Genomic DNA, 57,671 nt, shown 5'->3' on the forward strand with positions numbered 1-57,671 from the left:
TCGATCTTTTTCCGCGTGAAGTCTGGGCACGGGTGATGGGACGGCGTTTACGCACCCAAACGCGTTTTGATCTGGCGGTGGGCGATGTATGTGGCGAACGGGTGTTACGCCAGGCAATTGTTGATTATCTGCGCGTTTCACGCAGCATTGAATGCCAGCCAGAGCAAATTTTTATCACTTCAGGCTATGCGGCATCAATGACGTTAATCCTGCGCGCTCTGGCGCATCCCGGTGAGGGAATGTGGGTCGAAGATCCCGGTTTTCCGCTGATCCGGCCCGTGGTGGCTCAGGAACGCATTGAGTTGATGCCGGTAGTGGTGGATGCCGATGGTCTGGATGTCAGCGCCGGGATCCGCGACTACCCGCAGGCGCGTTTTGTACTGCTCACTCCCGCTCATCAAAGCCCTCTGGGGGTAGCACTGTCTTTGGACCGTCGCCACCAGTTGCTGGAGTGGGCGACTCGTGCGCAGGCGTGGGTAATCGAAGATGACTATGACAGTGAATTTCGTTACCACGGTAAGCCGTTGCCGCCGCTAAAAAGTCTGGATGCGCCTCAGCGGGTGATTTATGCCGGAACGTTCAGCAAATCGATGTTTCCGGCTTTGCGTACGGCATGGCTGGTGGTGCCTCTGACCCAGGTTGAACGCTTTCGCCAACAAGCGGCGCTAACGGCCTGTAGCGTCCCGGTTCTATGGCAGCAAACGCTGGCGGATTTCATGCGAGACGGCCACTTCTGGCGACACTTAAAACGTATGCGACAGCATTATGCCGAACGACGACAATGGATGGAAAACGCCCTGACCGAACAAGGGTTTAGCGTCATTCCTCAGGAAGGTGGGATTCAACTGGTGATGAGTGTAGACGGAGATGATACTGCGCTGGTGCGCAAAGCGAATCAGGCCGGGTTAGCGGTTCAGGCGCTAAGCCGCTGGCGAATAACGTCAGAAGGAAAGGGGGGAATATTGCTGTCATTTACTAATATCAGTTCGGCGGAAATGGCGCAACAGGCGGCCTACCAACTGAGGTTGGCGCTGACATAAATCTGTACGTTACTTAAGATATTCGTCTCATCGTGTTCACTCGTTTATGGACTTTTCTGAAAGCGTTGCTAATGCTGAATCAGGTAAGGTAAGCCCGCAGTAAAAGATAACGAGGAAAATAATATGTATTTACGACCTGATGAGGTGGCGCGCGTACTTGAAAAAGTGGGCTTTACCGTTGATGTAGTGACGCAGAAAACGTACGGCTATCGGCGTGGCGAAAATTATGTGTATGTTAATCGTGAAGCTCGCATGGGGCGTACCGCATTAATTATCCATCCCACGTTGAAAGAGCGTAGCTCTTCGCTGGCGGAACCGGCAACGGATATTAAAACTTGCGATCATTACCAGCAATTCCCGCTGTATTTAGCAGGAGAGACTCATGAGCATTATGGTATTCCGCACGGCTTTAGCTCGCGTATTGCGCTTGAACGTTATCTGAGCGGGCTGTTTGGCGACGTTAATTCTAACTAATAACGCGACTGGCAGTGCCAGTCGCGAAGAAGCGTGTCAGGCTTTAGCCTGATGATAGCTGCTGACCTTAAACAAGCGGCGGCAATAATCAAGAAAGTAGCCATAGACAGCGCCCATCAGCATTGACACCACGATGTTCGAACTTACTGCAGCCGTAATCTGATGCCAGTCTGCGCCAACCGTCAGTAGAATAATCACATACACCGGCGACTGGAAGGTGACATAAGCCAGCACATCCGCCAGATTTTTTGCCCATCCTGCCTGCGTGGCTTTACGGGCCGCGCGCATGAACAAATCACGATACATGCCGTATGGCCACGCGATCAGTATGTTGACAGGGATAGCGACTAATCTGGAATACAGCGACTGTTCGAAGCTCATTCCAGAAAGGAATATTTCGATCAACATGTTCACGACAGAACAATAAACAACCATCGCGAACGTGTCTGCTACTGCATGACGCAAGCGTGACTGCGGAGAGAACATGTTAATGCTCCTTGTAAAAAGGGGAAAAAAGGTTTTGAATACCTTAACTGCTAGTGATTTGTCTTGCTGCTTTCGCGTTTTAATAGGATATCTGCCTGGATAATAACTGGCAACTAGCTGAAAATTTTTATTTATTGTCTTTTTGTCGATAAAATGCTCTGTAATGGTTTGTTTTTTGTTCGTTTTGGTGTTTTCGTTGCTGTGTTAATTAAAGTCTTTTTAGATCAAAGAGTTATTGTTGCTTGTTTTTCTGAATTTTTTGCGCTCCTTTTCTGAATGTTGACTGATGTGCAATAGGTATACTCGTTGGTTCCATGAGATGCCGTGGCTTGTTTCTTAAGTGACGCGCTGAGATACCTTGCAGGTATATTCAAAGCTGCAATCAGGGTAATAGAATATATTGTCTGGGCGATAGCAGAATGGATGCTATAAATATCAGAGTTGGCTATTTGTTTAATGATAAACGAATAAATTAGACTGGAAATATAATAATTGGTTGCATACAATATTTAGCGTAATACCGTTTTTATGTTTTACGTTAAAGAGGTTTTGTTAATATGAGTTCAATGTTAAAAAACTTAAATAATATCCGCTCGCTGCGTGCAATGGCTCGTGAATTTTCCGTTGATGTACTGGAAGATATGCTTGAAAAATTCAGGGTAGTGACCAAAGAACGGCGCGATGAAGAAGAACAGCTACAGCGCCAACGTGCAGAACAGCAGGCAAAAATTAATGCCTTGCTGGCGCAGATGCAGGCAGACGGGATCAGCCCCGAGGAGCTGCTGAACATAACACCTGCGACGACACGTTCAGTTAAAAAACGCCAACCGCGCCCGGCGAAATATCGTTTTATCGATCTCAATGGTGAAACGAAAACATGGACCGGACAAGGTCGCACACCGAAGCCAATTGCCCAGGCGCTGGCTGCCGGTAAATCTCTTGATGACTTTTTGATCTAATTGCGAAGGCGGTGAGGAGATCCTCACCGCTTATTTTCAGCAAACGCCGAAATCACCCTCTTCGGTATATCGCGTGACATCAGCTGCTTTCAGCGTGAATTTATCACCGCTTTCATTACTGGCTTGTACCGCCACAATTTGATCGTCATTGACTTCAACAACCTTCAGTTTTGGACCGCCCATACGCGGTTGAACCAGATCGCCAGGTTTAAACATATTGTTGCGCTCCTTTATTTATCATTTATCGCAGAACTCACCATAGATCACGTCAACCGGCGGGTACAGTGCTGTTTCAATGATTACCGCTTAATGAGTACGTCGGTTCCAGGGCATGATGTCCAGTAATCGCGCCATACCGCAAAAGCCAGTTACACCAGCGAGTATCAGCCCGGCGCCCACAAAACCGCTCAGCAGGAAGAAGGCGCTACTAACGCTATAGCCCAGAATAACGCCGAGTAGGGCAAGGCTGCCTGCGGCTATCTGCACCTGACGCATCAGCGGTAACGGTTGTGAACTGTCTTTCGCCACCGGCAACCCTGCGGCTTTCCAGCCGTCAATTCCACCTTCCAGCAACCAGACCTGCGCGGGTGCGGCGATGGCGCTTAGTTTTGTTGCTGCATTTTGTGTACGTTTGCCTGACTGGCAGTGAAAAATCACCTGCTCGGCGCGTAAATTCGCAGGCAGCGATCCCTGCTCAAGCGCGGGTAATGGCGCCAGATGTGCCTCAGGAATATGCTCGTGCAGATACTCGTCAGCATCGCGGATATCAATCAGTTTTGCACCCTGCGCGACCAGTGTCTGCGCCTCGTGTGGGGAAATCGTCCCAATAGTCATGATGGCTCCTTATGGGCAATACAGTGTTTTTAATGTGGCGATCAGAGAATTCACGGCCGCATTTTTAATGGAGTAGAGGATGCGCTGGGCATCGCGCTGGCTTTCTATCAGACCTTCTTCACGCATACGCGCCAGATGCTGGGAAGTGGCGGAAGGACTAAGGCCGGTAACACGGGCTAACTCACCCGCGCTGGTACCGGGTGAACCACAGAGCATGCACAAAATCAGCAACCGTTTCGGGTTACTCATCGCTTTGAGCAGGGCGGCAGCCTGTTCAGCGCTGGCCTGGAGTTGTTCAAGTTCAGTCATATGTATTTAAGTGTTGTCTAAATTAAGTGTATTCTAAAATAAACGGCCAACGTACGCCAGCGTAAAGAGCGTAAAGGAGGGTAAAACAGCAGGGCGAGACGGGAGGAGTTAGCTACACTGATTAATCTTAGAGATAAAATCTCTTTTTAAACAATGATTAATTTTTGCTTGTAGGGAGTGTGTATGGGTTTCTGGAGAATCGTTTTTACTATTATTCTGCCCCCGCTTGGCGTGCTGCTGGGGAAGGGATTCGGCTGGGCATTTATCCTCAATATCGTTCTGACGCTGCTGGGCTACATTCCTGGTTTGATCCATGCCTTCTGGATACAGACGCGTAATTAATTCCTTTCTACTACGGCGCTTCGGCGCCGTTTTCTTTGTGTCCCTTTCTCCTCTGCTACACTTTTGGGTGTTGATTGTTAATTACCGAGGTGGATATGGGACTCTTCAATTTCGTAAAAGATGCAGGTGAAAAACTGTGGGATGCGGTCACTGGAAACCATGACACAGCCGATCTGGCAAAAAGAGTGCAGGAACACCTGAACAAAACCGGCATCCCTGATGCGGATAAAGTGGACGTGCAAATTAATGAAGGCAAAGCCACTGTTTCTGGTGATGGATTAAGTCAGGAAGCGAAAGAAAAAATTCTGATCGCGATTGGTAATATCTCTGGTATCGCCAGCGTAGATGATCAGGTTAAAACTTCTGCACCCGCGAGCGAAAGCCAGTTTTATACCGTGAAATCAGGGGATACCCTGAGCGCTATTGCCAAACAGGTTTACGGTAATGCCAACCTGTATAACCAGATATTTGAAGCGAATAAACCAATGCTGAAAAGCCCGGATAAAATCTATCCTGGGCAGGTTTTACGTATTCCGGAACAGTAATATTATTCAGGCTTATTGCGTCAGCAATTTACCGCTCATAGCCTGTTGAATAATCGGAATCGGCGTCAGCAAGTGCTGGCGCATTAATTCGCTGGCGCGCGCGGCATCACGTGCCAGAATCACTTCGGTCAGCGTCTTGTGCTGATCGTGTTTGTCTTCCAGCATTTCAACCGACAGTACCGTTTTACGCAGCCAGATAAACCGGTAGCGCGCCGCCAGAGAAAACAGCCGTTCACGCATTTGCAGCAGATATTGTGAACCACAGCCGGCGACAATCGCCGAGTGAAACGCCTGATGGCGCTGATCCCACTCGTCGAGCATCTGTTCGCTGGCATCAATGGCTTCAAGCTTACTGAGCATATGCGCGCGCGCCAGAATTTCAGCTTCCCAGGCGTCGTCGCCGCGTTCAATGGCCAGCGCGACCAGCATGGCTTCCATATTGGCGCGGGCATCGAAAATATCGAGCAACTCCTGCTCTGACATCGGGGCGACACGATACCCTTTCTGATTAACCACAGTCACTAACCGCTCGGCAACTAACTGCGAAAGCGCTTCGCGCAGCGGTCCCACGCCTAGCTCATAGCGTGAGGTTAGCAGACTCATACGCAGTTTTTCATCAGGCTGATACACACCGCGGATGATGTCGTTCTTCAGCCAGCGGTATCCATCAATGGCCGTCGGTTGGGGACTGGCGGTCATGGTCATACTCCTGAAAGGATTTCCCGGCCTGCGCCGGGAACAGGTTTAATGCGTATTTTGCAATGGTGCTTTTTGCCACGATAGCAGTTTTTTCCAGCGTGACATAATGGGCACGGTGCAAATAATTCCTATGGCTAACAACCCGGTAGAGATAACTTCCAGCTGTTGGGCCGGGCGAAACAGCATGACCACCAACACAAAGATAATAAACGCGATGACCAGCCAGGTAAGCCACGGATAGAGCCACATTTTCAGTTTAATTTCACCGCCTCGCGCCAGCAGGATTTTGCGCATCCGCAGTTGAGAAACGGCAATGACCAGATACACCAGCAGCGCGATGGCACCGGAGCTGTCGATCAGGAATTTAAATACCTTGGCCGGGGCGTAATAGTTGACGATGACGGTGAGGAACGCAGCACCTGTCGACAGTAACACCGCCACATAAGGCGTTTTGCTGCGGTTCGTTTTACCCATAAAGGCGGGGGCATCGCCACGGCGGCTAAGGGAGTAGAGCATACGCGATGACGTATACAGTGCGGAGTTAAGACAGCTGGTCACTGACAGTAAAATGACGCAGTCCATGATCAATTTCGCGTGCGGGATATGCAGTAGCTCCAGCACCGAGCGATAAGAACCGACTTCTTTCAGGCCCGGCATGTTCCACGGGATCAGCGCCACCACCACAAAAATAGAGCACAGATAGAAGATAGAGATACGCCAGATAACCGAGTTGGTGGCGCGAACGATATGTTTATCCGGGGTATCGGATTCGGCGGCGGCGATGGTAACTATCTCTGCGCCCATAAAGGAGAACATGGTGATTAACATCGCGCTGATCACGGCGCCAAAACCGTTGGGCATAAAGCCGCCCTGATCCCACAGGCGTGAAACTCCGCTAACCTCGGCATAAGGGTAGAAACCGCTAATCGCCGCCGCACCGAGGGTAATAAACGCCAGAATGGCAACCACTTTGCACAGCGCCAGCCAGAACTCGAACTCACCGTAATTTTTGACGCTCAGCAAATTACTGCCGGTTAACGCCAGCGTGATAACCAGAGAAAACAGCCAGATAGGAATACCTGGTACCCAGGAGTGCAGAATGATGGCGGCGATATTCGCTTCCAGAGGGATAACTAACACCCAGAACCACCAGTACAGCCAGCCGATGGTATAACCTGCCCACGGGCCAATGGCCTTATCGGCGTAAGTGGAAAAAGAACCGGTATCCGGGGTGGCAACGGCCATTTCGGCCAGCATGCGCATAATCATCACCACCAGCAATCCGGCGAACAGATAGGCTAATAATACTGCGGGACCGGCTTCTGCAATCGCCACACTTGAACCGACGAACAGACTTGCGCCGATTACCCCGGCAATAGACAGCATGGTGACGTGGCGTGATTTCAGCCCGCCCCCTAAATCATGTGATTGTGACACTTGCCCCATCTTTAAACCTCGTTATTGTTATTGACGTCGCTTCCTGCACCTTACCCGTAGGCCCGGTAAGCGTAGCGCCACCGGGCATCACAACATTGCCGGATGGCAGCGCTTGCGCTTTATCCGGCCTACAATTTCCCGTTTTTATTCGGGGGTTTAACCTTGCTTTGCCTCGGCAAAACACTGGGCGATAATGTCCAGCCCCTGGCGGATTTGCGCATCTTCAATAGTCAGCGGGACAAGAATGCGCAGCACGTTGTAGTAAGGTCCGCAGGAGAGCAGGATCAGTCCTTTCTCGCGTGCACGCGCCACCACTTCCGCAGTCAGTTTGGCGTCTGGTTTCGTGTGGTCGCCGTTTTCGAACAGTTCGATAGCAATCATCGCGCCCAGCCCGCGTACGTCGCCAATCTCGCGATGGGTTTCCGCGATAGCCAGCAGGCCTTCGCGCAGGGTTTGTCCCAGCTCGTTGGCTTTTTGCAGCAGATTTTCCTGTTCAAAAATGTTCAGTACCGCCAGCGCGGCGGCGCAGGCAATTGGGTTACCGGCATAGGTACCGCCCAGACCGCCCGGTGGGATTGCGTCCATGACTTCGGCGCGTCCGGTCACGCCCGCCAGCGGGAAGCCGCCGGCGATGGATTTGGCGAAGGTGGTGAGATCGGGCGCAACGCCCATCTGCTCCATGGCAAACAGCGTACCGGTACGGCCCGCACCGCTCTGTACTTCATCGGCAATCAGCATGATCCCGTGTTCGTCACAAATGGCGCGCAGCCGTTGCATAAAGGAAGGAGAGGCTGCGTAAAAGCCACCTTCGCCCTGAACGGGTTCAATCACGATGGCGGCGACGTCTTCTGGCGCGGCATCGTTTTTGAAAATGCGGTGAATGCTGGCGATAGCATCATCTTCACTGATGCCGTGCAGAGGGCAAGGATAAAGCGCGCGATACACGTGGCCCGGCATCAGCCCCATTCCGGCGGAGTACGGATTGACTTTCCCGGTCAGTGACAGGGTGTAGTGGGTACGACCGTGGTAAGCGCCGCTAAAGGCGATAGTCCCCGTACGCTTGGTGGCGGCGCGGGCGATTTTCACCGCGTTTTCTACCGCTTCAGAACCGGTGGTCACCAGCAGGGTTTTCTTGGCGAAATCACCCGGCACTTTCTTATTCATGATTTCACACAGCTCCAGGTACGGCTCATAGGCCAGCACCTGGAAACAGGTATGGGACAGCTTTTTCAACTGCGCTTCTACCGCAGAGACGATCTGCGGATGCAGGTGACCGGTGTTCAGTACCGCAATACCGCCAGCAAAGTCGAGGAATTCCCGGCCTTCAACGTCCCAGACCCGACAGTTTTCTGCCCGCTCGGCAAAAATAGGGTGGATCTGTCCTACGCCACGGGGAACGGCGTTGCTGCGACGTTGCATAAGTTCTTTGTTGGTGCTCATCAGGTGTTCTCCAGTATTTGTTTTATTAAAGGCCGATGCACATATATTTGATTTCTAAGTAGTCTTCGATGCCGTATTTCGATCCTTCACGGCCAAGACCGGAGGCTTTTATCCCCCCAAACGGGGCGACTTCGTTGGAGATAATGCCGGTGTTAATCCCGACGATGCCGTACTCCAGCGCTTCGCCAACGCGGAAGACGCGGCTTAAATCACGGGCGTAGAAATAGGCGGCCAGACCAAACTCGGTGTCGTTGGCCTGAGCGATGACGTCAGCTTCGTCTTTAAAACGAAACAGCGGAGCCAGCGGGCCGAAGGTTTCCTCTTTGGCGACCTTCGCGTTATCAGGCACATCTACCAGAATGGTGGGCTGGAAGAAGTTACCGCCGAGCGCATGAGGTTTACCGCCCGCGATAATGCGTGCGCCTTTATCCAGAGCGTCGGCGATGTGTTCCTGCACTTTGGCAACCGCTTTCTCGTCGATCAGCGGTCCGGTGGTGACGTCAGGTTGCAGACCATCGCCGAGATGCAGCTTGCTCACCGCCTGCTGGAGTTTTTCAGCAAAGCGCTCATACACGCCGTCCTGCACGTACAGGCGGTTGGCGCAGACGCAGGTTTGACCAGCGTTACGGAACTTCGATGCCAGCGCGCCTTCCACAGCTTTATCAAGATCGGCATCGTCAAAGACGATAAACGGCGCATTGCCGCCCAGCTCCAGCGATACTTTTTTGATGTCTTTGGCGCACTGCTGCATTAACTGACGGCCGATTTCGGTCGAGCCGGTAAATGACAGCTTGCGTACCAGCGGGTTGCCTGTTAGCTCGTTGCCGACCGCGCTCGCAGAACCAGTCACCACGCTGAAAACGCCAGCCGGGATCCCGGCGCGATTAGCCAGTTCTGCCAGCGCCAGTGCGGAGTAGGGGGTTTGACTGGCGGGTTTAAGCACCATCGTACAGCCTGCTGCCAGCGCCGGACCGGCTTTACGGGTGATCATCGCTGAGGGGAAGTTCCACGGCGTAATCGCGGCGGTAACGCCGATCGGCTGCTTAATGACGATCAGGCGTTTATCAGCCTGATGGCCAGGGATCGTATCGCCATAGATGCGTTTGCCCTCTTCGGCAAACCACTCAATAAATGAGGCTGCATAGGTGATTTCGCCTTTGGCCTCCGCCAGCGGTTTACCCTGTTCCAGGGTCATCAAGCGGGCGAGATCGTCCTGATGCTCAATCATCAGGTTGAACCAGCGGCGCAGGATATTGGCTCGCTCTTTGGCGGTCAGCGCACGCCAGGCCGGCAGGGCGCGGTTAGCGGCGTTAATCGCTTCGCGGGTTTCATCTGCCCCCATTTTAGGTACGCTACCCAATTGCTGACCGTTGGCGGGATTGGTCACCGCGATGGTCTCGCCGCTGTTGGCGTCACGCCAGTTGCCGTCGATCAGTGCCTGCTGGCGAAATAAGGTTGGATCGTTAAGTTGCATGATTGCTTCCTGTCTTAATCGGTTTAACGGGTAAATGCGGCGTGTAATGTCTCCACGCTACGTGCCGCACGCAGCGTGCGTCCGGGGTTACTCTGGTTCTCCAGCAGCGCATGAACTTTGCTGACAATATGTGCGCCGATAGGGATTGCCGACGTTGCTGCCGGAGAAGGGGCGTTACAGGTGTGAATTGAGCGTGGCGTGGTGACAAACAGAAAATCGTCGATAAGCTTGCCATCAGGTGACACCGCCTGTGCCCGTACGCCCGCAGGCCACGGTTGCAGATCCTTAAGCGTCAGGCTCGGGCAGTACTTTTGTACCAGCCGCAGATAACCGCTTTTGCACAGCGAATTCTTCATTTCGCCAAGCCCTGAGCGCAGGTTGTTTTGCAGCACGCGGCGAATACCAGAAGAGCCGAGGATCTCCAGCGTATCGCTGAGCGAGAAGTCACGTTTACGATAGCCTTCACGTTTAAATGCCAGTACCGCGTTGGGGCCGACGGTGACGCTGCCGTCAATCATCCGGGTCAGATGAACGCCGAGAAACGGCATCGCCGGGTCGGGGATGGGGTAGATCAAATGGTTAACTATCTGATTATGTTCTGGCGCCAGGCGGAAATATTCGCCCCGGAACGGACAGATGATAAAGCCAGGTTCAACGCCGAGCATTTTTACCAGTCGGTCCGCCATCAGGCCAGAACAGCTAATCAGCGTCGCGCCTTCATATTCCTGGCCCTGACGGGTACGGACAATTACGCCCGCAGCATGCTCTTTCAGCGCGCTGACCTCGGCGTTGTAAATAATCTCACCGCCTTTAGCCTGGAAAATCTTCGCCATCGCGGCGGTGACTTCGCGGTAGCTGACAATCCCGCTCGACGGGACAAAAATGCCGCCCAGTCCGGTGATATTAGGTTCACGCTCGCGAAGTTCCTGCGCATTCAGCCATTCGCGCTCCAGACCGTTAGCGGCGGTGCGATCCCAAAGCGCGCGCATGCGCTCCATTTCCAGAGCGGAGGTGGCAACCAGCATTTTTCCGCAGACGTCGTAGCGGATGCCGTTTTGGTCGCAAAAGGCTTTTGTGGCGCGATTTCCGGCCAGGCAAAATTGTGCCTTCAGGCTGCCGGGGGTGTAATAGACCCCGGCATGAATGACGCCGCTGTTGTGGCCCGTCTGGTGGCAGGCCGGGCCGGACTCTTTTTCCAGTAGCGCGATTTTGGCGTCCGGATAGACATCAATCAGTTGCATGGCGGTCGACATGCCGATAATGCCGCCGCCAATAATCACAAAATCATACATCCGCTTTTCCTTCGCGCTTACTGATGGGTCTGGTAGTGGTTGGTCGCGTACGCAAAATAACCACGCTGGCGCATCAGTTCGCGGCGCAAGTCCGGATGCGAAGTGAAACGATCGCGCCCGTGCAGCCAGAACAGGTTGTTGATCAGCAGGAATTTACCTACTGAAACCGGAACGGAAATAATGTTCTTGCTGGTTTCCAGCGCATCGGACAGTTCGCTCAGCCAGACGCCTTCTTCATAGTCTTTTGGCTGGACGAACTGGTCGATGTAGCGCATTACCGGGCGGCCCTGCTGGTCAACGTCAAATACCGGATGGAACACTTCCTGACTGACGTTTTTGCTTGGCGGTGCGGCAAAGCGCATGGCGCGACGTGCCAGAGGATGGGTAAAGTACTGCTCCAGATGCTCCCAGTCGTCGAGGTGCAGCAGCAGCGAGTTACCGCCGGTCATGTTCTGCTCGTCGATCTTCATCATCAGCACGTAATCGGTGATTTCTTCGAGGTAGGTTCCGTCGTTGTGCAATTCCATCACTCGATGAGGCTGGCGCAGATAGCTGTCTGAGTTATCGACGTTTTTCACCACAAAACGTGCGTAATATTGACCGCTCATCGCATCAAAATTAGAGCGTCCGATGAGGTGCGCTACCGCCGTTGCCAGCTTGACCATCTCTTCCGCCTGCGCCACGTCGTCTACGCCAACGGCATTGATTAGCAGTGCGCCTTCGGCACGATCGAGCAGGGTTTTCAGCAGCAGGGGCTGTAACTGATTGCCGCACAGGTCGTCGAGGATCTTGCCCACTTTGAAGCGCAAGAAGGATTTGTATTCCAGAGCCTGAACCGGCCACTGTGCGACGGCCTGCAGAAATTGCTCAGTGGTCTCAGCAGAAAAAGTCAGCTCCAGCAGGCGTGGGGATTGGGCTGACGGTTTCAGCGTGAAACCGCTGTAGTGCTGGGCTGGATCTTCAGCGTTCGGTTTTACGGCAGTCAGTGCGTTCATCAAATCGTTCCTCTCAGTAGATTGTCAGGGAGATATGGCGCAGCTCGTTTCGTAGCCATAAATTAAAAATATCTACATTTTTGAAAAACGCGCACAGAATGAGCTTGTTTGTTTATTATTTGTGATCAAAAACAACAAATATTTAACATTATGAAGGGTGTGGGTTAATGCGAGGGAAAAGATAAAGTATTTTAAAACAGTGGGTTAATCACGCTGCCGTTGGTGATGTGTCAACGGCAGCGGCAAAGTCAGTAACCGACTTTATAAATACGCCCGGTTTGGATGCCTTCCACACTGCGGCGGTAGGCGTTGGCGACGGTGGTGGCGGGCACGCTTTCAAAGCCCGGGAAGAAACTGTCGTAAGCTTCGGCGGACTCACTCAGCACGGTCGGACTTATCAGGTTAATGCGTTGACCATGGCCTAGTTCACAGGCCGCGGCGCGAACAAACCCTTCCAGCCCGGCATTGATCGTTGCGGCGTTTGTCCCCTGGGCGATGGGCTCGTGGGCGATAATGCCGCTAATTAACGTTATCGATCCGCCATCATTCAGGAAATGCTGCCCGGTTAATGCCAGGCGTATCTGGCCTAATAGTTTATCCTGAAGCCCCTGATTAAAGTCCTGGTCGGTCATTGTCGACAGCGGCCCAAAGAACAGATTACCGGTGGCGGAAACGATCGCATCTACCCGACCGACTTTTTCAAACAAGGCCTTGACACTCTCCTGCGAGGTGATATCGACCTGGTAATCACCCTGAGTGCGACCCACGCGGACCACCTCATGTTTACGGCTCAATGCTTGCGTAACTGCGCGACCCACTGTACCACTGGCACCAATAATGACGATTTTCATAACCACCTCCGCAATAGTGTGAGCCGCTATTCTTTAATGAAAATGAAATCAGATAAACTGGCTAAAAGTTAGATGATTACTAACCAGGGGTTTGTAATATGGATAAACTGCGCGGCATGGAAACGTTTGTCGCCGTGGTGGAGAGTGGGAGCTTTACTTCTGCGGCGACGAGGCTCGAAATGTCTGCGGTGATGGTGGGAAAATATATCACCCAACTGGAAGCGCAGCTCGGCACGCGTTTGCTGGAGCGCAATACGCGCCGCCAGAGTCTGACCGATGCCGGACGCGTCTATTTTGAAGAAACCCGTCGCGTGCTGGAGCAGGTATCGATAGCCGAACGTTCGGTAGAGCGTCTGCGGCTGGCACCTGCGGGGACGCTGCGCATTAGCGCGCCCACTTCTTTTGGCGCTTGCGTGATCTCGCCGCTGGCCGCTGCGTTTTTACAGACCTGGCCAGAGGTGCGCATTGAACTGGATCTCACCAACCGGATGGTTGATCTGGTGAATGAAGGTGTTGATCTGGCGATCCGCATTGGCGATATCCATCAGACTGACGTGGTGGCGAAATACCTGTGTTCCTACCGTATGGCAATTTGTGCTTCGCCAGATTATCTTGCCCGTCATGGCACCCCCCGGACACCCGTGGATCTGGTGGATCATCTGTGCCTGTCCCATACCGTGTGGACGGCTCGCAACGAGTGGATACTGCCTGGCGTGACGGGGGAGGTCAGATGGAAGCGCGATGCGATCCTGCGCTGTAACGATGGTCATGGCCTGCGTATGGCAGCGGTAGCGGGGGCTGGGCTGTTATTGCAACCTGAGGTGCTGCTGGCGCAAGAACTGGCTACGGGGAAATTGATTCGGATCCTGGAAGGGTTTACGCCGCAGCCGCGGCCAATTCATTTGCTGTGGCGACAGGATTTGCGTCCTTTGCCTAAGCTGACACGGTTTGTTGAACATGTGCTGGAAGGAACGCAGGGGCTGCGCGGAAAATAAAAATGCCGGATGGCGTTGCACTTATCCGGCCTACAACCGAGCCAAATTGTAGGCCGGATAGGGCGCAATAGCGCCGCCATCCGGCATATTATTAACTGATATCCACCTGCGGTTTGCTGTTGCGTTTACGGATCATGCGCAGCACCGGCGGGACCACGATAACCAGTACCGCCATCACCAGCAGCACTTTCGCCACGCCGCTGGCCCACAGAATATCCATACTGCCGTTACTGATAGACAGCGCCCGGCGCAGGTTCTGCTCCAGCATTTCCCCGAGAACGAAGCCCAGAATCAATGGCGACATTGGGAAGTGCATTTTACGCAGGATGTAGCCCAGCACGCCGAGGGCGACCATCAATACCAAATCGAAGGTGGTGCTGTGAACGGCGTACACGCCAACCGCGGAAACTGCCGCGATAGCCGGTACCAAAAACCAAAGCGGGATGGTCAGCATGCGGGTAAACAGACCGATCAGCGGAATGTTCATCACCAGCAGCATTACGTTAGCAATTAGCAGCGCCGCAATCAGCCCCCAAACGATATCCGGCTGCTCGGTAAACATGGCTGGACCCGGGGTGATGTTGTACAGCGTCAGCGCGCCCATCATCACCGCCGTAGTACCGGAGCCCGGCACGCCGAGCGTCAGCATCGGAATAAAAGAGCCGCAGGCCGAGGCGTTATTGGCGGCTTCTGGCGCCGCTACGCCACGAATATCCCCCTTGCCAAAGCTGTCGCTGTTGCCGCTGAGCTTTTTCTCGGTCATGTAGGTGATGGCACTGGCAATGGTGGCGCCAGCGCCAGGCAGAACGCCGACGAAAAAGCCAATCACTGATGAACGCAGGGTGGCCCCTACGCACTGTGCACCTTCTTTGGCGTTGAACAACATGCGGCCCGTTTTACGCACCAGCGTCTGGCCACTGCTGGTATGTTCCAGCATTAACAATATTTCAGAGACAGAGAACAGCCCAATCACCACCACGATAAACTGCACACCGTCGGAGAGATGGACACTGTCAAAAGTAAAGCGATAAACCCCGGTGTTGGCGTCTACGCCGACGGTCGCAAGTCCGAGACCGATAAGCGCTGCCAGAAATGATTTCAGCGGGTTTTGCGCCATCATGCTGCCGAGACAGGCAATGGCGAAAACCATTAAGGCAAAGTATTCCGCCGGACCGAAGGCCAGCGACCATTGGGCTAACGCCGGGGCAAACAGAATGATGCCCCCGATGGCGATAAGCGAACCAAAGAAAGAGCTGACCGCCGAGATTGAGAGCGCGACGCCGCCGCGCCCTTGCTGCGCCATCGGGTAGCCATCCAGCGCGGTCATAATTGCTGCCGCATCGCCGGGCACGTTCAGCAGGATGGAGGAGATGCGCCCGCCATATTCACAGCCAATGTAGACCGTAGCCAGCAGGATCAGCGCGGATTCTGCGGGCAGATGCAGCGCAAAGGCCAACGGCAGCAGAATCGCCACGCCGTTGATCGGCCCAAGGCCAGGCAACAAACCCACAATGGTGCCGACAAAACAGCCTATCAAGGCGATGACCAGGTTTTCCGGCGTCATTGCCACCGCGAAACCCTGAGAAAGATAAATCCAGGTATCCATCGTTTCTCCGTTAACCCAGCCAGGCGCCGAGTGGTAAGGTGACGTCAAGCAGTCTGTCAAAGGCATACCACAGCAGAATGCCTAGCACCGCGCCGGAAATTCCTGCAGCCGGGATGGTTGCGCCGAACAGCATGCCAATCACCACGGTGAGAATGGCGGTGGCGATGGGAAAACCGAGCCACTCAAAACCCCAGGCGTACATCAACAGAACAATCACCATCGTCAGCAGCTTTTGCAGCACGTGGCGACGGGGCCAACTGATGGTGTCCGGATGGCGCAACAGCAGCGCCACGGCGCAGACCAGCATCAGACTGATAATGCCAAGCGGGAAGGGACGCGGGCCAACCGGCTCATAGCTGTATTCACTGCTGATTTGCCAGGCTACGAACAGCCCGGCTATGCAGAGCAACAGCCAGATACCTGCGAAAATACGATCGCTCATCATCTTTGCCTCTGCGTTTACTTCGCCAGACCGAAGGCTTTAGCCTGCTCACGATAATCCGTGACCTGCTTTTTCACGTAGTCGTCGAGCTGTTTGCCGCTCATGTTGAACTCAAACAGACCGCGTAGATCGCGCTGCTTTTTAAACTCATCGGTCTGCTGGAGTTTGTTAAAGGCATCAACCCACCACTGGTATTCGGCATCGCTGACTTTTGGTCCAACGTAGAAGCCACGAATGATCGGCCACACCAGGTCGTAACCCTGCTCTTTGGCGGTTGGCACATTGGCTAACTGACCCGGCAGGCGTTCTTCAGAGAACACCGCGAGCACGCGTATTTTGTCGCCGCTGAGGTAAGGCACCATCTCACTGAGATCGCCGGAAACCACCTGTACGTGATTTCCCATCAATGCGGTAACCGGTTCGCCACCGCCTTCAAAGGCCACGTAGCGCATCTTGTGCGGATCGACATTGGCTTTTTGCGCCAGCAGCGCCGACTTCATCCAGTCCTGGCTACCGATAGAGGCACCTGCGCCAATGACCACGCTGTTGGGATCTTTTTCCATTGCTGTCAGCAGATCTTTCAGCGTCTTCCACGGTGAGTCCTGGCGTACGGCAATCATGCCGTAGTCGGTGCCGACACTTGCCAGCCAGCGGACATCATCCACACCGTAGCGGCCAAATTTACCTTGTGACAGATTCAGCAAGGAGCCGCCGGAGAAGGCCACCACGGTGCCCGCTTCTGCCGGGCGTTGGGCAACAATCGCGTTATAGGCCACAGCGCCAACGCCGCCGGGCATGTAGGTTACGCGCATCGGTTTTTCGATAGCGCCGGTTTCCATCAAACTCACCTGAATCAGCTTACAGGTGAGATCGAAACCGCCGCCGGGTTTAGCAGGAGCGATACATTCAGTGCGCGACGGCGCTTGTTCCGCCAGTACAGAGGTACTCATCAATAAAATGCTTGCAGTAAGGGTACGAAATAACTGTTTTTTCATTGTTTATCCTCACACCGGAAAACCGGATTTTCAGGTACGGAAGAAGATTTTTGTGATTATGTGAGCCGATGTGTAGCAGTTCGGTTGCGTGATTGTTAAAACATTAACCTTTCAATTCCCTTTCAATGCGGCAGAAACTTTACAGGATGTGATATGCGTCTCTTATTAGCGGAAGATAACCGTGAGTTAGCTCACTGGCTGGAGAAAGCGCTAGTGCAAAACGGTTTTGCCGTTGACTGCGTGTTTGATGGCCTGGCAGCCGACCATCTTTTACATAGCGAAACGTATGCGCTGGCGGTGCTGGACATCAATATGCCGGGGCTGGATGGCCTGGAAGTCGTTCAGCGGCTGCGCAAGCGCGGGCAGATGCTTCCTGTCCTGCTGCTGACGGCGCGTAGCGCGGTGGCCGATAGGGTGAAAGGGTTGAACGTCGGAGCCGATGATTATCTGGCAAAGCCGTTTGAAATCGAGGAACTGGATGCCCGGCTGCGGGCCTTGCTGCGTCGCAGTGCGGGACAGGTGCAAGGCATACAGCAACTGGGGGAGCTGGCGTTTCACGATGAAGGCTATTTTCTGTTGCAGGGGCAGCCGTTGGCGCTCACGCCACGTGAACAGGCGCTGTTGACGGTGCTGATGTACCGTCGGTTACGGCCGGTTTCACGTCAGCAGTTGTTTGAGCAGGTCTTCAGCCTGAGTGATGAGGTTAGTCCCGAAAGCATTGAGCTGTATATCCATCGCTTACGTAAAAAGCTACAGGGAAGCGATGTGCGTATTGCTACGCTGCGTGGTCTGGGCTATGTGCTGGAGCGTAGCGATGAAGTGGGTTAAACCCCAATCGTTGTACCTGCAACTGCTGATGTTTCTGGGCCTGCCGCTAATGTTGCTGTGGGGACTATCGGCATTTAACAGCTATGTCAGTGCGCTACAAGCGGCGACCCAGGCGTATGACCGGACGCTGCTTTCATCCGCCAGGACCGTCTCCGAGCGGCTGGTGGTGCGCAATAAACAGCTGGAAGTGAACGTGCCATGGGTGGTGCTGGACAGCTTTGAACTGAATATGAACGACCGACTGTATTACAAAGTGGTTGATCCGGCGGGGAAGGTTATCTCGGGTTATGACGATTTACCGGCGATGCCGCCTGCTACCTCGCGCACGCGGTTTTATCCGGCGCTGGCATGGTTTTATCACACCGAATATCGCGGTGAGGCAATCCGCGTGGCACGTCTTCTGCAGCCCGTCAACGAAGGCGGCATTGTCGGCATGGCGGAGATTTATGTTGCTGAAACGCTGCAATCGCGGCGTTATCTGGCGCGACAGCTGCTGTTTTCCTCGTGGGTTTCGCAAGGGCTGCTGGTGCTACTGACTCTGGTGCTGGTTGGCTGGCTGCTGCGCCGGGTGCTACGCCCGATGCGCCAGCTGTCATCGCTGATGGTGCGTCGTGAGCCTGGCCTGCTGACGCCGCTGCCGGAGCTGCTGCCATGGTCGGAAACCCGTCTGCTGATTGTGGCTTTCAACCGTTATCTGGACCGACTTCGCGGTCTGATCTCTCGTCAGGAGCGCTTCAGCGCGGATGCTTCCCATCAGCTCAAAACGCCGTTGGCGGTACTGAAAACTCAGGCATCGGTGGCTCTCGCCAGCGTCGAACCGCGGCAATGGTATGAGAGTTTACAAGCCATGAGTAGCACGCTCGATAATACCATTCAACTGACGGAGAGGCTGTTGCAGCTGTCTGCGGTGAAGCGCAAGGAGCAGGGGGAAAGGCATTTCTCGCCGGTTAATCTGTATGAGGTGGTGCAAACCAGCTGTTTTACCCGACTGGCGCAGTCGCGTAGTAAAGGGATCGATCTGGGCTATGAGGGGGAACAGGACGCGGTGTGGGTCGAGGGAGATGAAGTGCTGCTCGGCGAGCTGTGTGGGAATCTGCTGGATAACGCACTGAAATACACGCCGTCGCAGGGGATGGTGACCGCCCGGCTGCAACGAGAAGGAGAGGCCGTGGTGCTGGTGGTCGAAGATAGTGGGCCGGGCATAGATGAGCAGATGGTTCATCAGGCCCTGCTACCGTTTCATCGTCTTGATAACGTAGGCAATGTCCCAGGCGCCGGGATCGGCCTGGCGCTGGTCAATGATATTGCTCGTCTGCATCGCACGCATCCTCAGCTAACGCGTAGTGAGACATTAGGTGGGCTGAGGGTTCGGGTACGCTTTTTAAGCGTTACCGTATGAGGTATTCATGATGATGATATTTGTTGTTTAATTATAATAAAAGGTAATTAATTGTATTATTAATATCATTTGAAATGTTGTCGTAAGGCAGCTGTTTTTATTTTAATTACTGTATTAAACAGCACCTCTAAGGTGATTCAACGTCACTGAAACAATACTTTTGTGCAATTTATCATACATAAAACACTTTTTCATAGACCATGGGATGTTATCTGTCAATAGCGAAAATGTTGTTAAAGGTTATCTTTTTTGCTGAGGTAGATAAAACTTCTATTGATATCATATGCATTAAAATCATATAGATACGATTTCACTGGGGAGTATTGTCACAGTAATGAGTATTATTTTTTACATTTACTGACAATGTACCATTGCGTTTTTTAGACTTGTGATATAATTAGCAACATGAAATGAGAAAAAAACAATTAAAGATCAATAAATAATGGGCTGAGATATGCTTAAAAAATCGCTAAAGATTAGCAGCCAAGGATATCCAGTCTTTTTAAAACTGGTCGATTTCATTGTTATCAATGTGACGTTAATTTTTAGCGCCCATCTGCTGGGTTTGGTGCCCTTTAACACCATTGCCATTTTGAGTCTTCTCTTCTCAATCTTTTTCTTGCTGTTTGCTGAATACATTAAAATGTACCAGCAAAAGATTAAGACGATCGGTTTACGTAATCAAAAGCGCTTGGTTTTTTGTACGCTGCTGGCGATTTTTTTTAACGAACTGGTCAGTATGACGGTGGCTGAACCTGAGTCACTGGGCTACTTAGACAGAATGCCTTCCCCTTTTTATTCAGCCATTATTTACTGGTACTTCATTCCATTACCTTTTCTTTACTACATTCGTTTTTTTATTTTTAAGTATTCAACGAAAAAGAGTATCCGTGTGGCGATTATTGGTCTGACCGACAATGGTCTGGCCGCAGAAACCGCGCTAATGAATGAATACGCCAATATCACATTAGATCTGGCCTTTTATGATGAGCGCGCCTTATCTCGCTGTGGCGATGTCGTTGATAAGGTTAAAAGCCCCTTTCGTGGTCCGGTGATCAATCTGGTCGAGGAAGCCAAGAAGGGAAACATAGACGAAATCTATATTGCTTTACCGATGGTTGCTTTACATCGCATTCGTCACTTTTTGGCCATGATGTCAGACACCACCGTAGATACCTATATTGTCCCTGACTTTTATACCTACAGTAACAACATGTCCAAGTTACGCTCCATCCACAATCTGCAAACTATCGGTATCTTTAGTTCACCGTTCGAAGGGGCGGGCTCGTTTATTAAGCGGGCGGAAGATTTGGTTCTTGGCAGCATCATTATGGTGATGATTTCCTCCCTGATGCTGGCGATTGCCATTGGTATCAAACTCACGTCCCGTGGGCCGGTTTTTTTCAAACAGGAACGCTATGGCTTGAGTGGGCAAAAAATTAAGGTCTGGAAATTTCGTTCTATGCGCGTCATGGAGAATTCCGATACGGTTATTCAGGCCACTAAAAACGATCCGCGGGTAACCAAATTCGGGAGCTTTTTGCGCCGCACTTCGCTGGATGAACTTCCGCAATTTATTAATGTTTTGCAGGGAAGTATGTCGATTGTCGGTCCCAGGCCTCATGCGGTTACGCATAATGAGCAGTACCGAAAACAGGTCGAAAATTACATGATTCGCCATAAAGTTAAGCCAGGGATCACTGGGCTTGCGCAGATCAACGGGTTCCGCGGGGAGATCGATGCGCTTTATAAGATGGAAAAAAGGGTTCAGTACGATATTGAGTACATTCAAAACTGGTCGTTATGGCTGGATATAAAAATTATTATTAAAACTATTTTCAAAGGATTTGTCGGTAAGAATGCATACTAAATTACTCGTTATTACCGGAATCGTGATATCGCAGTCCGCATGGGCTGATTTAACACCGAAATCACACATTGGCTTTGCGGGGATAGACTTCCAGGGCAAGGTCGCTGTGGACTATGGTTATAATGATAACGTGTCTTATCAGCCACATAGCAGCGATGCTATCGGTTCCTCGTTTCAGAGTGCGGCGCCCGTTCTGAGTATGATTGGAGAGCGTGGTCAGGATAAGTATTTGCTGATGTACTCTGGGGATTATCGTAACTACTCAAGCGATTCTGCTGATAACTACAACGATCATTTTTTCCGTTTTAACGGTGCCTGGCGGTATGGACTCAAGCATGGCTTAACCCTCAATCTGGAGGATTCGCTTGGGCATGAATCCCGCGGTCGTGACATCACCGAGGGTTTTTTACCGAGTCAGTTCGAGCAGTATGGGATTAAATCTCCGCTGACGACGAATTTTATCAATAGTGAATTACGCTACAGCTACGGTGCGCCTGATGGTCGCGGCAAAGCGGAACTGGCGTTGTTATACAAAAAACTGACTTTCGGTAACACCTCTGATGTTCGGGACAGCAGTGAGGACTTCTACAATTATATTCAGGAACAGGAATGGCATGAAAATAGCCTGATAGCGGAAGTTTTTGACCAATACTCATCCAGAACGCGCTTTCGCTATAGCTTTATTACTAACCAGCGTCGCTATGATAACAACTCAGAAAAAGACACTAATGAGTATTATTTACTGTATGGCCTGAAGTCGCAGTTGACGGGGAAAACCAATGTCGACATGAATATTTCATGGTTGTATAAAACATTTGAAAACAACGCAAACTCGCATGATTTTAATGGTCTAAACTGGGACATAAAAGCGGAGTGGAAGCCGTTACAACAGTCTGTTTTCACGGCCCACTCTGCGCAAAGCATTAAAGACCCATCGGAAGTTGGGGGATATATTTTAGTGACCCAGTATGGCCTTTCTTACCAGCATTTCTGGTTAGGCACTCGTTTTTCTACTTTATTGGACTACTCATTCACTTCGGAAGACTATAAAAAACAGAACAAGGATCGGCATGATAAAGATGGCGTGTTTAGCGTCACCATGAGCTATGACTACACGCCGTCGGTTAATTTTGAGATTAAATATCAGATAGATACATTAAATTCGAATAAGGATACTGACTCGTTTTATATCGGTCCCAACGACAATCAGGAAGTCATTAGAACGTTGGGTTATGATAATTCTATGATTATGCTTAAAGCTAAGGTTCAGATCTAAAATGAAAATAATAGAACTGTGCGCGGTTTTGCTATTCAGTATCCTGTTGGTCGGATGCACAGCGTCCAGCCCGCGATTAATGGACGATCCTGCTACTGTTCAGCAGGATTACCGGCTTGGGGCGGGGGATACGGTCAATATCGCTGTTCATGGTCAACCCGATATGACGATGCGGTTTATTTTGGATAAGAGCGGGGAAATTAATTTCCCGTTTGTTGGTGCTCTTAAATTACAAGATAAAACCGTTGATCAAGTGACTAAAGAATTAACTCAACGCCTGACCGGAGATTATTTTACATCTCCAATGGTGACGGTGAGTATTGCTGAGTTCCGCAAATACTATGTTTCAGGTGAGGTAAAAAGTCCAAATGGCTTCGCTTATGAGCCAGGGCTTACCGTCGAGAAATCTATTGCGCAGGCGGGTGGATTTACAGATCGTGCTGACCGAAAAGATATCAACATTCGCCTGTCAGGGAGCAATCAGCTGCTTGAGAATGTCGATTTAACGCACTCTGTTCATCCTGGGGATGTCGTGATTATTGGCATGGGGTTCTTCTGACGATGAAACTATCAATAGTGGAAAACGGCAAAAAACGAGAAAGCAGTGTCGAATTCTCCCGTTTTGCCAAAGAGCTGAAAAAGAATGCCTGGAAAATCGCGCTGGCCGGTATCGTTGCCGGGGTCGTCGCGTATCCGTTAATCAGCATGATGTCCTCAAAGTATGTTTCAACGGCGACGGTGCTGATTAAGGCGCAGGCTGATAACGTTTCTCCGTTTCCACAGGTTGATGGTTTCGATTCAACACGCAGTGGTTACTACGAAACACAATATGCGTTGATGCATTCACGTATTGTGCTGGAGCAAGCCGTACGTGATATGAAGTTGGATGAAAACCCGGAGTTTACCGGGGAAAAAGCCGGTGCTCAGGGAGTTGATAGCAATGAAAGTCGGCAACTGAGAATGGAGCAAGCGCTGAAAACGCTGGCGAAAAATCTGAATGTCATTGGTATTCGTACGACGAACCTGGCGTCTATTACCTATGAATCAACGTCCCCACAGGTAGCGGCTGACATTGCGAATGGCGTCGCGCAGGCTTTCATCAACTACACGGTGGAGCAGAAACGTCTGAAGGTGGAGAAAGCTCGCGAACTGAATTTTGAAAAAATGGAAGAGATTCAGAAGTCGATAGCTAAGCAAAAAGACGAGATGGACAGCTATCTGAAAAATGCCGGGCTGCTGACCTTCCGCGGTATCGATGGTTTTGAAACCGAGCAGTTAAGTATCGTAACTAATCGCCTGGCCGATGCGACCCAGCGTCGGGTTGCCGCTGAATCCGTCTATAACGAGGTGAACGGGGGCGGTAAGTCCCTTGAGAGCGTTATCTCGCTGCCTTCGGTCTCTAACCACGCTCAGATCCAGGATTTGCGCATTGCGTTGATTCAGGCGCAGCGTACCTTGTCTGAACTACGTAAAGTCTATGGGCCAAAAAATCCCGCTATTTTAAAAGCCGAGGCCGATGTTCAGTCGATCCAAAGCCAGACCGGACGAGTGTTGGGCGAGCTGAAAGTCGGTTTACGTCAGCAATATCTGGCGGCGCTGGCGGACGAAAAAAACTATCAACAGCAAGTGATTGAGCAGAAAGAGATCTTCCAGAAAATGGCGTCAAAACGGGATGCCTGGAACAGTCAAAAGCTGTCGTTAGATAAAATGGAAGACCTGTATAAATCGCTTTATCAACGTACTCAGGAGCTGTCGCTGTCCGGCGTGAATGCCGATGCGGTGTTATACGACCCTGCGGTACCCGCGTTAAAACCGGCGAAACCGAATAAATCTCTATTGTTGCTGATGGTGGTCATGCTGGTGGTGGTGTTCAGCATCATGTATTTCATTGTCAAAGCGGCAATGGATAACTCAATCGGCACCCTCAGTCGCATGAAAAAACGGCTTAATGTTGCTCCGCTGGGTGAAATTCGTCGTTTTAGCGGAACCTCAGGGCGCGCACAGGTGCGGGACATGATCATGAAGAACCCGCTTAATGCCGATATTGTGCACGGTATCCGTACCCGGATTATGCTGGATAGTCGACCTTTACAGACGCTCGCCGTGGCGTCGACGGAGCACGGCGATGGGCGTTCTTTGTTGGCGAATCTGTTAGCGAACTCTTTTAGTTTCGACCAGAAAACACTGCTTATTGATGCAGATTTCTTTAACACTGGTGGGCTCACATCCGAGCTGGCGTCAGCTACATCCGCAGGCTTAGCGGAACTGCTGCGCGGGGAGACAGAGCTTGAACAGGCGAGGATTAAACTCAGTGATAATGTCGACTTTATTCCACACGGCAAGAACACCATCTCATCTTTACTTATGCTGTCGTCGGAGCATGTTGAACTCTTAATGCGCGAGTTGAAATCGCATTATCAGCGCATCATTATTGATGTTGCTGCTGTGAATCAGAGCCAGGATGTTCAACTGATCAAACGTGCCGTCGATGGCATTGTTTTCATTGTGAAAGCCGGGGCGGGGTCGGCGGGACAAATCGCCAACGCGCTGGATAAGATCGAGGAAAATAACGGCGTGGTGATTGGTGCGGTGCTCAATGCAGTTGAAGAAAAGGATCTTGAGACGCAAGAGGGTCTGCGTTCACTGAACTTCAGTACCGATCAACTGATGGCAACGCCAGGCCGCGTATGAGTCTACTGAAGAGCGCTTCCACGATAGCCGGTTCATCAGTCATCTCGCAGTTGATTGGTGCACTGTCTATTTGGTTGATTTCACACAAGTACGATATGGCTGAAGTGGGGCTTTATGCGCTCAACTACAGCATCGCCGTGGTGGGCGCTCAGGTGTGTACCTTTGCATCACAGCTGTTAATTCCTAAACAGCAGGATGATGAACTGGTGCAGAATGTCGTGTTTTGCTTAATACAAAGCACGATCATTGCCTTACCTTACGCCGTACTCACCGCGTGGCTGTTTCACCAGAACATCCTGTTCCTCTATTTACTGACGCTGGCAACGGCGTGGGTTTTAATCTCGGAAAACCTGTCGCTACGCACGGCTAACTTTCGTTTTCTGATCTTCCAGCGCATTTCTGTTTCTGTGGTCGTTGTACTTTCCGTCCTTCTTACGCACCATGTACAGCTGTTTTATTGGTCGTGGGCCTGCGCGACGATGGTGCTGACCATAAGCTGTATTTTGCATTCGTTTGATATTCGTTCGGTGGCGGCCAGACATCTGCGACCCGCCAGTAATTGGCATTTTTTCAAACAGAATATTCATCACATTACCAAAGTGGGCAGCGCGGAAGTGCTGGCGATGGCCAGCAGCAATTTGCCTATTATGCTGATTAATTTTTGGTTCTCGGCGCTGACGGCGGGTTATTTTTCCGTGGTTAGCCGCTTTTGCCTGGCGCCGGTGGTGATCATCGGGAATGCGGTGCGCAATACTATTTTTTCCAAATGGTCTATCGACTTCAGAAATAATACCTTCAACTATCAGGAGTATACCAGGGTACGTATGCTATTGCTGGTACTAGGGGTTATCTGTACCCTTGGGGTTTTTATTTTCTATCCGATTGTGATGCGCCTCGGCTTTAGCGAAGACTGGATAAACTCCATTGAGACGTCACGCTACATGTTGCCCTATTTATTCCCGGCGCTGGCGATAAGCCCTCTGACGGTGATAGAGCTTATTTTTGGTTCCCATCGCTATTTTCTGCGTATCCAACTGGAACAGCTGGCGATTGTACTCTTCGCTTTTGTTGTGACGCCCTATTTTTATAAAGATTATGCAACGTCGGTCATCTTGTTTTCTTCACTGACATTTATTCGCTACGCCTTCATTTATCTGAAAATGAATAAGCGAGCCAATCTCCTGAAAGACAAGCCGGTGATACTATGACGCTGAATACCGGATACTATTTACAGGTTTATACCTTTGTCACGCTGATCCTGTGTGGCCTGGTGCAATACTTTACCGGCATGCAGTCAGTGCTGTGGATACCTTTTTTCCTCACCTTATTGATGGTGGGATTATTGGTGATGCAGACGCGTGATGGCTCCTTACATTTGGATGCCCAGGAGACGATTGTCCTGGCGTTGTACTTTTCGTTTCTGGTGCTGGCTGGAGCATCGACGCTGATTCAGGGCGGGATCACCGTAGCGATTGTGGCATTTAAAAACGAAATTGCGCTGTCGCTGGTGATGATCTGTTTGCTGCTGGGCTTTTGCCGGGAATCACAGATTTACCGCGCAACGCGCTATCTGTATTGGGTGTTTTACGCACAGATTCCGGTAATGATATATCAGGTTTTACTGGTTGTTCCCCAGCGCGTTGCGGTGCGCGGCGAAGATGAGAAATGGGACTCCGTGGTTGGCACGTTTGGCGGTGACCCTATGGGAGGCGGGAATACTGCCGCAATGGGTTTGTTTTGCCTGTTAATTATGTTGTTAAAAGTCTCCGAATATAAGCATGGGCTCACCACGTTCAAGTCCATGGCGCTGCATATTGTTCTCGGTATCGGGTTATGCATCATTGGTGAAGTGAAGTTTGTCATCCTGCTATCGCCTATATTCCTGGCGTGGGTGTGGCTTTCACCGAGCTACGTCAAAGACGTTAGTAAGGTCAATCTGAAGACGTTGTTGGTTATTGTGGCGGGAATGCTGTTGCTTATTAGCCTGTCGATTGTGATCCTCGCGTACTATTATTCTACGGCGTTCGGCGGCGATCCGTCGAAAAGCTCGTTAAGTATTTTTATCGACTCCTTAAGCTATATCTTTGATCCGAACTACATTATGTCTACCGGTGAGTTAGGGCGCTTTACGACGTTCCTGTTCTGGTTGAAAAATAACGATCTGTGGGGGCTTTCAGGAACGTTATTTGGCTACGGACTCAATGCAACTAACAGTGGTAGTACGGTGTCGCCGGGCTTTTTGAATATTATCTACAACTTAATTCTCGACTCGACTTCCCTGAGTATGCTGCTGTGGGAAGTTGGGGTGATCGGCACGTTACTCTTTATTAGCTTATTCATTTATATCCTGAAAGTTTGTCAGCCAAAGCCATTACTGACGCTTGAACAACTGGACCAGCAGGATCTCCAGTTATTGAGCTTTGCACCGGCGTTTAACGCTTTTGCTATCAGTTGCTTAATTAGCTTACCTTACAGCCAGATACTGATGATTACACCGATGTTACAATTCCTGTTCTATTTATCACTAGGATCAAGTTTAGTGATTCGTCGAACCGTCCTTCGCTGTGTAGGGTAATTGTATGGACCAAAAACCGTTTATTTCAGTGAGTATTAAAACACTCAATGAATCTGAATGTATTGAGAAAACGATCGACAGTATTCGCCGGCAGCTTGTTGATTATCCGCATAAAATTATAGTGGCAGATAGTCTGTCAACGGATAACACCCAACAGCTTGCTATCGATAAAGGGGCGACCGTGGTGTCCTTAACTAACCCAGACGATCGCTGCTGCGGCGTCGGGCATCAGTTAGGTTATCTGTATAGTGAAGGGGAATATCTGCTACTGATGGACGGCGACATGGAGCTGGAAGAGGGCTTTGTGGATCAGGCCGTCGCGTTTTTGCAGGCCGAACCGGAATATGCAGGCGTCGCGGGAACCGTTGAAATGGACGATGCTGTTAACTATGAATTTAAATCGCGTAAGCAGCGTATTAATAAAATTTATCCGCTCGGGGATAGTGACCATTTAGGCGGTGGCGGGTTATATCGCCGATCTGCAATTGAAAAAATTGGTTATCTTACCAACCGTAATTTGCATGCTTATGAAGAAGCCGAACTGGGCCTGCGTTTGCGCGATGCGGGTTATAAACTGCGTCGTCTGAATATTCCGTATTTTATTCATACTTCCCATACTATGCCGACCTTTCAGATGCTCAAGCACCGCTGGAAAAGCGGATACTATCAGGCTCCGGGCGAGCTTTTACGTTGTGCCTGGGGAAAACCTTATTTCGGCAAAGCGTTAAAAATGGTCAGGAACGAAGCGATTTTTTCTGTTTATCTGATTGCTTTGTTCATTGCGGCGGTGACCTTCAATCTCGAACTTTTCGACATTGCCTTTTTGCCGTTGCTTGCGTTTATTGTCCTGAAAACCGTGCAGAATCGATCGTTATTGAACGGATTGCAGAGCGTAATGAACCTGGCCGTGCTTTCAGCCGGGCTGGTTAAAGGCTTGACTAAACCAGTACGCGATCCGTTGACTCCGCCTGACAGTAAAATCATTCATGAATAACTAAGGCTGGCGCAATGAAAGTTTTATTAGTGAATAAGTTTTTTTTTATTAAAGGCGGCGCGGAAACGGTTTATTTTCAAGAGCGCGATATGCTGAAACAGGCTGGTGTGCAGGTTATTGATTTCTCGATGCAGCATGAGAAAAATTTTCCTTCAGACTATGCGGATTATTTCGTCAGCAATGTGGACTACCACAAAGCGAGCAATCTGCTGGGTGGGCTCAAAACGGCGGTTAACTTTATTCATAATTCGCAGGCCTGCAAAAAAATGCTGGCGCTATTAGAAAAAGAGCGCCCGGATATCGTCCACTTTCACAACATCTACCATCAGTTAACACCGGCGTTGATTAAAGTTGCGCGCAATTTTGGCTGCAAAACGGTGCTGACTGCGCATGACTATAAGATTGTGTGCCCTGCGTATTCCATGCTGCGCGACGGCAAGGTGTGTGATTCCTGTATCACCGGAACGGTTTTCAATGCCTTCAGGTATCGTTGCCAGGAAGGTTCAGCCTCAAAAAGTTTACTGCTCTCCCTGGAGGCAACCTGGCAGTACATTGCACAAAATTATCAGGCACTGGATGTGATTGTTTCACCAAGCGTTTTTTTACGCGGTGTTTTGCTGCGCACGCTGCCAAATTCGCGCATTGATGTCATCGTCAATGGCGTTGATGACAGCCGTCCCCTGGCCGAAGTAAGCGATGAAGGCTATATGCTGTACTTCGGCCGTCTGAGCCGTGAAAAGGGCGTGGCAACGTTGTTGGCAGCGCATAAAAAAATGCGGAACAGCGCGCCGCTGAAAGTTGTGGGGCACGGTCCGTTGCATGATGAATTAGCCGCCAAATATCCGGATGTTGAGTTTTTAGGTTATGTGCAACAAGGGGAGGCGCTCGATAAGCTTATTAAGCATGCGCGAGCGGTGATCCTGCCTTCAGAATGCTATGAAAACTGTTCTATGGCGATATTAGAAGCGATGTCCTTAGGCAAACCGGTTATCGGGTCGCGCATCGGCGGTATACCGGAACAAATTCGTGACGGTGTCGAAGGGATTTTATTCGAACCGGGTAATGTGCATGAGTTAGCCAATGCGATGGACGCTCTGGCCGACTCGCCTGAGAAGGCGAGGAATATGGGCTTACATGGTCGTGCGCGATTGAGTGAAAAATATGCGCTGAGTAAACATATGGATACCCTACAGGCGCTGTATAAAGAACTGCTGAGCAGGCCATAGTATGAGTAAAAAAATAACGGTTTTTGGAACGCGTGGTATTCCCGATGTATTGGGCGGTGTGGAGACACACTGTCAGAATCTTTATCCTGCCATTAAACAGCAGTTCGACGTGGATATTTGCGTAATCGCTCGCTCGCCATATGTAAATTACAAACGATCGGTATATAAAAAAGTCGAAACCTACGCGCTGTGGGCACCCAAAAAGCGCTCGCTGGAAGCTATTGTCCATTCCGTTATAGCGGCGTTCAGGACACGTATCGACCATTCAGATATTGTGCATGTCCATGCTATCGGCCCTGGCCTTGTGATCCCACTCTTACGCGTGATGGGTAAGAAGGTGGTTTTTACCCACCACGGGCCCGATTACGATCGCCAGAAATGGGGATTTGTAGCCAAAAAAATATTGTTGCTGGGTGAGCGTTGGGCGGTGAGATATGCCAACGAGGTGATTGTGATTTCTGACGTTATTAATCAACTGATCCAGAAAAAACACGGTCGCTATGATGCGCATTTAATTCACAACGGCGTGAACGAGCCGAGGTTATTATCACAGCTCACCATCGACAATACGCTCTCCCGCTTTGGGCTGCAGCCGAAAAACTACCTCGTGGTGGTTGGGCGGTTTGTGGAAGAAAAAGGGATGCATGATGCCATCGCCGCTTATCAACACAGTGGTTTGACCATACCGTTAGTGTTAATTGGCGATGCGGATCATCCGACCGAATACAGCGTGCGCCTCAAAAAGCTTGCCGCCGACACGCCAGGTGTTGTGATGACTGGTTTTTTACGTGGTGACGAACTTCAGGCGGTGTTTTCGCAGGCTAAATTGTTTGTGATGCCCTCATACCATGAAGGATTGCCCATTGCGCTGCTGGAGGCAATGTCATTTTCTCTTCCGGCCGTCGTCAGTGATATTCCGGCTAACCTTGAAGTTCAACTGCCCGCCGAGGCCTATTTTAAGGTGGGAGATGTAACCGGTCTGGCTGAAAAATTAGGCCAAGGGGCAACAGCAAATAGCGTGGACTATGGTGTATATTTGCAAAACTACAATTGGCATGAAATCGCCAAAAAGACGGTTAACGTCTACCACTCCATTGATAAAGATATAGGTTAATTTTGACCAGTCCTCAAAATCGTCCTCCTGCCATCGAACGGTTTTACGCTCACCTTGATGAGCGGATAGCGGAGGAATTGACCCCTGAACAAAAAGAAGGGGTGGAAAAAGCGCTCCTTGCTACAACCCTGACTTCGCGGCATCAGATCGATATTCGCAGAAGCTTTCCTTTTTTCAGTAAGCGTTATTATCTGGTTTTTTTGTTTGGCAGAGATTTACGCCGCCAGCATCGCCAGGAATCAACCCTGTCGAGAATGTTACTCACTTTTTTGCTGCTGATTGTCGTGCTATTCGTCACCTGCTGCATATTGCTGACGCTGTATATGATCAAATCCGCGTTAGGTATTGATGTGTTCCAAAATTTTCACGTAGGTATCTGGGACTGGTGGTTAAGCCTGAAAGACCGCTAGCGTTAACAAATTGGTGGAGGACGTCATTGCGATGAAGCGTAAATGGGTTTGTGCGTTGTTGAGCATGTTTTTCCCGCTGACGGTTATGGCCGCATTGACGACCGTCACCCCCAAAGCATTGACGGGCCCGTTAACCAATCCGGGGATTGGCGTGGCAAGTTTTCATCAGGGATACGGTGAAACGCTGGGGCTGGCGGACTATCCCAATACCGGATTTGAATACGAGCGTTTTTACTGGCGGGACCTGGAGCCAGTCGAAGGCCAGTACAATTTTGCATTGGTGGATGATGCCTTCAAATACGCGGCGGCACATCGTCCTGCGATGAATGTCGGGCTACGATTTATGGCGCTTGCCGACCCGGCGGATGGCACTAAAATTCCCGACTGGCTGATTAAAAAAGGCGTAAAAGGAACCTGGACGTCTGATAATAAGACGTTTATACCGGATTTAGACGATCCTCTGTTTATTCAATACAGCCAGCGTCTGTTGAACGCATTTGGTAAGCGCTACGATGGTAATGAGAATCTTGCGTTTGTTGATATTGGCATGGTGGGGTCGTGGGGAGAATGGCATAACAGCAACTTCCCGAACCTGAAGCCATTACTGGAGCGATACACCACGGCGCAACTGGATCGCTACGTCGCGATGCACTTTTCTGCTTTCCCGGTGACACCCAAAATAATGTTGATAAGCGGCGGTCAAAGTCTGGCGAATGCGGTGGCGCGTGGGGCTGGGTGGCGTGCGGACTGTTGGGGGGACCTGCGCGTATTTTCGGACACCTGGAACCATATGGCTGATGATTACCCGCAGCGATTGCTGGCTGCGCAGCAGAGTTATTCAGGGTTCAACGACGTCTGGAAACGTGCGCCGGTGAGTCTGGAGATCTGCTCGTATATGCAGGACTGGAAGAACACCTTTCACTATACACGTGCTGAAGTGCAGGGGATTTTTGACTGGGCGGTCAAGCAGCACGCCAGTACCATTAACCTGAAATCGAGAACGATACCCAGCGACTATCGACCGATTGTCGACGATGCGCTGACCAAATTGGGCTATCGATTTCGCCTTGCGTCCCTGAGCCATGAGTCCGTGTGGGACAGCGGACAAACGCTGACATTAAACAGTACCTGGTACAATGAGGGTGTCGCACCGATTTATCTGCCTTACATGCTGGCATTCCGGGTCGTAGACAGCGCCAATAAGGTGGTGGCACAGGGGAATTCCGCGGAGGATATTCGCCGCTGGCTCCCCGGTAAGTATCAAGTCAGTTATGCGTTATCTATGCCAGGGCGACTGGCGAAAGGGCAATATGCGATTGAGGTTGCGATGCTGGATAAATCCGGTTTCGCGAGAATCAACTTTGCCAATGAAGGGAAGCAGAGCAACGGCTGGTACCAGGTATCAACAATAACGGTACGCTAGTCAGACACAGCAGCGAGCCTGACGGTCAGGCTCGCTGCTGAGAACATTAAATTTGATACCCATTCGGGTTATTTTTTTGCCAGTTCCAGGTGTCACGCATCATTTCATCAAGGTTATAGATGGCCTTCCAACCTAGCTCTTTGTATGCCAGCGACGGGTCAGACCAACATTCGGCAATATCTCCGGGTCTTCTGGCGACAAACTGATAATTAATTTTTGTCTGTGCCGCTTTTTCAAATGCCTCAATGAGGTCAAGTACGGAATACCCGACTCCAGTACCGAGGTTAATCACTTTGTAAGCCGCGCCTTTGTTCTGGCAATCCAGTGCGGCTAAATGACCGGTCGCCAGATCCATGACGTGAATATAATCACGCACACCGGTACCATCAGGGGTTGGATAATCATTACCGTACACCGACACGGTTTCCAGCTTACCAATCGCGACCTGGGAGATATACGGAACCAGGTTATTAGGGATACCGTTAGGATCTTCACCAATCCGACCTGATGGATGGGCGCCAACCGGGTTGAAATAGCGCAGGCAGGTAATGCGAAAATCGGGTTGTGCACGTGAGAAATCGGCCAGAATTTGTTCGACCATCAACTTAGACGTACCGTACGGATTGGTGGTGCCGCCCGTAGGTGATTGCTCGCTCAGCGGTACGCTTTCTGGATTACCATATACCGTCGCAGATGAGCTAAAAATGAAACGATTAACGCCAGCGGCCAGCATCTCATCCAGTAAAACCAGCGTACCGGTGACGTTGTTTTCATAGTAGGCGAGGGGCTCTTTTATCGACTCTGAAACCGATTTGAGTCCCGCAAAATGAATGACATCGGTGATGTTATGGTCGGCGAAAATGTTTTTTAATGCCTGCCTGTCGAGAACATCGGCGATATAGACAATGGGCTCTCTTCCGGTGAGTTCCGCGACCCTGTCCAGCGAAATTCTGCTGGCGTTCGCCAGATTATCGATGACTACGACATCATCGCCTCTTTCCAGTAGCGTTAACACAGTATGTGAACCAATATAACCTGCACCACCAGTGACAAGAATTGCCATACAGACTCCAGAAAAATGCTATAAACCCGAGCGATTTTCTACCAATGCCACCCGAGAATCCAGTGAATCAGTTATTTTGCCGGGTAAGGTAAGTGTTTCTGTATTTTATCATACATTTATATGCTATTTTTTTAAAGATTGCCAACAGACTGAACTTATTAACTTTTGTATCATAAACAATATAATTATTTGAGAAGTTCAGCGTGTGGACGCCGTCACTGTGGTTGATCGACGAATTGATTTGTTCGATCAGACTCTCAGCAAAATTAGCGTCGTTCAGTGTCACTAATTCTTTGATATAGATTGATTTTCCATAAGTTTCCGGCGTGCACTCCTGAGTAAGGAAGTACATTTTATTTTCGACCTGATAGGAGGCTCCTGCGCCTCGATGATGAGGATTGCTCACCTTCAACGCCGGATTAATTCGCTGCCACTGTCCGTAAAGATGATCTGCCGAATGAATAATTATTTCATTATCCATCGTGGTGGACAACAGATAACAGGTTTCATTAACTGAGATAAATATGTTGTCAGTTAATTCGGTATCAGAGATTAAAACTTTAACTTGCTTCCAGCGTGCAGGGAACTCAATTGACTGAAACAGTATTACCTCTTTTCTTTCTGAAGACTCGGGGATCATGAAGAGTTGATCGTTGATATGTATCAGATAAGGGAATGACAAATGACACTTTAAGTCGTCAAAGCCTTCAAGGCTAATATCTTCAAGTTCAACCAGATCACGGTCAAGAACGCGACATCGTAGCGTGCCTTTTGAGTTACGGAAGCTAAAAGCTTCATAGAAAACATACAGTTTATCGTCTTTTTCAATCAGAAAAGGATCGGCCTGAAATGTATATTTCTTTTTTAACTGCTGCGCAGTGGATTTGCTTAATATCTCCAGAGTGTTGTCAGGGAATAAGTGTGTACCATTATCCTTAATAAGCATGATATCCCACGACTCATGATAAAATATCATATTTATTATTTTTTTTATTTTTGCTTGCATTCGTACCGGCTCCTTTTTATCGCCTGCACCATGTATGAACGGCTGTCTGTACTCTGTGCATGAGACCTGTCGCAATATTTTATAAATGTGCGAAATCCGATGTAGGAACACCAGTAGCTATTTTAAAGCTAGTCGCAAGTCTGTGCTTTGTCTATAGCACAAAAGTAGGTAAAAGCTATCCAGAGCATCCTTGCTCCAGTGGGGGAATTACTCGAAATGCACCTGCGGGTTATCTGCAAGGGAAACGTAGGTTTTGCTGTTTTTATCCAAGGTACGGATTTCACCGCTTTCGATGTCATACACCCAACCGTGCAGACGAAGCGCATTATTGCGCAGCCCAACCGCGACACAAGGATGCGTTTTAATGTTGTTAAGCTGTGCGATAACGTTCTCTTCCACCATGGCGTTAACTTTATCGATTGGGTTATCCCAGGTTTTTTTATCGACCACGGCTTTCGCGGCATCGGCATAGTGCAGCCAGTGAGCGACAGCGGGCATCGGATCCAGGGGCTGGCTATCGGCAATGGCTTTCATCGCGCCACAATTAGAGTGACCGCAGATGACGATATCCGTTACGCCAAGTGCGACAACCGCGTATTCGATGGTTGCGGATACACCACCCGGTTCCGGACCAAATGACGGTACGATATTACCGGCGTTGCGGATAACGAAAAGCTGTCCTGGATCTTGCTGAGTAACGAGTTCTGGTACCAGGCGGCTATCGGAACAGGAGATGAAAAGTGCCTTAGGATTCTGGCTGGATGCCAGGCTGCGGAAGAGTTCCTTGCGTTGAGGGAAAATCTCTTTTTGGAAGTTGAGGAAGCCCTCGATGATATGTTGCATAGCAGTGTCTCTTGTCTCTGTTTAAGCAGGTTATGATGAAGATCACACTTTCCAGTTTAACACCAGCCGACAGAAGGGAAAGACTTTATAGCAGTTCAGCAACATCTTTGGATAATTTTGCCCCACCGTGGCAGGGCAAATCGTGTGATGTACGCTATGCGTTCTGCCATTTCTGGTATGCCGCTTTTAGCCTGTTCATCGCGTCTACCAGTACCGGGCGCGGGCAGCCAACGTTGAGTCTCATATGCCCCTCTCCACCGGGACCGTATTGCGCCCCAGGTGACAGGCCAAGCCTGGCGTCATGCACAAAAAAAGCGCTTAGCTGCTCATCGCTGAGATCCATTTTTTCCGCATTCAGAAACAGAAGATACGACGCGCCGCCATACACTATTGAGATCAAAGGACAGTGCTTTTCAATTTCACTTTTCACAAACGCTACATTGTCGGCCAGATAGGCCAATAATTTCTGGTGCCAGTCGGCACAATGGGTAAAAGCGCTATAAATGGCCGCCTGCTGCAATGAATGCGTCTCGGCAAGGTAGCAGTTATCCAGAAAGTGGTAGAACTGATGGCGTAATTCATCATTCTTAATAATAGCGATTCCGCCCTGGATCGCCGCCGTATTGAAGGTCTTGCTGATGGAAGTAAGCACGATTGACCGACTATCTGGCGCTTCATCAACAGTAAAAAACGGCAAATGGCGCTTTCCTGGCAGGGTTAAATCACTATGCACTTCATCAGACAGAATGATGACGCCAGCCTGCTGGCAATAGTGGCTTATTTTTTCCAACGTTTCCCGCGACCACACCATTCCACCTGGATTATGCGGTGAAGGGAACAAAAACATTTTGCACTGCTTGAGTTTCTCGCTGAAATCATGCCAGTCAAATTCATAGTGCCCATTTTTCTCAATGAGGCGCGTCTGAATCAAATTCCTACCGCTGGTGTTTACCAGATTAGGATAGGGATCATAGATTGGCGTACAGGTTAAAATATTATCGCCTGGACGGGTAAGCGCCATTAAAGAGAGTACGATAGTTTTTACAACACCGGGAATAAAATGTAACCAGTGTGCCTTGATATCGGCATCATACTGTTGTGCATACCAATGAATAACAGATTCTTTCCATTGTGGATAATCCAGGTTATAGCCTTGCACAGGCTGCGACACCACCGAACGCAGCGTGCTCATGATTGGCTCTGGTGTCGCAAAATCCATATCTGCAATCCACAGCGGTAATACATCGGTGGTACCGTACATCTGTTGTAATTGCCCGTATTTGCGACAATTAACATCCCTTGTGACAATATCATCAAACAAAGACATTGTTGACTCCTGGAAAGTCTCTGAAAATAGTGTAAGCAACGCAAAAGCGAAGAATGTTATGTATATCTAATGGATATGTTTAATTTACCCTGGTGATAGCGAATATTTAGCTATTTAGTCGTTTATGATTTTTGCTCAACCATATTCTCAGTGGCTTCATTGGGCTCATATTTAGCAATGCCAATACCGGTTGCCGCCCACAGTAGGGCAAAGATGACACCGCTGTAACAAAGGATTGCCCAGGGCAAGTAATCAAGCGTGGCAACGCCCAGCATTGTGGCGCAATAAACGCCTGAGGCAGACCAGGGGATAATCGGTTCGACAACGGTTCCGGCATCTTCAGTGGTTCGCGAGAGGTTTTTTGCCGCAAGACCTCGTTTTTTGTACTCCTCTTTAAAGGCATCACCGCACAGCAGCAACGGTAAGGTTCCATTTGCCGTGCAGGCACAGATGGTAAATGTCGTCACAATCGTGGTAGCCACCAGGCGGAATGTGGATTTAACGCTTTTTGTCAGCGCGTTTATCACGGTGTGCAGAGAGCCTGTCGCACTCATTGCCCCGGCAAAGCTGAAGGCGCTGAAAACGGTAACGAAGCTGCTAAACATTGAAATAGCGCCGCCTCGCTCCAGTAAGCGGGAAACATCGGAAGACAGTGTCGGCAGATTATCTCCGGTAAGCATTGCGAGCTTAAAGCCACTGACCACGGATTCGCCGACAGAGGATGCCGTGAATTGCTGAAAGACTAATGCCAAAATCATTGAGACTATCGTAGATAAAAAGAGCATCGGAATGGGCGGTCTTTTTGACAGTGAGCCATATAAAACGATGATCGGCGGGAGTAGCAGCAGAATATTAAAGTGATAAATCTGACCAATAGAATTCATCAAGTTGGTAATGTTTTCTGGCGCGCTGGACGAGGCATCAATGCCCATGCCCATATAGCTGTAAACGACGCAGCAAATAATAAAACCCGGGCCGGTAGTCCACAGCAGGTGGCCGATATGCGAGTACAGGTTTACCCCGGCAGCCAGTGCAGCCATGTTGGTTGAATCAGAAACCGGTGAGAGCTTATCACCAAACCAGCAGCCTGAAACAATAGCACCAGCGGCAATGGGCAGCGAGACATTCAGACCAATCGCTACGCCAATCATGGCAATACCAACGGTCCCGATAGAACCCCAGGAGGTACCGGTGCATACTGAGATCAGTGCTCCCAGCATAAATGCCGAAATATAGAAATATTGAGGGTTAATCCACTTCAGACCATAATAAATCATCATTGGAATAGTACCTGACACCATCCATGCGCCAATTAAGAAACCGATACTGGCGACGATTAATATGACCGGCAGCGCTTCAGATATTTTATTGCAAATAGATTGTAGAATGTCATCCCACGTGTAGCCGTGAGCGATGGCGATAAACGAGGCGGCTGCCGTTCCCATCAGGATCATGGGTTCAGCACGAATATTGAAGATAAAATATCCGATGCTAATCCCGCCCAGCATAACTACCATGGGTAAAACTGACCAAAAGAAAGACAATGGCTTTCTGTTGTTGGGGGTACAGTTATTTAATTCCATAATTTCATCCCAATCATTAATGGTTGAACACGTCAAATAAATACCTGCTACAGGTCACTCATGTCTGAGTAACATAGTTGCCAGAGTTCATGGCTGAACCCTATTTTATTAACTGTTGCAGATTATCTTTTTTGACCTGCTATTCTGGTACTTATATTTTAGTAGTAAGGTAAGAGAACGTTTGTTGAATAAATTACCCCTCGGCATAAGGTGAATGATGTCGGCGTTGTTGACTCAATTTTCGATACTGCTGTGGCGGCATGCCGACGTATTTATGGAACGAGCTGTAAAATCGACTGCTGGAGCGAAAACCTGCAATTGTAGCGATATCCAGAATTGTTTTATCCGTATCACTGAGTAAAGCCCGCACATGGTTGATGCGCATCGCGGTAATATACTGTTTCATCGTCAGTTGCATCACCCGATGAAAAATACCCATCGCATAATTGGGATTGAGCTTAACGTGTTCGGCAATAGCATCAACCGTAAGCTGTTTGTCGCAGTTGGCGGCAATAAACTCCAGCATCTGGCTGACGTAAAACTGTGAATGCCGTGAAATACTGTTTTTCTGGGTGCGCGACGTTTTGTTACCCAGTACCGGCCGCCAGCCAGCGAGGCTAAAGCGCTTGAGCATTAGCGCGATTTCATCAATGGCTAACTGGCGAATTTGTTCGTTATCGCTATTGAGTTCATTCTGCCAACGCTGTACTTCAAACGCGCTCAGCTGCTGTGAAGCCAACGAAGTAATCACCATCCCGTGGGTCACGTGATTAATCAGCTCCCTGTCCAGCGGCCAGGATAAAAACAGATGCATCGGTAAGTTGAAGATGGCCATCTGTTTACAGTGTCCGGCATCCGTGAGTTGATGGGGAGTACAGGCCCAGAACAAGGTGATAAAACCCTGTTTGCTCTTCACCACTTCGTCATTAAAGAGATACTCCACATCACCATCAAATGGCACGTTCACCTCAACCTGGCCATGCCAGTGGCTGTAGGTCATAGCCAGCGGCGCCCGCAGTTCGACATCCATACGCTGATACTCGGAATAGAGCGCCAGCGGACTTCGCGACTTTTTCTCATAGCTGCGACACATATGGGGGTCGAGCGGCAGCTGCGGGGTACTTTTTGCCATTATGGTTGGGTTCCTGGATAGTGATTCCGGCCATGGGGTAACGCCAAAGCATGAACATAGCTTAACCGAAAAAAAACGTCGTTTTCTCTCCATTTTCGCGAAGTTATTCCCAAAAACTCAGATCCTGTGCCTGTCGCTTGCCGATCTGAGATAGCGGGAATGGCGAGCTGTAATCTCAAAAACGCTCAATCTGGGGAGCCCATGGCAAAGCAACATCGTTTATTTGCCCATAAATCGGAGTTGAAGCGATAGCCAGTATTCAGCGAATACCGTACATTTTTATTTGTATCCACAGCTTAAGGAATCATCATGTCCAGGCTTCGAACTTTGGCCGCGGCGGTAGTTGCCGTTGCTGCGATGACGATGTGTGCCACTCCTGTGTTGGCTAACCCCGGTAATGGCAACGGAAATGGTAACAGTGGCAATCATGGTAATAGCGGGAACAAGGGGAATAGTGGTCATAGCCAGAAAGGACACGCTGACCAAAAAAATAACGCACAATCAGAACAGCGTAAAAATTATGGTAAGCCGGACCATGTTGATAGTGACATCAGCTATAACGTGGCCAGGCAGTATGCCGTCAGATACGGTCTAACGGGCTATAAGTCACTGCCTCCAGGTATTGCCAAAAATCTGGCGCGAGGAAAACCGCTTCCTCCGGGGATCGCCAGGAAGAGCGTTCCGCCATCAATGTTGAATCAACTTCCGTATTACCCGGGCTATGAATGGCAGGTTATTGGCGATAATCTGGTGCTGATTGCACTGAGCACGGCGATTGTCACCGCTGTTATTAATGGTGTGTTTGATTAAGTTTCAACGCCATGTCCAGACGAAAGGCCATGTTATTAACATGGCCTTTTTGTTGTGCATTATTCACTAAGGATCACCTGCATAGTCAAAGAATTATATTTTGCAAATTTCCCAGTTAATATCTGATAGTTCCGACACGGATCACAATCGCAGTTAAATAAGTTGGCTTGCCGTTGGAGCATCTCCATTATGTGCCTTTTCTTAACAAGGATTACGTTTTATGAACATTCGGCCTCTCCTCGCCTTCACTTTCATCGGAATATTGTGGGGTGCGGGATCTTCACAGGGACAAGCAAAAGAGTGGAATAAAGAACCTGTGGCTGTTTTACAGCAGGGTGCTGAGGCGGGAGATGCGCAGGCGCAGTTTGTGCTTGCAACCGTGTACTTAAAAGGTAAAGAGGTAGAGCAGAATTTCAGTAAAGGCAGCGAGTGGCTGACCAAATCGGCTGAGCAGGGTAATGCGAGTGCTCAGCATCTGCTTGCACTGATGTACTATGAGGGCAAAGGCGGCCTGAAAGATGACAAGAAAGCGGCCGAATGGTTTAGCAAAGCGGCGGCTCAGGGGAATGTCGATGCCCAATACTATATCGGTGTGCTGTATTTCGAAGGTAAGGGCGTGCAGCAGAATGACAAGAACGCTGTTGAATGGCTGACCCGTGCGGCTGAGCAGGGCAATCTCGATGCGCGTTATTTGCTCGCCTTAGTCTACTTTGATGGTGAGGGCGCGCGCTGGTATGACGGTAAGGTCATTGAGTGGTTTGACAACGAAGTCGGAAAAGGCAATAAGCAGGCCGTAGAGTGGTTAAGCATTGCTGCCGAGCGCGGAAACTATCATGCCATTGAGTGGCTCCATCGTGCGGTTGAGAAGGGCAATCCTGACGCAAAGCGTTTCCTTGAAAGTAAGGCGTCGCTATTAGAGGGCTACAACACCGTTAAGTCATTGAGTAAAGCGGCTGAACGAGGGGATGCCAAAGCGCAGGGATTACTGGGCAGAAAGTACTTTGAAGGTGATGGTGTCGGTCTGGATACTGACAAAGCTTTCGCGCTGTTTAAACAGTCCGCCAGCAAAGGGGACGCGCTGGGCCAGAGCATGCTCGGCGCGATGTATTACCTTGGCGAGGGGGTTGGTGTGGCTCAGGACCACAAAAAAGCGTTTGAGCTGTTTAATCAGGCTGCTCTTCAAGGGGATATGCTGGCCGAGGGCATGCTTGGCATGATGTACGCAAAAGGAGAGGGAACGGCCCAGGACAGTAAAAAAGCGGTGGAGTGGCTGGAGAAAGCCGCGGCCCAGGGAGATGCAGGCTCGCAGAAAGATCTTGGCTTGATGTATTTAGAAGGTAATGGCGTCGCTCAGGATGATAAAAAAGCCGCTGAGTGGTTTGAACAGGCCGCAAGAAAGGGAAATGCGGAAGCTCAGGGGATGCTGGGAACCATGTACCTTGAAGGCAAAGGGGTAACTCAGGATTATGCTCAGGCGTATATCTGGAGTGCGGTGGCCTTCGCTAATGGGAATTCTGATGCGCAAAATGGACTGGATATCGCGCAGAAGAACCTGAATCCGACAGACCTGAAAGAAGCTGACGACAAGGCCAGACGCTATTTCGAGCAGCATCGAAATCAATCGGCCCTGTAACGCATTCGGTTGCACAGTATGGTTTTACGTGAGCCTCTTCGCTAAGAGGGGGGGGCTCACAAACCGTACAGTTTTATTTTTCTATAGAGCGTGGCAATGCTGATCCCCAGTTCTGTCGCGGCTTGTTTTTTCCCCTCAACGCTTGAGCCGAACCGCTGGATGACGTTTTCGATAGCTTCTCTTTCCGCCTGTTTTCCTTTGCTGGCAAGCTGACAGGGTTGCGCGGTCATCGTCGTTTTCCTACCGTCAGCGGCGGTGAGCAGGTAAGGGGGAAGATGGCTGGCGTTGATCCCGGCGGCTTCTCCGCGCATCACAAAAATGTATTCGATCACGTTGCGTAATTCACGAATGTTGCCCGGCCAGTGCCAGGCATAAAGGCGGTTAATAACGTCATCAGGCAGTTTTTGCGGTGGTCGCTGGTAACTGACCGAGAACTCATCGGCAAAATACTGTGCGAGGACCGCAATATCAGCCCGGCGTTCACGCAGGGAAGGAAGTACCAGAGGGACCACGTTCAGGCGATAGAAAAGATCTTCGCGAAACTGATTATTCTCCACCATCGCATTAATGTTTTTGTTGGTCGCGGCAATAATGCGCACATCAATATTGATGGTGTTATTAGAGCCAACGCGGGTGATCGCCTTTTCCTGTAATACCCTGAGCAGCTTGGCCTGCAGGTGCAACGGCATATCGCCAATTTCATCCAGAAACAGGCTGCCGCCGTTGGCCAGTTCAAATTTTCCCATTCGTCCTTTGGGATCGGCCCCGCTGAATGCGCCACGAACATAACCAAACAGTTCGCTTTCCAGCAGTTGTTCGGGGATAGCCGCGCAGTTGATTGTCACGAAAGGCGCGGCTTTACGTGGACTGCTTTGGTGAATGGCAAAAGCCACGACCTCTTTCCCCGAGCCGCTTTCCCCGGTGATGAGCACGCTGGCGTAACTGTTGGCGATTTTACCGATGGTGCTTCTGAGTTGCTCCATTGAGGGAGAGTGACCAATCAGTCGCACCTGCATATCGGACTCATAAGGGGATGGAGTAAGGTTACTCAGGTAGTCGTGTGCATCACGAAAGATAACCATGGTTAAGCGATCGTTATCCTGCGAGGAGAGCGAAATTTGTTTGCACAGTACATGATGTTTCTGACCTTCAAGCGTCAGCCACGCTTCTTCATCGCCGTACAGGCTGTCTCCGGTTGTTTCAATGGTCAGTGGTAATCCCTGAACCTCACGGTTGAGGATGCGATCGGCTGAATGATTGGCATGCCAGATAAGACCCTTGCCATCAATTGCCACCACGCCGCGGTCCATAGCATCGATCAGACGCCGAAATGCGCCAAGCGTTTCCTGCGCGCGTAAACGCTCCAGGCATTCAAAGACCTTACTGGAGATCATTACGGCGATTTGCTCAATAAAGGTGACAAATTTATCAATCTGGCTCAGTAACGTGTCACGCTGTGCCTGGGTTGAGCAAATAATCCCGATCACGCCAATCACGCGATTATTGAGAAAAATGGGTGCGTTCAAATCCAGCATTTCAGAACAGTAGTGGTGTTTTTCACATAACTGACACAGCGGATGCTCGCCGGGATTTTTGATCAGTACCGTTTCTCTCACCTGCAATACGTGACGATAGATGTAGCCATTTTTGGCCACGTTCTCATTGAGCATATGCCGGTATTTCCCGGTACCCGCGATGCGCATTAAAGATTCATCAATGATTTCAACGTCCGTGCCCGTTATGCCAGAAATAGCGTCGGCATAATTGCATATATCATCCTGAATATTGCTGAGTACTGAAATCATGGTACTTCTCCGGCAGTGTGTCGCATTTCTCAAGGAGAATGATAAATAGGCGAAGCAATGCAAAAATGATTTGCGAAAAATCAATCTATCACGCTGTTTTTGGATGTTTTTCTTATTTTATCTTCAGCGATCACACTATTTATCAATAATGAGAATTTATCAAAATGAGGCGATAAACTGACGCAGTGATATTTTTTGGTGTCAATTTTTATTTCTATTTAATTTATTGAAATTAAAGCCTTTATTAAAATATTCATAAGAATTTACTCGGTTAATAAAAAGCTGGTAAGCATTTTGCTCTATTGCCAATACCGATAACGGAAATATCTCTGTATTGCACCGATTACAGGGAATGAAATACCAGGACAATGAGGTTTTATGATGCAGGAAAACTTATCATTTTTTATTAACCAGACACCGTTTACCGAACATCCGAACGCGCCGTTGGCACCGTTTAGCCGCCAGGAACTGGTAAAAGCGTTGAATTTTCATCGGTCTATTCCGGGTTACGCGCCGACGCCGCTGTATACGCTACCGGCGCTTTCACAAAAACTGGGCGTAAAAAATATCTACCTCAAAGATGAATCTCAGCGTTTTGGCCTGAAAGCCTTTAAAGCGCTGGGTGGCTCCTATGCGATGGCGTGCCATATCGCTGAATTAGTTGGTAAGGATATCAGCGAACTGCCGTTTGACGTGATGACCAGCGAAGAGGTACGCCACGATCTGCAAACCGTCACGTTTGCCACCACTACTGATGGCAACCACGGTCGCGGCGTAGCATGGATGGCGCGCCAACTGAAGCAAAACGCCGTGGTGTATATGCCGAAGGGCTCTTCGCAGCAACGTCTGACCTCTATTCGTAACGAAGGCGCTACCGCTGAGATCGTCGATATGAACTATGACGATGCGGTTCGTATGACCGCAGAACAGGCCGAAAAGTATGGCTGGATTGTGGTGCAGGATACCGCGTGGGAAGGATACGAAAAGATCCCGCAGTGGATTATGCAGGGCTACGGCACGCTAATGCTGGAGGCGATAGATCAGCTGCATCAGGTTGCGCCGACGCACATTTTTGTGCAGGCAGGCGTCGGCTCGTTTGCCGGAATGGTTCAGGGAATGGTGACGGCAGCCTGGGGGGAGAATCGCCCGAAAGTGATCGTCGCCGAAGCGTTAATTGCCGATTGCCTCTACCGCTCAGCCCGTTCGAAAGAGGGAGATGCCATTGCGGTGGGCGGTGATTTACAAACCGTGATGGCCGGTCTCGCCTGCGGTGAAGCGAACAGTATCGGCTGGAAACTGCTGCGCGATTATGCCAACGCATTTGCCTCCTGTCCTGATGAAGTTGCAGCGTTGGGCATGCGCATGTTGGGCAACCCGCTGGCAGGCGATCCACAGATTATTTCGGGTGAGTCAGGTGCGGTTACTACCGGTCTGCTGGCGCTGCTGATGACCTCGCCTGAACTGGCGCAAACGCGTGAGCAACTGGGTCTGGATGCGCACTCTCGTGTGCTGTTAGTCAGCACCGAAGGGGATACCGACCCACAACAATATCTGGATATTGTCTGGGGCGGTCAGTACCCGGGCATCAACAAATAATTCCCTGATTGAGAGATATAACGGAGAAACCCATGTTATCTGCAAACCGCATTGAAGAAGTCATTAAAAACTGTCAGGCGCTGATCCAACAAAAAAGTTATTCCGGTCAGGAAGGGGAAGTGGTTAATGCCATAAAAACAATGATGCAGCATTACCAATTCGATGATATCCACGTTGATAAGTACGGCAACATTGTTGGCGGCATTGTCGGCACCCAGCCGGGGAAAACGCTGGTTCTCGATGGACATATCGATACCGTGCCGGTGAACGAAGAGAAGTGGTCCCGCAATCCATACGGCGGCGATATTGAAGATGGCAAAATTTATGGTCGCGGCACAACAGACATGAAAGGCGCCGTGGCGGCGATGATCTCCGCCGTGGGCTTTTTCGGTCAGGACAATCAGCGAAATTTTGCCGGGAAAATCTACGTTGCGTGCATTGTGCACGAAGAGTGTTTTGAAGGTATTGCTGCCCGCCTGGTCAGCGAGCGCTATAAGCCAGACTACGTAATCATCGGTGAAGCTTCCGAGTTAAACCTGAAAATTGGTCAGCGTGGTCGCGCTGAGATTGTGGTCGAAACCTTTGGTAAGCCCGCGCACTCCGCTAACCCACAGGCGGGGATTAACGCGGTGTACAAAATGGCGCAATTGATCGACAAAATTCGTACGATCACGCCGCCAACGCATCCGGTTCTGGGGCCTGGCATTCTGGAACTGACCGACATTAAATCTTCGCCGTACCCGGGAGCCTCGGTGGTACCGGATTACTGTCGCGCAACCTACGATCGCCGTTTGCTGGTGGGTGAAACCAAAGAAAGCGTGATTGCTCCGCTGGAAAATGCGCTTGCCGAACTTATTGCTCAGGATCCGCAGTTTAAGGCCCGAGTGTCCTACGCGGTGGGTCAGGAGTCTTGCTATACCGGTGCCACGATTGAGGGAGAGCGTTTCTTCCCTGGCTGGGTGTACGACGAGTCAGACGAATTCGTGCAGGCAGCGTTGGCGGGCGTTCGCGAGGCTGGCTTTAATCCAACCATTACGCAGTACTCATTTTGTACCAACGGTAGCCACTATGCGGGCGAAGCGGGAATCAAAACCATCGGCTTCGGTCCTTCACGAGAAAACCTGGCACACACCATTGATGAGTATATCGAGATCGATCAGTTAACCGGCTCGGCCAGCGGCTATTACAGCATCATCCAGACACTCTATCGCCAATAAAAATAAAGATAACCACCTCTTACCTTACAGGCGGTGTCGCTCAGCAGCACCGCCATGGAGAATAACGATGAAAACCATTTTCAAAAACGGAAATGTAATCGATGGGACGGGCAGTGAAGGCAGAATTGCCGATGTGATGGTTGATGAAGGACGTATTGTCGAAATCGGTCAAATTGAGGTTGGCATCAATGAACAGGTAATTGATGCAACAGGAAAAATTATTTGCCCTGGCTTTATTGATACCCATACGCACTCTGACCTGTCGGCCATTATTAACCCCGCGCTGTCGGCAAAAATTCGTCAGGGTATCACCACCGAACTGTTGGGCCAGGATGGCGTCGCCTTAGCACCGTTACCTGAAGAATATATTCCAGCCTGGCGTAAAAATATCGCCGGGCTGGACGGTGACACCGACAAAATTGACTGGAAGTATAAAAATACAGACGGTTATCTCAATCTGCTGGCATCACGTCATCCGGCGACAAACCTCGCGTATTTAGTTCCTCATGGCAACGTGCGCATGGAAGCGATGGGTCTGGATGGGCGTCCTTCGACCCGTGAAGATGTGGCGAAGATGTGTGAAGTCCTTGAGCGAGAGCTAAAGGCTGGGGCATTTGGACTTTCCACAGGACTTATCTATATGCCTTGCGCCTTTGGTGATACTGCCGAAATGATTGAACTGTGTAAGGTCACGGCGAAATATGACGGGATCTTTGTGGTGCATCAGCGCAGTGAAGCTGACGATATTATCAACTCAACCCAGGAACTGATTGATATCGCCAAAGCCACCGGCGTCTGGCTACATATTTCGCATATGAAGGTTTGCGGCAAGAAAAACTGGGGGCTGATCGACCAGATGCTGGGCATGCTGGAACAGGCGCAGGAAGAGGGAATTCGTATCTCTTTCGACCAGTATCCGTATGTGGCGGGCAGTACGATGCTTGGCGTGATCCTGCCGCCTTGGGTTCACTCCGGTGGTACGGACAAATTACTTGAGCGTCTCGCCTCGCCCGAACTGCGCGCCAAAATGATTGATGATATTCAGCAGGGTATTCCTGGCTGGGATAACTTTATCGATTTTGCCGGCTTGGACCAGATTTTTGTCACCAGCGTGAAAACGGCAAAAAATCAGGATGCTGTCGGTTTGAACCTCGTCCAGTTGGGCGAGCTGCGCGGAAAAGATCCGTACAACGCCACCTTCGATCTGCTCTTTGAAGAGGAAAACGCCGTGGGGATGGTCGACTTCTACGGTACCGAAGAGCACGTGATTAAGTTTCTCTGTCGACCTGAGCAAAACGTCTGTACCGACGGCTTAATGGGGGCTGGCAAACCGCACCCGCGCGTGTTTGGCGCATTCCCTCGCGTACTCGGTAAATATGTCCGTGAAGAGGGATGTCTGAGCTGGGAAGCGGCAATCCGCAAGATGACGGGGAAACCTGCTGAAGTATTGGGTTTGCAGGATCGCGGACTGCTGAAGGTGGGTTATGCAGCGGATATTGTGATGTTCGATCCGAACACAATTACGGATAAAGGCACTTTTGTGGAACCCAATCAGTACCCGGAAGGGATTGAAATTGTCATGGTTAATGGGCGCATTGCCTTAATCAATGGCACGGAAAGTTATGCCTGTAGCGGTACGGTTATTAGAAAACAATATTAATAAATAACGCTAAACACGCATGGATCTATCGTGACTATTTATGGTCGCGGTAGATCACTACACCCTAAGGACATCACAATGAACCTACAAACGTCTTTACCTTCAGGTAAACCCAAGACCTGGAAAGCAAGATATACCGTCCTGACCCTGATCTGGCTGGCGTGGCTGCTCTCTTTTCTCGACAGAATGGTGATGAGCGTTTCGCTCCCTTATATTGGCAAAGATTTAAATCTTGATACGACTCAACAAGGTTTAATTATTAGCGCCTTTTTTATTGGTTATGCTGCGTTTCAAATTCCCGGTGGATTACTGGCGGATAAATTTGGCTCGCGCAAAATCATGGCCATTGGTATTGCATGGTGGTCTGTGTTCACCAGCTTAACCGGCGCTGTGCTGACGCTGCCGCTGATGTTAGCAGTACGATTCTTCTTTGGTATCGGTGAGGGATGTTTCCCGTCGGCCTCATGGAAGATGATATCAACCTATTTCCCGTCGAAAGAGCGTGGTCGCGCCACGGCGATTCAGTCAACGGTTAACACCTTAGGCCCAGCGCTGGCGGTAGTTGTGGCGGCAAGCATCATCGGGGCATTTGGCTGGCACATGGTTTTTATCGTGCTGGGTATTCCCGGTCTGTTTATCGCGGCAGGTATCTACTTATTTACGCGTGACAATCCGAAAGATCACCCTGCTATTACGCAGCAAGACCTGGCGGAGCTGGCAGCTGACGATCAGGGGAGCCTGCAAAACACCAGTGCTATCGCGTTTAAAGACGTACTCAAAATGCCGGTGCTCTGGCAAATGGCCAGCATCTGGTTTTTGTTTGATATCACCTTCTGGGGTTTTTCAACCTGGCTACCAAGCTATCTGATTACCGTACGAGAGTTTTCTCTGGCAAAGACCGGTGTCATGGCAGCCATTCCCTTCCTGTTCGGGGCAGGCGGAACATTATTAGGCGGTTATTGCTCAGACAAATTCAAACCCCAGCGTAAAACGCTGTATGTTGTAACCTCTGTTATTGCCGCGGGATTCCTGTATCTGACTTTCAGCGTGAGCAGTGCAGATATGGCGGTGGTTTATCAGTGTGTCTCAGCCCTGTTCATGTTCTTTGCCATGGCGACGTTCTGGGGCATTCTGATGGATACGATCCCGAGCAACATCATGGGGCGGGCATCCGGTATTGTTAACTTTGGCGGCCAGATGGCGGGGGTTGTATCAGCGCCTATCATCGGCTGGCTTATCCAAAGTAGTGGCGGAAGCTATAACAGCGCCTTTATCTTTATGATTGCTGCACTGTTGTGCTCAGCTGTCGTTACGCTGACAGTCAAAAGCTCGCACGCAGTGGGAGCGTTGCCCAGTAAAGCCTGATTAATGTCTCTCTCTTGTGGCTCTGCTGTTCCAGAGCCACATTAAGGATGACGGAAATAAGTGATTAAGAGCCTATCCCATTAGACTCTTAGTGGAAACTCAGGAATCGGTTTGATAGAAATGCAGAGGATCTTTTAATCGTTTTCTCTAAGGAAAACAGTATAGGATTTTGTAAACTACAAAAATGAGATGTTTTGTTATCTCTTTTATCTATAACAGGAAAGGGGTAAAAAACCTTATTTTTAGGGAAGCATTCTGTATAAATGCTCATATGGTTTAATACTTCGCTGTTCAATGGTTTGGCCTTGTTACATATCTCGTTGGCGAACGCGCTGCATTTGCTGCAATTACAACGACATGCAGAATAGTCAGTCGAGGTGAGGGAATCATTATTGCCAATATTAAATCCTAGCTTTCCTCGCCGGATATAAGCATCCATTATTCCACTGGCTTCATATTTTAGCAGTAATCCCTCCCGTTCACTCCGCGTTAAAGATGGCGATAATATATAACTCAGCAACAAGGTGGTCCTTTCATTTATGGATGGATATAGATTTAACTTGTTGATCTGTTTCGTCTTAATGATGAAATAGGACGCGATGACAAAGCCAAGGCATCGAGCGGTACTCATCTGCAGATCCCAGTTGTCTTTTTGTACGGTATATTCGTAAGTTACAGGCATGAGTGAATGCTCGTACGCAAGAAAGTCGGCAATAAACTCCATGGTCCTGATATACGGAAGTTGGTTGCCATTCATTTTGATGTATTGATGCTGGCAACACATCAAATGAACCAATTCATGAAAAAAAACGAAGTTCATAAAAGAGCGGGCGGTGTTAAGAGATACCTCTACTGAATGTATGTCAACGCGATTGGCTATAATGCATAGTGCTGTATCGGCTAAGGCTGTGTGTTTAAATATGGAGGCAAGATCGAGACTGATGTTTAAGTTGTATGCTCCCGCAACAATAATTACCCATGAATAGAATCTGTGATTAATTGCAATAAATGCAATATCTTCGTGGATAACTATCTGGATTAATGGTTCATTTTCGTTCACAAAACCCCATACGGTTTTGTTCACCGGGATGAGTGAGTCTTTACCCAGCCAGGCTTCGATCATCAAATCCAGCTCAGTAAATGAGTACCATGTAATATCAGTATCAATATTTTCAGGTGAACACCAGGATTGATAAGGCCATGCGTCAGGCATTGTGTCAGGGAATACAACATTGTTTAATGATTCTCGTATTTGATTCATTTTGCTATACGCCATCAATCAATTGCTTTGCTTACTACCAGAAGAGAAGCGTAACTTGCTGTTCTGGTAACCTATTTTTCTCCTTAGAATGTGAAAGTGATGCTTTTAACGTTGGCCGGTTTTTCTTCCCGCCAGGTTGTGCCAGTGTACGATCCCTCTGGATTTACAGTTTCTCCAAAATTCAGGTTAGTAAAATTGTTATCACCCGAAAGTATGAAAAATTCTCTATCTTATTTTTTTAGCAGCGCATCGATGTAACCTGGAAATTTGAAAATGCGCTGTTTCTGCTTTATTTAAGCATAAAGACAAGTGTAGGATAATTTCATATAGAAATAAAATTAACAAAAAACTGTCGTAGGCAACGTATTGAAAAATAATATTTGTTTGTAATGTAAAGTTGCTGGCATAGAAATGTGCATGGGAATGTTCAACGTAAGCGGCTATTTGATAGCGGCTTTCCACCATGCCACCCTAACGGAATGATCGTCAGATGAGGGGTATTTTTTGTATTTTTACGGTTCTAATGCTTACTACCCTATTGATATTAATAGATTTGTTAAGAATGAACCCTAATAAATGAAAGACCTGTCCTACATGTGTAGGAATTTTCCTTTACGTTGTGTTAATGATTTGATATTTACAAAGGTTTAAAGTTTAATTTTTGTAAATCGAAATGTTATTTTTATGATTTATTCATTCGGATTATGAAAAAATAATAAAATATACGCGTGGCTATGCTAGAATTTTCCTCTTAAAGTCTTGCGTTTATAAAACATAATATTGAAGACTCATCTGCTCTATAGCCATCGCCTCTCTTTATTTATCGGGATTCTTATACGCAATGAACGCGATAATCGTTGACGATCACCCATTGGCTCGCATTGCCATCCGCAACTTACTCGATACCAATGGTATCGCTGTGACCACCGAACTCGACAGTGGAGATCAAGTGGTTCAAACCGTTGAAAAAACCAAACCGGAGCTGTTGATTATCGATGTGGATATTCCGGGTATCAGTGGCATCGAAGTGCTGGAGCAGCTGAGAAAGCGGCACTATGCTGGTGTAATCATTATCATTTCAGCTAAAAATGAATTTTTTTACGGCAAACGTAGCGCCGAATACGGTGCTAACGGATTTGTGAGCAAAAAAGAAGGTATGAATAATATTCTTGCCGCAATCGAAGCAGCAAAAAATGGCTATAGCTATTTTCCCTTTTCCCTTGAGCATTTTACTGGTTCATCCGTCAGCGAGCAGGATAAGCTTGATACGTTGTCGAACCAGGAAATGAGAGTATTGCGTTATATCCTTAATGGCATGGATTACAGCACAATTGCCAGCAAAATGAATATCAGTAATAAAACGGTAAGTACCTATAAAAGCCGGTTGATGGAAAAATTAGATTGTTCATCATTAATGGAAATTTATGATTATGCGCAGAGAAATAAAATAGGATAGAGTAATGCTGGAACGCTTTTTTATTTTTTTGATGGTCGTCTTTACCATCGGGTTGTCTACGGGTGTAAGCTCAGCTCGGCAAGTTGAGCTAAAAAGTAACTATAATACCTCAGTGCAAAATATCGGCTTGAACAGGGAAGAAACAAACTGGTTAGCGCATAAAAAAACCTTGGTTGTTGGCACCTGGTTACCGGAAGTCTCCCCCATTGTTTATCAAAATAGCGGTGAATATTATCGGGGCGTCAACGCGGATTACCTTGCGTTAATGCAAAAGAACCTCAATCTAAAAATCATTATAAAGCAGTATGATAATGAGCAAGAGGCGCTGGCCGCGCTCGCCAATAACGATGTTGATACGCTGATAACCCAACTGTCCCGACGCCAGGATGTTGGCGGAAATCTGTTGCGCACTTCGGCATTGCTGACCACGTGGCCGACGCTTGTAACATCGCTAAAAAACACTCTGCTGCCGCTGACCTCGAACCATCAGGTTAGCGTCGCGTGTGTACGGGATTGCCCTTTTCTCGATGTTATCCAGGGGGCTTTTCCTGAGGCTAAAGTCTCATTTTATGACGACGAGTATCAGGCTATGGCGTCGGTAGTGAATGGCGATAACCAATATTATATTGGTAACAATATCACCAGCAGTCATTGTATCTCTCGATACTTCTCACAATCACTGGTTATTACGCACTACTTTGATAAGCAAGAACAATATAATTATTTTGTCGTTAACGAAGAACAGCCTGTATTAAGAAATATTCTTGATGGTTTCATTACGTCAATCAGTAATGAAATTCATATGCAAGTCATGCAGAACTGGCTGAACCGCGGCAACCTTGCCTATCTGAATGCGCCTATTCCTTTCACCGATCAGGAAAAAGCGTGGTTGAAGAAAAAGCATGTTATCCGCATTTTAATCAACCCAGATTACTCGCCCTATACGCTGGTCGATCGCAGTGGTGAGTTACGCGGTATTATTGGTGATTTGCTGAATATTATTCATCTGCAAACGGGGCTCGATTTTGAACCCATTTTAGCTAGCTCTAAAAGTGAGCAGACAAAGCAAATAAGCGGCGAACAGTGGGATATGTATCCCACTATCACGCTAACTCATCAAAACCCGCCCAATTCGGCCTTTAGCGATCCGCTGATGAATGTGGCAATTGTGATGATCACTTCCCGTGAGGAAACCGCCGAATCGCTACTGGAGAAGCCGATACGCATTGCTTTGCCTGCCGGGCATGTGCTGGAAAGTGAGCTTAAGCAACGCTATCCGCAGGCCACCTGGGTGAATGCGGATACTGGCAGTGTTGCGATGGCCATGGTCAAGGAGGGCAGCGTTGATGCGGCAATCGCTACCGAATTGTCGGCAAGATTTATGGTCGATCATTACTACCAGAAAAATATGCACTTTTTTAGGCTTCCAGATATGCCTGGTGCGTCGGTAAGTTTTGCAATCTCTCCCCGCGAGCCGGTGTTGAAGTCTGTTATGGATAAAGCGCTTCAGGCCATACCGCCACGTGAAATTTTGCAGATGACGGAGAGGTGGTCGAAAATTTCCAATACGCAGGTCGATTTCTGGAGTCGATATAGCAAACAGTTCTATCAACTGGGGATATTCGCGCTGCTGCTGATAGCAATTAGCCTGATCTGGGGGATCTCACTCTCCCGTGAGGTAAATAAAAGGAAACAATCGCAGCGGCTACTGGAAGAGCAGCTTCATCTCAAAGAAGCATTATCTCAAGAACTGGAAAACGAAAAGAATAAAGCGATTGAAGCAACCAAGGCCAAAAGTCGCTTTCTGGCGAGTATGAGCCATGAGTTACGTACTCCGGTAAGTTCGATTGTTGGCTTTGTGGAATTACTGTCGAGTTCAGAACTCAGCCCGGCACAGCGAAAAGAGGCGATTGCCCTTACCGGGGCGACGGCCCAGTCATTGCTTGGGCTGATCGGTAAGATTCTGGATGTGGATAAGATTGAGTCTGGTAAATACCAGGTAGTTCCTCAATGGACGGATCTCTCGCAACTCATTGAATTGCAGTGCCACTCTTTCGATGCCTTAGCCAGACAGAAAGGCATTACGCTTGCCTGCGTTAGTCAGTTGCCGGCGAACGAGCGGGTATTTGTCGATCAGCAGGCTTTGCGGCAAATTCTCACCAACCTGGTGGGTAATGCGTTGAAGTTTACCGAGCAGGGCAGCATTCATGTGACGGCCCGCTTGGCGCCTGAGGGGGAGAATCACGGTACCCTGACCATCGCCATTAGCGACACCGGTTGCGGGATTAGTGAAGAGGAGCAGGCGGGGCTGTTTCAGCGTTACGCTCAGGGACGCTGCGGGCGTCAACAAACCGGTTCTGGACTGGGGTTATTTATCTGCAAAGAACTGGTGACGTTGATGGGTGGGACGCTGGAGTTGATGAGCGTCCCGTTGCAAGGAACCACGTTTACCATAACGCTGCCGGTTGAAACAGCTCGACAGTCGATTGTATCGGATGGCAATGCGCCCGGTACTCTGTTACCGCTTCCGTGTCTGTCTATTTTGATAGCTGACGATAATCCAACCAATCGCCTGCTGCTCAAGCGACAGTTGAATGCCATTGGCTACAGCGTGGATGAAGCGTGTGATGGGGAGGAAGCAGAAGCCAAACTGGCGAAGAAATCGTACGATCTGCTGATAACCGATGTAAATATGCCGAAAAAAGACGGGTTTGATCTCGCGGCTTCGCTACGTCGTCAACAGCCGAATTTACAAATATGGGGACTGACGGCCAGCGCACTTCCACAGTCACGCGATCGATGCCTGCAAAATGGTATGAACTTGTGCCTGTTCAAGCCTGTGTCGATTCAGACACTGACCCATGAATTGAGTAAAATCGAAACCGGTTATTCGTCTCCTTGTACAATCCGGCATTTGAAATTCAATGTGTTGACGGAAAATACCGGCGGCGATCGCGCACTGATGAACGAGATTCTCGAGACATTTCGCGAGGCAACGCTGAATGATATACAAGCGGCTGAGAAAGCCGTTCTGCAAGATGAACCTCAGCTGTTTTTGCGAGCTCTTCACCGGTTGCATGGCTCGGCGCAAATTCTGGGTATCACTGCGCTACAGAACCTGTGCGAACCTTTCGAATCCAGACGACATGACGATCTTCCTCTGGCAGTACGCGAGGAGGCATTGCAGAAGATTATTGCTGTTATGCGGGAAATTGAGATTGAGATAGAAAGTCTGATTAGCCATTAATCCCCCTGATCGGGTAGCTGTAGCTGCCCGATCAGGAGAGAAAGTCCTGGTTCAACACTCCGTAGTGCTGAGTACTACTGGCCTGCGCCGATCATCTCGCTATCGACCACAATGCCATCTTCAGCGCCTTTTAACACAAGGTTTGCTTCATAGTATTTACCGGAAGTCAGCAGTTTTTGCGCGCTGGCAACGGCTTTACGAGTCTGATTCAGAGGCATCAGGTATTGGGTCTGAAGCACGCTGATACCAGCCAGTTGCAGAGTATCCACTGCACCTTTCCAGTCGCCTTTGGCCATTTTGCCATTCGCTGTTTTGATAGCGGATTCTTTGGCCGGAGTCGCAATATAGTCTTCTGACAGCGCGACCGTAGCGTTAATAACCACGTACTGATCGTCAATCATCTTGGCTTTAGGCGCAGCTTTTACAAATTTCGCCCAATCTTTGCTGTCGCCAGCCAGCAGGGAAGCCGCGTCATCGGTTAATTTTTTAGCGCTGTCAGGCTGTCCATGAAACAGGGCCAGACGAGCAAGCTGAATATCACGCATCGCATTTGCGCCTTGCACTGCGACCTGCATAACATCGGCAGCTTCTTTTTGTACATTTGCGGTAGCAGCTTGCGCCGGAGTGGTTGTGGTAGCAGTAGCAGCCATCACTGGTGCTGAACCCATCATGGTTGCAAGCACACCCGCAAGAATAATCTTTTTCATTACTTTCTCCTGAATAAATTTGGTATATGTCACCAAACGCAATAAGCATATTAAATAATGTTAAAGAGAGGAATCAGAGCCAAGATAGAATAATGACCGTTTAATCCTACAAGTGTCAGATGTCTGACATGTGTAGGAATATACGCATAGCGACATTCTCTTGTTCTTATATACGCTTCCTTAGTGGAAGTCTTATCATTCCACTGTAAGTAACATATGTTGAGTGAGTAATAATTCTTGTGTCAACAGGTTACATTGCGTTTATATATAACGGAGGATGTATGTTTGTTTTTAATCAGCGTAGCCTGAGAGCGTTTAATGAAAAAACACTCGTTCATTATAAAAAGCACGCGACGATTATGGCGGTGTTGATGTTGATTTGTGGCATCTGCTGCTTGATTTATCCGATTGCTGCAGGTGTTTATTTAAGCTATGCAACCGGTTTTATGTTCCTGGTATGTGGTTTCTATTCTATTTATAGCCTGTTTAGCTCAGGTAAAAAGCAATTGAAAGCCAAATTTACCTATGCCTTTTTTGCTATCGCGTGGTTACTGCTGGGTTACTGTTTCCTCGTGAATCCTGTGATAGGCATGAATTCACTGGCAATGGTATTTTGCTGCCTGTTTATTCTGGGGGGGATTTTTCGTATCGCCTCTGGGGTCAAGCTGTTCCGTAGTCCGGGTTATGGATGGAACATTTTTATTGGTATTTTTGACCTGCTTATTGCCGGCGTATGGCTGAATATGGATCCCGACAGATCGTATGTATTTACCTCAATTTTTATTGGTGTCGAGATGATCTTTAGTTCTTTAGCTTTTATCAGTCTGCGTAGAAATGCGACGCTGGTTAAAACTGATAAGCTCGCCGATAAAAATTAATGCTAACTCTGGAGCGCATAGTGAATATTAAAATGATGGTTTCTGCGGCTATTCTTGTGAC

At 49.3% G+C, this 57,671-nt stretch carries 52 protein-coding genes (2 of these 52 cut by a window edge); 29 read left to right on the forward strand and 23 right to left on the reverse strand.

Translation table 11 applies throughout. The features are described 5' to 3' along the window. Together pdxR and JQN59_RS05500 are read left to right on the forward strand one after the other, a co-directional pair. On the forward strand, positions 1-1,040 hold the 3' portion of the coding sequence (gene pdxR, locus JQN59_RS05495) for a MocR-like pyridoxine biosynthesis transcription factor PdxR (RefSeq protein ID WP_048215702.1). It extends 295 nt beyond the left edge of the window; 1,040 of the gene's 1,335 nt are visible here — the last part of the coding sequence; its start codon lies beyond the left edge, outside the window; the stop codon is at positions 1,038-1,040. A gap of 123 nt (positions 1,041-1,163) precedes the next feature. Next, positions 1,164-1,514 carry a DUF2002 family protein gene (locus JQN59_RS05500; protein WP_003037262.1) on the forward strand — a complete coding sequence of 117 codons (351 nt, stop codon included), beginning with the start codon at positions 1,164-1,166 and terminating at the stop codon, positions 1,512-1,514. Positions 1,515-1,550: 36 nt separating this feature from the next. Here the strand turns inward: JQN59_RS05500 and alaE are convergent, their stop codons facing one another. Then, entirely contained in the window at positions 1,551-2,000 is a 450-nt protein-coding gene (alaE, locus tag JQN59_RS05505; RefSeq protein ID WP_003037259.1) for an L-alanine exporter AlaE, read from the reverse strand. 557 nt (positions 2,001-2,557) lie between these two features. On the opposite strand from alaE, the gene stpA reads away from it, so the two are divergent. Continuing rightward, positions 2,558-2,959, forward strand: coding sequence for a DNA-binding protein StpA (gene stpA, locus JQN59_RS05510; protein WP_149608171.1), 402 nt, complete (start codon positions 2,558-2,560; stop codon positions 2,957-2,959). Positions 2,960-2,995: 36 nt separating this feature from the next. On the opposite strand, the gene JQN59_RS05515 is transcribed toward stpA, so the two are convergent. The 3 genes from JQN59_RS05515 to JQN59_RS05525 all read right to left on the reverse strand — a co-directional run bounded on the left by JQN59_RS05515 (position 2,996) and on the right by JQN59_RS05525 (position 4,102). Beyond that, a complete protein-coding gene (locus JQN59_RS05515; protein ID WP_003825999.1) occupies positions 2,996-3,175 on the reverse strand; it encodes a hypothetical protein in 180 nt (59 codons plus the stop codon). 90 nt (positions 3,176-3,265) lie between these two features. After that, the gene (locus JQN59_RS05520; RefSeq protein ID WP_048225225.1) at positions 3,266-3,793 is read right to left on the reverse strand and encodes a rhodanese family protein; all 528 of its coding nucleotides are present in this window, start codon (positions 3,791-3,793) and stop codon (positions 3,266-3,268) included. Between the two features lie 9 nt (positions 3,794-3,802). Then, a complete protein-coding gene (locus JQN59_RS05525; protein ID WP_003037247.1) occupies positions 3,803-4,102 on the reverse strand; it encodes an ArsR/SmtB family transcription factor in 300 nt (99 codons plus the stop codon). Between the two features lie 183 nt (positions 4,103-4,285). Between JQN59_RS05525 and JQN59_RS05530 the strand changes: the two genes are divergently transcribed. Both JQN59_RS05530 and lysM read left to right on the forward strand, forming a co-directional pair. Further along, on the forward strand, positions 4,286-4,444 hold the full coding sequence (locus JQN59_RS05530; RefSeq protein ID WP_003037242.1) for a YqaE/Pmp3 family membrane protein: 159 nt from the start codon (positions 4,286-4,288) through the stop codon (positions 4,442-4,444). Positions 4,445-4,539: 95 nt separating this feature from the next. Then, entirely contained in the window at positions 4,540-4,989 is a 450-nt protein-coding gene (lysM, locus tag JQN59_RS05535; RefSeq protein WP_048215704.1) for a peptidoglycan-binding protein LysM, read from the forward strand. A gap of 12 nt (positions 4,990-5,001) precedes the next feature. Here lysM and csiR read toward each other — a convergent pair whose 3' ends face one another. From csiR to JQN59_RS05570, 7 genes are all read right to left on the reverse strand, one after another. After that, positions 5,002-5,688 (reverse strand): DNA-binding transcriptional regulator CsiR, encoded by a 687-nt coding sequence (gene csiR / locus JQN59_RS05540; protein WP_149608170.1) that lies wholly within the window; start codon positions 5,686-5,688, stop codon positions 5,002-5,004. 45 nt (positions 5,689-5,733) lie between these two features. Continuing rightward, a complete protein-coding gene (gabP, locus tag JQN59_RS05545) occupies positions 5,734-7,134 on the reverse strand; it encodes a GABA permease (protein ID WP_032944690.1) in 1,401 nt (466 codons plus the stop codon). Positions 7,135-7,281: 147 nt separating this feature from the next. Beyond that, complete coding sequence (gene gabT / locus JQN59_RS05550; protein WP_008785600.1) at positions 7,282-8,565, reverse strand: 4-aminobutyrate--2-oxoglutarate transaminase; 1,284 nt, start codon at positions 8,563-8,565, stop codon at positions 7,282-7,284. A gap of 25 nt (positions 8,566-8,590) precedes the next feature. Next, complete coding sequence (gabD, locus tag JQN59_RS05555; protein ID WP_032944689.1) at positions 8,591-10,039, reverse strand: NADP-dependent succinate-semialdehyde dehydrogenase; 1,449 nt, start codon at positions 10,037-10,039, stop codon at positions 8,591-8,593. A 23-nt stretch (positions 10,040-10,062) separates the two neighbouring features. After that, positions 10,063-11,331, reverse strand: coding sequence for an L-2-hydroxyglutarate oxidase (lhgO, locus tag JQN59_RS05560; RefSeq protein ID WP_032944687.1), 1,269 nt, complete (start codon positions 11,329-11,331; stop codon positions 10,063-10,065). 17 nt (positions 11,332-11,348) lie between these two features. After that, on the reverse strand, positions 11,349-12,326 hold the full coding sequence (gene glaH / locus JQN59_RS05565) for a glutarate dioxygenase GlaH (RefSeq protein WP_103014804.1): 978 nt from the start codon (positions 12,324-12,326) through the stop codon (positions 11,349-11,351). Positions 12,327-12,574: 248 nt separating this feature from the next. Then, a complete protein-coding gene (locus JQN59_RS05570) occupies positions 12,575-13,177 on the reverse strand; it encodes a short chain dehydrogenase (protein WP_048215708.1) in 603 nt (200 codons plus the stop codon). Between the two features lie 98 nt (positions 13,178-13,275). On the opposite strand from JQN59_RS05570, the gene JQN59_RS05575 reads away from it, so the two are divergent. Beyond that, complete coding sequence (locus JQN59_RS05575; protein WP_149608169.1) at positions 13,276-14,172, forward strand: LysR family transcriptional regulator; 897 nt, start codon at positions 13,276-13,278, stop codon at positions 14,170-14,172. Between the two features lie 91 nt (positions 14,173-14,263). Here JQN59_RS05575 and JQN59_RS05580 read toward each other — a convergent pair whose 3' ends face one another. From JQN59_RS05580 to JQN59_RS05590, 3 genes are read right to left on the reverse strand one after another with little or no spacing between them, the layout of a single operon-like run. After that, positions 14,264-15,778 carry a tripartite tricarboxylate transporter permease gene (locus JQN59_RS05580; RefSeq protein ID WP_003846009.1) on the reverse strand — a complete coding sequence of 505 codons (1,515 nt, stop codon included), beginning with the start codon at positions 15,776-15,778 and terminating at the stop codon, positions 14,264-14,266. A gap of 10 nt (positions 15,779-15,788) precedes the next feature. Next, positions 15,789-16,223: a tripartite tricarboxylate transporter TctB family protein gene (locus JQN59_RS05585; RefSeq protein ID WP_008321484.1), complete on the reverse strand. Its 435-nt coding sequence runs from the start codon at positions 16,221-16,223 to the stop codon at positions 15,789-15,791. A 14-nt stretch (positions 16,224-16,237) separates the two neighbouring features. Next, positions 16,238-17,215 carry a Bug family tripartite tricarboxylate transporter substrate binding protein gene (locus JQN59_RS05590; RefSeq protein ID WP_048215710.1) on the reverse strand — a complete coding sequence of 326 codons (978 nt, stop codon included), beginning with the start codon at positions 17,213-17,215 and terminating at the stop codon, positions 16,238-16,240. Positions 17,216-17,368: 153 nt separating this feature from the next. Between JQN59_RS05590 and tctD the strand changes: the two genes are divergently transcribed. From tctD to JQN59_RS05655, 13 genes are all read left to right on the forward strand, one after another. Then, complete coding sequence (gene tctD / locus JQN59_RS05595; RefSeq protein WP_149608168.1) at positions 17,369-18,043, forward strand: transcriptional regulator TctD; 675 nt, start codon at positions 17,369-17,371, stop codon at positions 18,041-18,043. After that, positions 18,030-19,442, forward strand: coding sequence for a sensor histidine kinase (locus JQN59_RS05600; RefSeq protein WP_149608167.1), 1,413 nt, complete (start codon positions 18,030-18,032; stop codon positions 19,440-19,442). Before tctD ends, JQN59_RS05600 begins: the two co-directional genes overlap by 14 nt. A 454-nt stretch (positions 19,443-19,896) precedes the next feature. Beyond that, the gene (locus JQN59_RS05605) at positions 19,897-21,312 is read left to right on the forward strand and encodes an undecaprenyl-phosphate glucose phosphotransferase (protein ID WP_149608166.1); all 1,416 of its coding nucleotides are present in this window, start codon (positions 19,897-19,899) and stop codon (positions 21,310-21,312) included. After that, positions 21,302-22,588, forward strand: a complete 1,287-nt coding sequence (locus tag JQN59_RS05610) for an outer membrane beta-barrel protein (protein ID WP_008785589.1) — start codon at positions 21,302-21,304, stop codon at positions 22,586-22,588. Before JQN59_RS05605 ends, JQN59_RS05610 begins: the two co-directional genes overlap by 11 nt. 1 nt (position 22,589) lies before the next feature. Further along, the gene (locus JQN59_RS05615; protein WP_003826038.1) at positions 22,590-23,147 is read left to right on the forward strand and encodes a polysaccharide biosynthesis/export family protein; all 558 of its coding nucleotides are present in this window, start codon (positions 22,590-22,592) and stop codon (positions 23,145-23,147) included. 2 nt (positions 23,148-23,149) lie between these two features. Beyond that, the gene (locus tag JQN59_RS05620) at positions 23,150-25,279 is read left to right on the forward strand and encodes a GumC family protein (protein WP_149608165.1); all 2,130 of its coding nucleotides are present in this window, start codon (positions 23,150-23,152) and stop codon (positions 25,277-25,279) included. Next, a complete protein-coding gene (locus JQN59_RS05625) occupies positions 25,276-26,487 on the forward strand; it encodes a lipopolysaccharide biosynthesis protein (RefSeq protein WP_149608164.1) in 1,212 nt (403 codons plus the stop codon). The genes JQN59_RS05620 and JQN59_RS05625 overlap by 4 nt, the downstream gene beginning before the upstream one ends. Then, entirely contained in the window at positions 26,484-27,854 is a 1,371-nt protein-coding gene (locus JQN59_RS05630; RefSeq protein ID WP_008785587.1) for a hypothetical protein, read from the forward strand. The genes JQN59_RS05625 and JQN59_RS05630 overlap by 4 nt, the downstream gene beginning before the upstream one ends. A 4-nt stretch (positions 27,855-27,858) precedes the next feature. Further along, a complete protein-coding gene (locus JQN59_RS05635) occupies positions 27,859-28,848 on the forward strand; it encodes a glycosyltransferase (RefSeq protein WP_079934238.1) in 990 nt (329 codons plus the stop codon). A gap of 14 nt (positions 28,849-28,862) precedes the next feature. Then, positions 28,863-30,074, forward strand: a complete 1,212-nt coding sequence (locus JQN59_RS05640) for a glycosyltransferase family 4 protein (RefSeq protein WP_149608163.1) — start codon at positions 28,863-28,865, stop codon at positions 30,072-30,074. A gap of 1 nt (position 30,075) precedes the next feature. Beyond that, the gene (locus tag JQN59_RS05645; protein ID WP_048215718.1) at positions 30,076-31,188 is read left to right on the forward strand and encodes a glycosyltransferase family 4 protein; all 1,113 of its coding nucleotides are present in this window, start codon (positions 30,076-30,078) and stop codon (positions 31,186-31,188) included. A gap of 2 nt (positions 31,189-31,190) precedes the next feature. Further along, entirely contained in the window at positions 31,191-31,598 is a 408-nt protein-coding gene (locus JQN59_RS05650) for a hypothetical protein (protein WP_149608162.1), read from the forward strand. 31 nt (positions 31,599-31,629) lie between these two features. After that, positions 31,630-33,021 carry a DUF4832 domain-containing protein gene (locus tag JQN59_RS05655; RefSeq protein WP_149608161.1) on the forward strand — a complete coding sequence of 464 codons (1,392 nt, stop codon included), beginning with the start codon at positions 31,630-31,632 and terminating at the stop codon, positions 33,019-33,021. Positions 33,022-33,067: 46 nt separating this feature from the next. On the opposite strand, the gene galE is transcribed toward JQN59_RS05655, so the two are convergent. The 6 genes from galE to melR form a co-directional block, all read right to left on the reverse strand. Next, positions 33,068-34,084, reverse strand: coding sequence for a UDP-glucose 4-epimerase GalE (gene galE, locus JQN59_RS05660; protein WP_048215721.1), 1,017 nt, complete (start codon positions 34,082-34,084; stop codon positions 33,068-33,070). Positions 34,085-34,151: 67 nt separating this feature from the next. Then, on the reverse strand, positions 34,152-35,090 hold the full coding sequence (locus JQN59_RS05665) for a glucosamine inositolphosphorylceramide transferase family protein (protein WP_149608160.1): 939 nt from the start codon (positions 35,088-35,090) through the stop codon (positions 34,152-34,154). Between the two features lie 207 nt (positions 35,091-35,297). After that, positions 35,298-35,933 (reverse strand): carbonic anhydrase, encoded by a 636-nt coding sequence (locus JQN59_RS05670; RefSeq protein ID WP_003826059.1) that lies wholly within the window; start codon positions 35,931-35,933, stop codon positions 35,298-35,300. Positions 35,934-36,087: 154 nt separating this feature from the next. Further along, on the reverse strand, positions 36,088-37,260 hold the full coding sequence (locus tag JQN59_RS05675) for a MalY/PatB family protein (protein ID WP_149608159.1): 1,173 nt from the start codon (positions 37,258-37,260) through the stop codon (positions 36,088-36,090). A gap of 122 nt (positions 37,261-37,382) precedes the next feature. Beyond that, entirely contained in the window at positions 37,383-38,843 is a 1,461-nt protein-coding gene (gene nhaC / locus JQN59_RS05680; RefSeq protein WP_149608158.1) for a Na+/H+ antiporter NhaC, read from the reverse strand. Positions 38,844-39,036: 193 nt separating this feature from the next. Then, a complete protein-coding gene (gene melR, locus JQN59_RS05685) occupies positions 39,037-39,975 on the reverse strand; it encodes a transcriptional regulator MelR (protein ID WP_003826064.1) in 939 nt (312 codons plus the stop codon). A 309-nt stretch (positions 39,976-40,284) separates the two neighbouring features. On the opposite strand from melR, the gene JQN59_RS05690 reads away from it, so the two are divergent. Together JQN59_RS05690 and JQN59_RS05695 are read left to right on the forward strand one after the other, a co-directional pair. Continuing rightward, complete coding sequence (locus JQN59_RS05690; protein ID WP_048215725.1) at positions 40,285-40,785, forward strand: anti-virulence regulator CigR family protein; 501 nt, start codon at positions 40,285-40,287, stop codon at positions 40,783-40,785. Positions 40,786-41,005: 220 nt separating this feature from the next. Then, positions 41,006-42,418: a tetratricopeptide repeat protein gene (locus JQN59_RS05695; protein ID WP_149608157.1), complete on the forward strand. Its 1,413-nt coding sequence runs from the start codon at positions 41,006-41,008 to the stop codon at positions 42,416-42,418. A 56-nt stretch (positions 42,419-42,474) separates the two neighbouring features. Here the strand turns inward: JQN59_RS05695 and JQN59_RS05700 are convergent, their stop codons facing one another. Beyond that, positions 42,475-44,223, reverse strand: coding sequence for a sigma-54 interaction domain-containing protein (locus tag JQN59_RS05700; protein ID WP_048225174.1), 1,749 nt, complete (start codon positions 44,221-44,223; stop codon positions 42,475-42,477). Positions 44,224-44,604: 381 nt separating this feature from the next. On the opposite strand from JQN59_RS05700, the gene dpaL reads away from it, so the two are divergent. From dpaL to JQN59_RS05720, 4 genes are all read left to right on the forward strand, one after another. Beyond that, positions 44,605-45,819: a diaminopropionate ammonia-lyase gene (dpaL, locus tag JQN59_RS05705; RefSeq protein WP_020996285.1), complete on the forward strand. Its 1,215-nt coding sequence runs from the start codon at positions 44,605-44,607 to the stop codon at positions 45,817-45,819. Between the two features lie 32 nt (positions 45,820-45,851). Further along, positions 45,852-47,036, forward strand: coding sequence for a YgeY family selenium metabolism-linked hydrolase (locus JQN59_RS05710; RefSeq protein ID WP_048215727.1), 1,185 nt, complete (start codon positions 45,852-45,854; stop codon positions 47,034-47,036). Between the two features lie 67 nt (positions 47,037-47,103). Beyond that, positions 47,104-48,696, forward strand: a complete 1,593-nt coding sequence (locus JQN59_RS05715; protein ID WP_008785573.1) for an N-acyl-D-amino-acid deacylase family protein — start codon at positions 47,104-47,106, stop codon at positions 48,694-48,696. 78 nt (positions 48,697-48,774) lie between these two features. Then, on the forward strand, positions 48,775-50,061 hold the full coding sequence (locus tag JQN59_RS05720; protein WP_003826074.1) for an MFS transporter: 1,287 nt from the start codon (positions 48,775-48,777) through the stop codon (positions 50,059-50,061). An 88-nt stretch (positions 50,062-50,149) separates the two neighbouring features. On the opposite strand, the gene JQN59_RS05725 is transcribed toward JQN59_RS05720, so the two are convergent. Continuing rightward, positions 50,150-51,322 (reverse strand): hypothetical protein, encoded by a 1,173-nt coding sequence (locus JQN59_RS05725; protein WP_133158645.1) that lies wholly within the window; start codon positions 51,320-51,322, stop codon positions 50,150-50,152. Between the two features lie 841 nt (positions 51,323-52,163). Between JQN59_RS05725 and evgA the strand changes: the two genes are divergently transcribed. Both evgA and JQN59_RS05735 read left to right on the forward strand, forming a co-directional pair. Next, entirely contained in the window at positions 52,164-52,778 is a 615-nt protein-coding gene (gene evgA / locus JQN59_RS05730; RefSeq protein ID WP_008785570.1) for an acid-sensing system DNA-binding response regulator EvgA, read from the forward strand. Positions 52,779-52,782: 4 nt separating this feature from the next. Further along, entirely contained in the window at positions 52,783-56,025 is a 3,243-nt protein-coding gene (locus tag JQN59_RS05735; protein WP_149608156.1) for an ATP-binding protein, read from the forward strand. Between the two features lie 74 nt (positions 56,026-56,099). Here JQN59_RS05735 and JQN59_RS05740 read toward each other — a convergent pair whose 3' ends face one another. Beyond that, a complete protein-coding gene (locus JQN59_RS05740) occupies positions 56,100-56,732 on the reverse strand; it encodes a YfdX family protein (RefSeq protein ID WP_003826081.1) in 633 nt (210 codons plus the stop codon). Between the two features lie 281 nt (positions 56,733-57,013). Between JQN59_RS05740 and JQN59_RS05745 the strand changes: the two genes are divergently transcribed. Continuing rightward, complete coding sequence (locus JQN59_RS05745) at positions 57,014-57,610, forward strand: DUF308 domain-containing protein (RefSeq protein ID WP_003826082.1); 597 nt, start codon at positions 57,014-57,016, stop codon at positions 57,608-57,610. Next, positions 57,610-57,671, forward strand: partial view of an HdeA/HdeB family chaperone gene (locus JQN59_RS05750; protein ID WP_204528165.1) — the 5' portion only. It continues 286 nt past the right edge of the window; the window shows 62 of its 348 coding nt (coding positions 1-62); it begins with the start codon at positions 57,610-57,612; its stop codon lies beyond the right edge, outside the window. The genes JQN59_RS05745 and JQN59_RS05750 overlap by 1 nt, the downstream gene beginning before the upstream one ends.

The sequence above is a fragment of the Citrobacter sp. B72 genome (genome assembly GCF_016894305.1).
Lineage (GTDB): Bacteria > Pseudomonadota > Gammaproteobacteria > Enterobacterales > Enterobacteriaceae > Citrobacter > Citrobacter portucalensis.

What these genes read in the sequence shown, in the direction of transcription:
- JQN59_RS05500 (WP_003037262.1), top strand. Translation starts at nt 1,164, where the DNA reads ATGTATTTACGACCTGATGAGGTGGCGCGCGTACTTGAAAAAGTGGGC.
- alaE (WP_003037259.1), bottom strand. Translation starts at nt 2,000, where the DNA reads ATGTTCTCTCCGCAGTCACGCTTGCGTCATGCAGTAGCAGACACGTTC.
- stpA (WP_149608171.1), top strand. Translation starts at nt 2,558, where the DNA reads ATGAGTTCAATGTTAAAAAACTTAAATAATATCCGCTCGCTGCGTGCA.
- JQN59_RS05515 (WP_003825999.1), bottom strand. Translation starts at nt 3,175, where the DNA reads ATGTTTAAACCTGGCGATCTGGTTCAACCGCGTATGGGCGGTCCAAAA.
- JQN59_RS05520 (WP_048225225.1), bottom strand. Translation starts at nt 3,793, where the DNA reads ATGACTATTGGGACGATTTCCCCACACGAGGCGCAGACACTGGTCGCG.
- JQN59_RS05525 (WP_003037247.1), bottom strand. Translation starts at nt 4,102, where the DNA reads ATGACTGAACTTGAACAACTCCAGGCCAGCGCTGAACAGGCTGCCGCC.
- JQN59_RS05530 (WP_003037242.1), top strand. Translation starts at nt 4,286, where the DNA reads ATGGGTTTCTGGAGAATCGTTTTTACTATTATTCTGCCCCCGCTTGGC.
- lysM (WP_048215704.1), top strand. Translation starts at nt 4,540, where the DNA reads ATGGGACTCTTCAATTTCGTAAAAGATGCAGGTGAAAAACTGTGGGAT.
- csiR (WP_149608170.1), bottom strand. Translation starts at nt 5,688, where the DNA reads ATGACCGCCAGTCCCCAACCGACGGCCATTGATGGATACCGCTGGCTG.
- gabP (WP_032944690.1), bottom strand. Translation starts at nt 7,134, where the DNA reads ATGGGGCAAGTGTCACAATCACATGATTTAGGGGGCGGGCTGAAATCA.
- gabT (WP_008785600.1), bottom strand. Translation starts at nt 8,565, where the DNA reads ATGAGCACCAACAAAGAACTTATGCAACGTCGCAGCAACGCCGTTCCC.
- gabD (WP_032944689.1), bottom strand. Translation starts at nt 10,039, where the DNA reads ATGCAACTTAACGATCCAACCTTATTTCGCCAGCAGGCACTGATCGAC.
- lhgO (WP_032944687.1), bottom strand. Translation starts at nt 11,331, where the DNA reads ATGTATGATTTTGTGATTATTGGCGGCGGCATTATCGGCATGTCGACC.
- glaH (WP_103014804.1), bottom strand. Translation starts at nt 12,326, where the DNA reads ATGAACGCACTGACTGCCGTAAAACCGAACGCTGAAGATCCAGCCCAG.
- JQN59_RS05570 (WP_048215708.1), bottom strand. Translation starts at nt 13,177, where the DNA reads ATGAAAATCGTCATTATTGGTGCCAGTGGTACAGTGGGTCGCGCAGTT.
- JQN59_RS05575 (WP_149608169.1), top strand. Translation starts at nt 13,276, where the DNA reads ATGGATAAACTGCGCGGCATGGAAACGTTTGTCGCCGTGGTGGAGAGT.
- JQN59_RS05580 (WP_003846009.1), bottom strand. Translation starts at nt 15,778, where the DNA reads ATGGATACCTGGATTTATCTTTCTCAGGGTTTCGCGGTGGCAATGACG.
- JQN59_RS05585 (WP_008321484.1), bottom strand. Translation starts at nt 16,223, where the DNA reads ATGATGAGCGATCGTATTTTCGCAGGTATCTGGCTGTTGCTCTGCATA.
- JQN59_RS05590 (WP_048215710.1), bottom strand. Translation starts at nt 17,215, where the DNA reads ATGAAAAAACAGTTATTTCGTACCCTTACTGCAAGCATTTTATTGATG.
- tctD (WP_149608168.1), top strand. Translation starts at nt 17,369, where the DNA reads ATGCGTCTCTTATTAGCGGAAGATAACCGTGAGTTAGCTCACTGGCTG.
- JQN59_RS05600 (WP_149608167.1), top strand. Translation starts at nt 18,030, where the DNA reads ATGAAGTGGGTTAAACCCCAATCGTTGTACCTGCAACTGCTGATGTTT.
- JQN59_RS05605 (WP_149608166.1), top strand. Translation starts at nt 19,897, where the DNA reads ATGCTTAAAAAATCGCTAAAGATTAGCAGCCAAGGATATCCAGTCTTT.
- JQN59_RS05610 (WP_008785589.1), top strand. Translation starts at nt 21,302, where the DNA reads ATGCATACTAAATTACTCGTTATTACCGGAATCGTGATATCGCAGTCC.
- JQN59_RS05615 (WP_003826038.1), top strand. Translation starts at nt 22,590, where the DNA reads ATGAAAATAATAGAACTGTGCGCGGTTTTGCTATTCAGTATCCTGTTG.
- JQN59_RS05620 (WP_149608165.1), top strand. Translation starts at nt 23,150, where the DNA reads ATGAAACTATCAATAGTGGAAAACGGCAAAAAACGAGAAAGCAGTGTC.
- JQN59_RS05625 (WP_149608164.1), top strand. Translation starts at nt 25,276, where the DNA reads ATGAGTCTACTGAAGAGCGCTTCCACGATAGCCGGTTCATCAGTCATC.
- JQN59_RS05630 (WP_008785587.1), top strand. Translation starts at nt 26,484, where the DNA reads ATGACGCTGAATACCGGATACTATTTACAGGTTTATACCTTTGTCACG.
- JQN59_RS05635 (WP_079934238.1), top strand. Translation starts at nt 27,859, where the DNA reads ATGGACCAAAAACCGTTTATTTCAGTGAGTATTAAAACACTCAATGAA.
- JQN59_RS05640 (WP_149608163.1), top strand. Translation starts at nt 28,863, where the DNA reads ATGAAAGTTTTATTAGTGAATAAGTTTTTTTTTATTAAAGGCGGCGCG.
- JQN59_RS05645 (WP_048215718.1), top strand. Translation starts at nt 30,076, where the DNA reads ATGAGTAAAAAAATAACGGTTTTTGGAACGCGTGGTATTCCCGATGTA.
- JQN59_RS05655 (WP_149608161.1), top strand. Translation starts at nt 31,630, where the DNA reads ATGAAGCGTAAATGGGTTTGTGCGTTGTTGAGCATGTTTTTCCCGCTG.
- galE (WP_048215721.1), bottom strand. Translation starts at nt 34,084, where the DNA reads ATGGCAATTCTTGTCACTGGTGGTGCAGGTTATATTGGTTCACATACT.
- JQN59_RS05665 (WP_149608160.1), bottom strand. Translation starts at nt 35,090, where the DNA reads ATGCAAGCAAAAATAAAAAAAATAATAAATATGATATTTTATCATGAG.
- JQN59_RS05670 (WP_003826059.1), bottom strand. Translation starts at nt 35,933, where the DNA reads ATGCAACATATCATCGAGGGCTTCCTCAACTTCCAAAAAGAGATTTTC.
- JQN59_RS05675 (WP_149608159.1), bottom strand. Translation starts at nt 37,260, where the DNA reads ATGTCTTTGTTTGATGATATTGTCACAAGGGATGTTAATTGTCGCAAA.
- nhaC (WP_149608158.1), bottom strand. Translation starts at nt 38,843, where the DNA reads ATGGAATTAAATAACTGTACCCCCAACAACAGAAAGCCATTGTCTTTC.
- melR (WP_003826064.1), bottom strand. Translation starts at nt 39,975, where the DNA reads ATGGCAAAAAGTACCCCGCAGCTGCCGCTCGACCCCCATATGTGTCGC.
- JQN59_RS05690 (WP_048215725.1), top strand. Translation starts at nt 40,285, where the DNA reads ATGTCCAGGCTTCGAACTTTGGCCGCGGCGGTAGTTGCCGTTGCTGCG.
- JQN59_RS05695 (WP_149608157.1), top strand. Translation starts at nt 41,006, where the DNA reads ATGAACATTCGGCCTCTCCTCGCCTTCACTTTCATCGGAATATTGTGG.
- JQN59_RS05700 (WP_048225174.1), bottom strand. Translation starts at nt 44,223, where the DNA reads ATGATTTCAGTACTCAGCAATATTCAGGATGATATATGCAATTATGCC.
- dpaL (WP_020996285.1), top strand. Translation starts at nt 44,605, where the DNA reads ATGCAGGAAAACTTATCATTTTTTATTAACCAGACACCGTTTACCGAA.
- JQN59_RS05710 (WP_048215727.1), top strand. Translation starts at nt 45,852, where the DNA reads ATGTTATCTGCAAACCGCATTGAAGAAGTCATTAAAAACTGTCAGGCG.
- JQN59_RS05715 (WP_008785573.1), top strand. Translation starts at nt 47,104, where the DNA reads ATGAAAACCATTTTCAAAAACGGAAATGTAATCGATGGGACGGGCAGT.
- JQN59_RS05720 (WP_003826074.1), top strand. Translation starts at nt 48,775, where the DNA reads ATGAACCTACAAACGTCTTTACCTTCAGGTAAACCCAAGACCTGGAAA.
- JQN59_RS05725 (WP_133158645.1), bottom strand. Translation starts at nt 51,322, where the DNA reads ATGAATCAAATACGAGAATCATTAAACAATGTTGTATTCCCTGACACA.
- evgA (WP_008785570.1), top strand. Translation starts at nt 52,164, where the DNA reads ATGAACGCGATAATCGTTGACGATCACCCATTGGCTCGCATTGCCATC.
- JQN59_RS05735 (WP_149608156.1), top strand. Translation starts at nt 52,783, where the DNA reads ATGCTGGAACGCTTTTTTATTTTTTTGATGGTCGTCTTTACCATCGGG.
- JQN59_RS05740 (WP_003826081.1), bottom strand. Translation starts at nt 56,732, where the DNA reads ATGAAAAAGATTATTCTTGCGGGTGTGCTTGCAACCATGATGGGTTCA.
- JQN59_RS05745 (WP_003826082.1), top strand. Translation starts at nt 57,014, where the DNA reads ATGTTTGTTTTTAATCAGCGTAGCCTGAGAGCGTTTAATGAAAAAACA.